Raw genomic sequence first — 57318 nt, forward strand, 5'->3', positions numbered from 1 at the left:
CTCACTCGTGATAGAAGTTAAAAAAACAAACGTCGATTTTATCTTTAGAAACATCAACACCACAAAAAAACGCTTTTTTCATTTTTGATACTCCTGAATAAAATTTAGGTTATGTTTCTTTCTTGTATTCAGTGTCAAGCACTAAGATTTTTAATCGAAACACTAACCCATAAGCCCTAAATCTTGGCTACAGCGTGAAAATCGCTTATTTTAGTAACAGGGGCTTATGGAAATTTTATAAAATCAAAAGAGAAAAAACGAAACGAAATAAGGTAAATTCTCTTTGATTTTATGGAAGTATCATACAAATTTTAGTAGCCAATTCTTGCGAGTGAATGAGATTTTAAAATTTACAAAAGTATTAAATTTGTATTTTTGAAATCGCAAAATTTAAATTTCATCCTTCGTTTAACAATGCATATCCAACTCAGGCTATAATACGCAAAATTTTAGTCCAAAAAGGATAAAAATGAAAAAATTTTTACTTACATTGTTAGCGACTAGTTTGCTCTTCACTGGCTGCTCAAGCGTTACAAAAGCAGGCGTTGTTGGTGCTGATCGTAAGCAATTTATGTTAGTCTCATCAGAAGCTATGGAGCAAAGCTCAGCCCAAGCATACGTAAAGACGCTAACAGCTGCTAGAAGCAAAGGCGAGCTAAATGTTGATCCGATCCTTACAAAAAGAGTTCAAGATATCGCTAAAAGGCTCATCGCTCAAACTGGCGTTTTTAGGGATGACGCTCTAAAATGGAAGTGGCAAGTAAATGTCATTAATGAAGACACACTAAATGCTTGGTGTATGCCAGGGGGAAGGATAGTCGTCTATAGTGGCATCATAAAAAGGCTAAATTTAACAGATGCACAGTTAGCTGCAGTCATGGGACACGAGATCGCACACGCTCTTAGGGAGCACAGCAGAGAGCAAGCAAGTGCTGATCAGATGAAAAGCATCGGCATCTTTGCAATAGCCACAGCTACTGGTCTTGGCGATCTTGGAGCTAATGCTCTAAATTTGGCTAGCGAATACACCATATCTCTGCCGTTTTCTCGCTCGCATGAAACCGAGGCTGATCACATCGGTACTGAGCTAATGGCAAGAGCCGGATACGATCCAAAAGAAGCGGTCGAAGTCTGGGTAAAAATGAGCAAGATGAGTGGCGGAAAGGTGCCTGAAATTTTAAGCACGCACCCATCGAACGAGAGTAGGATAAAAGACCTAAAAGAGATCGCAGCAAAACTTGAGCCGGTTTATCAAGCTGCTAAAAGAGGCTAGGCTTCAAAAAATTTGAGCGATCTTGAAATGGTTGCTCAAATTTCTAACTAGTACATTTTAAAAAACTACGACTGCTAATATTCGGCTAGTTAGCGAGAGCCCTGGGTTAAAGCTCACAACAACTTTCGCTCAATCTTTGTCTATAAAGAAAATGGTGAAATTTTAGGCTGGTGTTTTGCTTAGTGATTTTAATCCCAAGATCGCTTACGATATAAGCGCATAGATAAGCATATATGTCGCTAAAAAGGCTCTTGACATTGGCATTGGTAAGCAGCTTTTAAGTCAAAGTCTAGATGAGGCAAAGAGGCTAAATTTAAAAAATATTATCGCTTTAATATTTAGTGAGAACAAGGCAAGTCTTGGGCTATTTTTAAAATTTTGCTTTAAAAAATGGGGTGAACTGCCCAGCATTTGTCTGATGGATAATGAGTACAAAGATGTCGTTATCTTGGGGCTAAAGCTTTAAAAGCCAAGCATTAAGCAAATAAAGATATAATCACCTTCTTCTTGGGTAGATGTCCGAGTGGTTTAAGGAGCACGCCTGGAACGCGTGTGTGGGGCAACTCACCGAGAGTTCGAATCTCTCTCTACCCGCCATAAATTTGACAAAATTTACTCTATTGCCCTAATACAAAAAGAAATTTAAAGGACAAAAATGATCGAACATTTACTGTTATTTTTTGCACTGCTAGCTATCATCATCGCTTTAGTGATGGTCTCAAACCGCCTAAAGATCGCCTATCCAGTGCTATTAGTCCTTGGCGGGCTTGCCATTAACTTCGTGCCAAATTTACCAAGTATCAAGATCGATCCCGAGCTTATTTTCATCATATTTTTACCGCCACTTCTTTATGAGGCTGCGTGGGCAAACTCGCTAAAAGAGCTCTATAAATGGCGCCGTACGATCGGCAGTTTCGCCTTTATCGTGGTTTTCGTAAGCGCAGCAGCAGTTGCTTTGATAGCAAATTTAGTGATCCCTGGCTTCTCGCTCGCCCTAGGCTTCATGCTAGGAGCTATCGTCTCGCCACCAGACGCGGTGAGCACGGCAGCTATCCTTAAATTTGTCAAAGCCCCGCGCAGGATCAGCGCTATTTTGGAGGGTGAGAGCCTTTTAAATGACGCCTCCTCGCTCATCATCTTTCGCTTCGCTACAGTTGCGGTCACGACTGGGCAGTTTGTCTGGTACAAGGCCGCAACGACCTTTTTGTGGATGGTGGCTGGTGGCGTTTTAGTGGGTCTTGTTTTGGCGCTTGCGGCATATTTTTTACATAAAATTTTACCGACTGATGAAAACAGCGAAACGATAATGACGATCACGACGCCTTATATCATGTATATCTTGGCTGAGGAGCTTGGCGCTAGCGGCGTTTTAGCAGTGGTTTGTGGCGGACTTTATCTCTCGACTAAAAGAAATGAAATTTTCACCGCTTCAGCAAGGATCCACGCGATGCCAGTTTGGAACAACTTTATTTTCTTACTAAACGGCCTTGCATTTACCATGATCGGCCTTGACCTGCCTGAAATTTTAGCAGGGCTAAAGCGTAGCGGCGTCTCACTCTTTGAGGCGGTCTCTTACGGCGTTTTGGTCACTGCCGTGCTCATCGTTATCCGCCTCATGTCATCTTATGGAGCCGTTTATATCACTATGTTTATGAAGCGCTATATCAGCGTGGCGGACGATCGCAACCCTGGCAAAGTCGCACCATTTATCGTCGGCTGGGCTGGCATGAGGGGCGTAGTCTCGCTGGCTGCAGCACTTTCTATCCCTGCCATGGCTGGTAGCGAGCCGTTTTCGCATAGAGATCTCATCTTGTTTATCACCTTTGTAGTTATCTTGCTAACGCTCGTAGTTCAGGGACTAACTCTGCCGCTACTCATAAAAAGTGTCAAATTTCCAGACTTTAACGACCATATGCCAAATGAGCTTGCAAGGATCAAGATCAAAAAGGCGCTTACCGAGGCTTCACTTAAATTTAAATTGTGGGTGATGAGCATTTCTTATTTCAAAAGCTTGAAGAAGTTTGGAATTTTGAGCTTGAGAGTAAAAATTTTGAGATCAGCGATGAGACAAGACAGAGATATTTTGAAATTTTAGAGGAGCAAAGAAAGGCACTTTGCGAGCTAAACAAAGACCCAAAGATCAATGAAGAGGTCATTAGGACGTTTTTATATCACATCGACCTTGAGGAGCAGAGGTGGCAGCCGCATAGCGAGCACTAAAATTTTCTCCCGATGCTGCAACTTACCGCACCGCAAAATCTCTTGCCAAATTTGGCCTCGACGATGAGCACAAGCACGAAAAATATCTTCTCATCATTTAGCCGTGCGATCTGACGCAAAGTCTGGCTAGGACTATTAAATTTAACATCATTTTCGTGCAAACTCTTGCAAAACAGGGCCTCGTCAAAGCCAAGCATGCGTGAAATTTCACTGATGCTGTAAGGCTCAAGCGAGGCGATGATGCGGTCCATGTTGCACATAGTTGGATTTTTGCGGTGCGTGGTGACATCGATCATCTCATTTATGAGCTTTACTAGCTTTCTTCTGCGGTTAAAAAGGTGCAAGATCACAGCACAAACGATCAAAACTCCTGCAAATTTGTGCGCGCTCATCATCCACTCATTATACTCGCCCATGGCGAAATTTAGCCCAGTAAATGCAAGCAGGCAGATCCCACAGGCAAGAGCACAGACGATACAAAATTTATATATCACTTCTACTTTTAGCAATGCAAATTCCTTAGTTTTTTGAAATTATACACCTACTATGCAAAAAATGAATGGCGCCAACTAGAAATTTAGCTGGCGCGTTAGAGTAAATTTAGCTAAAACTTATAGTTAAAGCTGAGATTAAAGGTGCGTGGATCGCCATAAACCATCATGTTCCTGCCGATGCCCTCGTAATATTTTTTATTAAAGAGATTGTCGATATTTAGCTGCACGTCAAAGTTTTTAGCAAATTTATATCCAAACATCAAATTTGCCAAGGTGTAGCCCTTTTGTGTGATCTCGCTTGCGCCCTTGCCGGTGTAAATTTTGCTCTTATACATAGCTCCAGCACCTACTCTAAAGTCCCTAAATTCATACTTTGCAAATAAATTTGCCGTGCTTCTTGATGAGTCGGTGGCATATTTTTCACCATTAGCATCTTTTGCGTTAAAGTGCGTTGCACCAAAGCTTAGGCTTAAGTTTTTAGTGATCTCGCCGTTAGATCTAGCTCGACGCCCTTGCTTGTCACGCCTTTGCCAGATTCAAATATTTTGGCATTTGTCGCTGGATTTTTCCTTCCAGTATCTATGCCAAGCTTGTCTTGCACGATCTTAAAGACGCCAAGACTTGCTTGAAGTGCCCCGTCAAGATACTCGCCTTTGATGCCCACTTCATAGTCTTTGCCTTGGATCGGATCAAGATATTTGTCATTTGCATCTTTTGCGGTTTGAGGTTTAAATATGCTCGTGTAGCTAGCATATAGAGTGTGGTTTGCTCCGATGTCGTAAGTGACGCCAAGATATGGTGTGATCTCATTTGTGAAATTTCTATTGTCTTTGCCACCCTCGATCTCGTATTTGTAGTAGCTCACCCTGGCACCTAGCAAAAATTTAAGCTCATCGGTGATTGATAGTTTATTTGCCGCATAAAATGCCTTTTGTATCGTTTTGTCTTTATTGTTTTGATCTTCGTAAGGTAGCTTTGGATCATCAAGGTGTAAATTTTTAAAGTCTATCCTACTTCTTGCCGTATAAGCAAGCCCAGCTGGTGTGGTCTTTTGTAGCCAGTAGCTACTTACCTTATCGCTACTTTTTTTATAGTTGTTATACATCGCGCCAAAGACAAACTCATGAGATAAATTTGCTATCTCGTAAGGGATATTTGCGTATGCATCTACGTTGTGGATATTCTCCTCTCTTTTGTTTGCATAAACGCTAAGATCACTCATATTGCCAGTACCGTCTAAATTTACCGCTCCGCCGTAGTAGAGTAGATTTGAGTCAGTGTTTGCCCGTCTAAATGAGTAGCTTAAATTTAAGCTCGCTTCATTTTCAAAGTAGTGCTTAAAATCAGCATAAAAATCAAGCGTCTTTATGTCCCATCTAGTCCAAGGTTGAGAGAAAATTTCATTTTTACTAAAATTTGTCCTAGAGCCATCTGTGTAAAATGCCGGCATACCTCCCCATCTAACGCCACGGCGTTTTAGCTCTTGATAAAACGCACCAAGGCTAAGCCATGAGTTATCGCCTATGTCACTATCGACTACGCCGTAAATCGCGCTATTTTTTCGGTTGTAATAATCCATATAAGAGTGCGACTTCTCATGCATAAATGAAAGCCTCGCTCTGACGCTTCCACTCTCATTTACAGGCGTTTGCACATCGCCATTTACGCCGTATCTATCGTATGAGCCAGCGCTTATGCCAAAATTCCCTTTTAGCTCCTTTGAGTCTGCTCTTTTTCTTATGAAATTTAAGCTTGCAGCTGGGTTGCCGGCGCCTGCAAGCAGGCCATTTGCCCCTTTTACCACCTCAACTCTTTCATAAGGTAGCAAGCTCATATCGTTTGCACCAAGACTAAAACCACCAAAGCTAGGCATCGAATCAAGTAAGTAATAATCTATCTTAAAGCCACGAGCCGTCGGATATACGCGCTCGTCCCATTTGTTTAGCGTAACGCCTGGGACATTTCTAAGAAGCACTTGATAGTCCTTGATGCCTTGATCTTTTAGCCTAGCCTCTGTTAGCACAGTTAGCGACTGCGGCGTTTGACGAGAGGTTAAATTTAGCCTAGTTGTGCTCTTTACAAGCTCTTTTGCAAAGTAGTTTGCATAGTCTCTTCGCTCGCTTTCTACGACATCGATTGCCTCTAAAATTTTATCGCTTTGGCTAGCAAAAATTTGAGGTTGCATCAAATTTAATGCAACTAAACTAATTAAAAATTTTTTCATTTTTTCTCCTTTTAAAATTTCTTTTAATCCACAAATAAAGCCCTGAAATGCTCAAAATAAGCGGTGAAATACCAACCAGAAACCAGATAAATTTTGTGATTTGGTTGTAGTTACCAAAGTGCGATTTTCTAAATGCTGAGAGAATTTCTTCGCTTAGATTTGCATTTTTTATGTCCAAAATACTTACTAATTCGCCGCTATTTTTATCGTAAGTTAATATGCTTGAATATTCGTTATGCAAGAAATTTTGATCTTTTACATAGCCAAAAAGGCGTATATTTGCTCCTTGCATAAAAGGCAGTGAGATGAAGTGTGGCTCAAAGCCAGCAAGATTATTCTTTGAGCGGGCTACCAGCTCGTCAAGAGATAGGCTTTTGTTATAAATTTTTGTATCTATAACGAAGTCATTTTTAAACTTTGGCGTGCGTGCCATTTGAAATTCCCACCAAACACCACTTATGCAAATGAGTAGTAAAATAGGCGTAGAAAAAATTCCTATCATTTTATGAATATCACTCATAAAAATATTTAGCCTATTTACACGAAGCCTAAGTAGTGTCAGCCAAAATTTTCTATAAATCACGAAACCACTTATGCAGATAAAAAACGTAAAAATAGCGGTTAAAGTAAGGATAATATGACCGCTCTTTTCTAGAAATAGCGACTCATGAAGCTCAGTTAAAACTCCAAAAAATCCCTCATCATGTGCGAGTGGCCCGCTCTTTATCTTACCGCTAAAAGCGTCAAAATAGATAAATTTCCACTCTTTTTGGCTGTCATTGTGCTCGATCAACCAAATTTTGTCACACTTTTTAGGGTTTGCATCGATATTTATGCCGACCATCTCGTAGCCGCCAAGCTCGCTTGCGATGATCTCTCTTTGCTCATCAAGGCTGATCCTTTTGCTTAAATTTTCTTTGTTTAAATTTACATTTACGACATTTGGGGCAAGAAGGCTGTTTATCTCATTTTTATAAACCAAAATAGCACCGCTAAAACAAACTACTGCAAGTGGAATGAAAAATAAAAGAGATAAATAAGTGTGCACTTTATAAAAAAATTTTTGATTTAGAAATTTCACTTTGTTTTAAAGCCTTTTAATGGTAGGTTTTGATAATGGCTCGCAATCTTACACAAAATTTACTTTGATAATATTTAAAACTATTATCAATTATGATTTCAAAAAAGAAAAATTTTTATAGAATGTAAATTGAAAGAAAATAAATAGATTTGATTTTCAAAAGAATAAACAACTCCTCTTTGTGTATACGAAAAGCCAGAAAAGGGGGAAGCAAAGACTTATCAGTTACAAAAAGGAGGGTCCATTTAGGACGATGAAATAGTATTATTTAAGCATAAATTTTAATAAAATTTTTAGTTAATAAAAAAGAAATTCCAAGTAATACTAAAGTAAATTTAACTTTAAAAAAGTTACATTTAAGAAATTTCTTTTAATTAGTGCAAGTACAAAATTAAAATAGCTAGTTTTTAGGCACAAGCTCTAATACATTGCAAGCTCGTTTGCTGCCCATCTTGCAAGCTTTATCAAGAGCGTTTGCAGAAAGATCAAAGCTTTGCTCAGTGCCATTTCCTTGCAGATACTTTGTCGCTAGCTCATAGCAAGCTTCACTGCTGCCATCATCACAGAGCGATTTAAATATCTCAAAAGATTTTTGCGTATCTTTTTCTGCACCAAGGCCACGCCCTAGCATATCTGCATAGATAAAGCAAGAAATTTTATCTTTATTCTCACACTCACTTGAAAGCTTTTTTGTAAAACTCTCGCAAGCTTTAGCGTCACTTTTATTAATGCACTCTTGCATATTTATATCCCAGTTTGCATTCAAAGATAGAAGAGCAAATGCTAAAAATAAAATGGATTTTTTCATAAATTTCCTTGGAAGAAGTTAGCTCCCTTTGGGGGAAAGGGAGCTATTACAAAAAGGAGGTTTCTTGTTGGACAAGTGGAATAATACAAGTTTCGTCTAAATTTAAAACCAACTTTTCTTTAACAAAAAACAATCTCAAACCAAATCTTTTTTGCTAAAGGCAAAATAGCCACAAACTAGCAAAATAATGCCTAGTAAAAGCGGATAAATAATCGCATAAGCTACAAATGTCGCTTTTGGAAAGGTGCTTAAAATAAAATAAGATGCAGTACCGATAACTGCTAAATTTGGATCAAAAAGACTAAGCGCTGCTATCCTGAAAAGCTCTATCGGATTTAGTATAGCAATAGCGTAAATAACGTACTCATCGACTGAACTTCTCATAAGAAGTCCAATTAATGCTAGATCAATAAATGCAAGCATTATAAGCCAAAGTAAAAACGCTACGCCTTGACCTGTCTCTTGATTTTTAATCACGCTTGAGATAAAAAAACCAAGCGATAAAAAAATGATACTTAAGCTAAAAAGTAGCCCAAAATAAAGTGTTAATACACTCCAAGGTATCGCAACGCCCTTGATAAAGCCAACCACCACGCAAAGCAAAAGAGCAAACAAAAGTGGAACAAAAACAACAAATGTACGACCCAGCGCCTTGCCAAAGTAATACTCTTTAAGGCTTAGCGGGAAGCTAAGTATGTATTCAAGCAAATTTGTATCTCTATCTTGATTTATGCTTCTTACGGTTGAGATGAGAATAAAAATAGGCACAATGATGACACAAATTTGAATAAACAAAAGCAGTGCTCTAGTAAGCCCAGAAAAGCCAAGTACACGTGAATCAGTCACGCCGCTAAATAAAAATCCTATCATCAAAGCAGAAAAAAGCGCAGCATATATCACAAACCATCTTGAGCGAAAAGACTCTTTAACATCAAGCTTTGCTATTAAAAAAAGATTATTCACCCTTGCTCCTTAAATTTTCTTCTTTGATTATCTTGCCAAGATCCATATAGACGCATCTATCTAATAAATTTGCTATCTCATCGATACGGTGTGAAATAAAAACAAGTGTTTTGTTTTGCGTGAAGTTATCAAGTAAATTTTTAAAAGAAAGCCTTGCTTTCACGTCAAGATTTGCCGTTGGCTCATCAAACATCAAAATTTCACTATCCTTAGCAAATGCGATTGCTATTAACATCTTTTGTTTCATGCCGCCAGAGAGCTTATAAAATGGCTTATTTAAATTTGCATGCAGATCAAGTTCTAAAAGCTTGCTAAATTTCTCAATCTCTTCAAATTTTACATTTGAGCTTTTGCAAACAAACTCACAAAGCTCACGTAGATTAAATTTAAGCGGTGGTGGGGTTTGTGGTACAAATGAGATAAATTTCAAAGCCCCTTTTCTATCTTTTAGAGTATTTACGCCATTTATCGCGATGCTTCCGCTATTTGGAATAAACTCGCCTAAAATGATACGCATGAGCGAGCTTTTGCCAGCTCCATTTTGTCCAAGTATTGCTATTTTTTCGCCAGATTTTACGTTTAGGCTAACATTGTCAAGTATCCTTTGCGAGCCAAAAATTTTAGTTACTTCTTTTATATCTATCAAAAATTTTCCTTATATGAGTTTTTTAAAGCCGTTGTCAAATTTCAGTGCATCTTGATGACACACATCAATACACCTACCACAAAGCGTGCAATCAGCGCCAGCTATCCTAAATATATTTTTGCTCTCGTCAAGCTTTGCTCCTTTTTTTGTCATAAAAAGTACGTGAGGCACTAGACAAACATCGGTGCAAACTAAGCAGTGATCGCATTTTTCTTTATCCCAGCTAACTTTTATGGCATTTGGTTTAGCTAGCACTGAGTAAGTAGCTCCAATAGGACATACATACCTGCACCAAGCTCTACGTGAGAAGAAAATTTCAACCATAAGCATGGCTACAACAAACCAAATAGCATGAAAATAACCATAGATAATAAATCTTGAAAAAATCCCAACAACATTAAAAATTTCAAAAACAAGGCTTGAACTAGCAAAGCTAAGGGTTAAAAATAAAATGGTAAAAACATATCGCCACTTTGTGTCAAAAACTCGTGGTTTCACTATCTTTTTAGCACGCAAATTTTCATGGATCTTCTCAGCTATTTCGCTTATCAATGAATAAGGACAGATCCAAGAGCAAAAGCCTCTACCACCAAAAATGATATAAAAGGCCAAGATACTAAGTGAGCCAATTATTAAATTTACATGGATTTCATGCGTCGCCAGAAATACTTGCAGGCTCATAAAAGCATCTGCCAAGTGAAAACCAAATATCCTTGAGGCACTGATGTCGCCTTCTAAAATTTGTATATCAACTCTATATGAAAGCACAAATAAAAGATGGACTAAAATAATGGTAAAAATACGCCAAAAACGTATACTAGGACGCTTTTTGCCATCTTTTGTAGTTGTGATTAACGTGCTTAGAAAGCTTACATTTCTAATCGTTGCACGAGTGTTATATTTGTCCATTTTTACTTTTTAAATTTAGAAATTTCATCTGCAAGGCTTTCAAGCTCGCTATCACTAACATTTGTAAGTAGCCCCTTCATAAGCGAGTTTTGCACCTTACCAGCTTTATAATCAGCTAGCTTTTTAAGCAATTCATCCTTACTTAGATGCGTTATATCAGGAGCTACGACACCTTTTGCGTTTGCACCATGGCATGGGGCACAAGTTGTTAGATATTGCTTGCTAACGCCTTCATTGTGCACTTTAGCCACACTTAGACTTAGCTCTTTTACCTTTTTTAGCTCATCTTCGCTGGCAAATTCTTCACTAGACTTTGGCTGCTCTTTTGTAAAATTTTGCTCTACTTTTGGCTGAGCATTAGTTGCTACTTTTTCCTTTTTAGGCGGAGTCTGGCTTAACATAAATACCATAATACCGCAAATCGCTACTGCTAAAATAATGGTTATAATCTTTCCTACTTTCATTATTTGCTCCTAAATTGTGTATTAAAATCACTGATTTCTTTAGCTAAATTTCTGATTTCACTATCATCCATTTTTTTAACAAGATCTCGCATTAAGACATTGACTTTTTCTTTATTTTTATAAGCGTTTATCATTGTATAAATTTCATTTTCACTTTTTGTTAAAAGAGATGGCCCAATGATGCCATTTGCGTAATCGTCGTGACAAGCTGAGCATTTTGTAATGAAATTTTTGCTAAGTCTGCCCTTTATAAGTCTTAAATTTATGGTTTGAAGAGGGGTTCTTACCATTGCTAAAGCACCGATTTGACGGCTTACGTTATTATCTTCAAGTCCAAATTTTACGCTCTTTTCGCCGTGCATATCGTATTTTATGAAGTCATTTTGTTTATTTGTGCTTTGGTTATTTTCTTTTTTTTCAACCTTTATGCTAGCACTCGTGGCTACATTTATTGGTTGCTCGCTGGCTGCTTTTTGCGCTTTGTCATCACTCTTTTCACAGCCGACAAATAGCAAAGCAGTAGCTACTAAAGACATTATTAATCTCATTCTTTCTCCTTATAAATTTCATCATAACTCATTTTTGGGGCTATATTTATAATTTTTACAGGGCAAACCTCAGCACACACCCCACACCCAACACAGCCATGCTTTATGAGTGGCAAATTTGCTTCGCTCATTACTATTGCACTATCGCCAACTGGGCAAATGCTGACACAAAGGTCACAAATTTGACCGATTTTGCCTTTTATCTTATCTTTTTCTGCCTCTTCCCTATCATTATAAACTTTGCGAACAAGCAAATCTTCAACGCTATCTTCGCTTAGTTTTTCTCTTTTTAGGCACATACAGGCATTTGCATTACTCAAGACAGCAACGCCCATTTTCACATCATCAACAACTTTTGTAGCATGATCTAACGCACCACTTGGACAGGCGAGCACACATGGGAAAAGATCACATAAATAGCAACCTCTCTTTTTAGGATCGATGTATGCTGTACCATTTGAATATCCATCTTTTATATCAAGCAAACTTATACTGTGATAAGGGCATACCTGCACACACTGACCGCATTTGACACAAAGATCATCGAAGTCATCAACCGCGCCTGGTGGTCTAAGATAGAGTTTATCACCGCTACTTTTTGGCAAAATTTTACCTATGCCATATCCTGTGGCAGCTGCGACTGAGCCTAAAATTATAAATTTCCTTCTATCCACGTTTTGCCCTTAACGCGTTAAAATTTGAAGCATCAAGTGGTTTTATCTTTGGCGTACTATCTTCAAGTAGCTTTACTGGCTCAGAAAATGGTGCAAGTTTGGCTAAAAAATTTAAGATACTAAAGACACTTGAGCCATAGAAAAACTGCAAATTCGGATAATACTGCCAAAGCTGATCGGCATACGATAGATGCATAAACGGCGTATCGCCATAGCCATCTTTATCTCTATCAAAGCTCTCATACTCATCATAATAATTTTTACTCCACCGATTTAATGCCATTTTATCACCTGGAGTGTCGTTCGCAACGATATCCATATTACCTATAAAATCATTATTTTCAAAGATGCTTGTCCCCTGAGTAGCGTGAAAATATACGCCAACTACGTTGTGTAAAATTTTATTGCCTAAGAAATTTATCGTTGAGCCTGGCTGAAACGGCGAGTTGTCAAGCAAAATTCCTCTCGCATTATAGATAAGTGTATTGTTTTCGATAGTAAAATTTGAAACATCTTTTAGACCAATACCGATACCAAAAGCGCCGTCGCTATCCATAACAAGATTATTTTTTATATTTGAGCCAGCCGAATACATAAAAAACATTCCGACTGCATTGCCGATAAAATCATTGTTTTCGACTAAATTTTGATTTGCATACATAAAGTGAAGCGAGTATCTACCGCGGATCGCTTTATTTTTTAAAAATTTATTGTGACTTGCATACCATGCAACCATATCGCGGCTATCATAAATATAATTGCCTTCTATTAAATTTTCATGGCTATACCAAAGTCTGATCGCATCACCCCTAAAGCCAAGACTGGCCCCTTTTTTAGAAGTGATGTTATTTTCAGTGATCTTTGAGCTACTGCACTCTTTAAAATCAATCCCAAAAAGCACATCACTCAAGTCATTTTGCGTAACCAAAACATTATTTGCTTTATCACAGCCAATGCCAGCATCTAGCTCACCAAGGTCATTTCCGCTACCGCTTATCTTTAAATTCCTAAGCGTAACATTTGAGGCAATAATCTTTACAACCGTGCCTTTACCATTTCCTTTTATGTGAGCATTTTTGCCCTCACCAACGATGCTAAGAGGCTTATTTACCGTTATACCCCCTTCGTAAACAGCATCTCCTAACCTTATCACGTCACCAGGATTTGCATTATTTATAGCATCTTAAAGGACGTTTGAGAAGCCAAAAACTGGCAAAAAAATAAGGGCAAATTTAAAAATTTTACGCATTTAACTCTTTTTTCTTTGAAAATACCGCAAGTATGCAAAGCACACTCATGACTATCATCACCCAAAATCCGATTGTTGGATAAGAGTGCGTAGTAAAGTGAGCCACGCTACCATCGCCTAAAACAGTTGGTGTAAATGGCTTAATCTTAAAGGCTCCCCACTCTTGCATATTATGCCCATACCAGTATAGCCAACCCACAAATGCACTCATAAATAGTACAGGTGCGATAATGGTTGGTACCATGAGAAGTGAGTTAAATTTACCATCATAGTATAAAAATGCAAGCATACAAAGTGTTGCGATGAGTAGATAATAAGGTGCGATAGCTCGCTCGACATTTCCGCCATGCTCCATAGGATACATGCCTATGTAGTGGTTTATCGTATTCATCTCGTGCACGTCTCCACTATATCCATCTACGTGAAAATAGACTGGGATTCCATTAGGAAAGGCTGCTTTTGGATAGTTTGGTGCTTCAAGTGCGACGTACCAGATGGGAAGAGACGGGGTACCGATCTCTGCTTTTTGTGTTATCATCTTATGAAGATCGCTCGCTACCTCTTTTGGCAAAAGGTGATTTTTATACTGAAATGAGCTATAAAGATTGTAGATGCTATAAGTATAAGATGGCAATTCATCGCCGTCAGCTATCCTTTGTTTAGCTCCATGCCAACCAAGAACAGGTAAGGTAAAACAAACAGTCATAATGACAAGTGCAACAATGGTATAAATTTTATATTTACTCATGGTCTCTCCTTTAAATTTTAAAATTCCATTTGCTAAAAATAAAATTTTAAAATTTAAAAGAGGGGCGAAATCGCCCCTTAAAAACTACATGCCTGCGTTTTCATCTATCCATTTTAGATATTCGATGATATTTTTGATCTCTTCATCATTCATGTGCTGATTTGGCATTCTAAGATTGAAGTAATCAATCATTGATTTAATGTAGTCGTCATTATAAAATTTAGCAGGATCTTTGATAAATTCTGCCACCCATTTTTCGCCATTTTCATGTCTTAGCAAGACGCCTGTTAGGTCTGGACCTGAGCTTACTTGACCGATAACGTGGCAACCATTGCATCCGCCTTTTAGATAAGCCTCTTCACCTTTTGCAGCAGCTGGGTTCATCGGAGTTGCGATCTCTTTAGCTAGGTTATTTTTAGCTCTTAAGCCAACGTCAGCTGTTTTAACCATGTATTGCCATACTTGGTACTCCCAAAGGATAGCGCCGTTTACGTCGCCTTTTTTATAAGCTTCGTCAGCTTTAGCTTTTACCTCTTTGATGTGGCCGTATTGATCAAGTGCGTCATCAACTAAAGCTTTTACTTTTGGATATTTCTCATAATGTTTCTCTTTTAGGTACTTAACAACCTCTTGGATAACATCGTCAGTTGCCTTATTAGTTGCGATTACTTTGTCGTATTCAGCTTTTAAAGCTTCTGGGCTTAGAGTTTTTAGCTTGTTATTTTTAGCAGATTCATATTTTTTATTTGGATCTTTAACAAGTAAATAACCCATCATCTCTAGGTGAAGTGCTGAACAAAACTCGGTGCAGTAGTATGGGAAGACGCCTTCCATATCAGCTACAAAATTTACTGAAGCAGTTTTGCCAGGCTCTAGTGAAGCGTGAATGTTGTAAAGGTCTATACCAAATCCATGAGTCTCATCTTGAGCGCGTTCTAGGTTTGTTAGGTGAATTGTTACATTATCACCTTTATTTACTTCGATGTGCTCTGGGTTAATGTGGCTTCTGATCATTGTCGCATAGACAGTTACATTTTTGCCATTTCTTTCAACTCTTTCTTGACCAGCTAGAGTTGCATATGGCTAGCCTCGCCTGTTCTTGAGTTTGTACCCATGTTGTAAGTAAGCGCTGGAGCTAGTTTACTAGCAGCTATTGAAACAACATCGTGTGGCTCACCAAGTGGTATTGGCATATCATAGATTAGATCCATTTTTGCACCAGTGATATCTATTAGCTGGTGATTTTGTGGATGAAGTGGGCCAACTGGGCTAAAGCGATCGATTGAAAGTTTATCAAGAGCGATTGCATATTTGCCAACTGGTTTTGCTGATTTGCCTTCCATTGTATCAAGGTGGCCGATATTGTAGTGAACATTTATCTTATCAAGCACTTTTAAATTTTTATAGTCCCATTTTACGATTTGACTATCAACGTAAAGTGAAGTATAAAGTACGCCATCTTGTGAGTCAAATGATGTATGCAGTGGTCCAAGACCAAGTTCGACTTGTCCGTGCATTGACTTTTCTCTATCTAATATAGGAATTCCGTATGGGTCAGTGCCAGCATACTCTTTTTTATCAATTAGCTCTTTGATCTTTCTAAAGTCATAAACTGATGCGTGAGTATCAAGCTTACCGCCAATAATGATGTATCTACCATCTGGCTTACGTCACAACCATGTGGGCTCTTTGACTCTGGGATCAAAAATAGCGCACCTGCTTTTACAGCAGCGTCTATTGTAACTACCTTGTGTCCATTTATAACTTTGTAGTTTTTCTTGTCTTGAACAAGTTTTTCTAAAATTTTCCAGTTATAAACGTGTAAGAAGTCAGTGTCATTTCTACTTGCACCTGCTTCAAATGGAGGGAGACCTTTTTCGATACCGCCAGTATACATCTCAGTATTTATTGAGTTTGTAAAGCCCCAGCCGTAGCTCTCGCCCTTACCAGCATCGCTTAGATCTTGCCAGTATGGTGGAAGCTCAAGAGAGAATGACTCTTTCTCATCGATCTTACCTTTTGGATAGTCAAATTTCCAAAATGTTACAGCACCTCTATAAACTGCTTCATAGTCATCTATTGAGTGGTAGTTGTTATCAAGTGGAGCTGCATATTGGCTAGCTTCGATAACATACTCGCTATTTGGGGTGATGAAGCTACCGCCGTGCTCACTCTTCATGATAGGGTTTACAACGATTTGAGTTGTCTCAAAGTCATGCAAATTTATAACTGCGATTCTTGGGTTAGCTTTATCGTTGATAAATAGATAATCACCAACATACTCACCATTTTTCTCACTGAAATTTGGGTGGTGTGTATCGCCCCATGTTATCTCTTTGCCCCTGATGTTGCCTTGTTTCAAAACAGCTTTTGACTCATTGTCATAGCCATATCCTTGCCAAGGCTCTGGCGTGAAAACGCCGATGTATTTATAAATTCTCATCGACGGAACGCCATAAACTAGCACTTGACCGCTTTGCCCGCCAGATGAAAAGACGATGAAATCATCTTTTTTACCGCTAGGCTGATAAGTTTTAGCAGCTGCAAGGACATCTTTTTCGCTTAGCCCACGCTCTTTCATGACTTTTTCAAGGTCACTACTAGCAGCACAAGCAGTAGTTAAAGATAGCCCAAGCAACGCAGCACTTGCGACACAAAATAACTTTTGCATTTACTCTCCTTTTTTAAAATGAATTTATCTCTAAACTCTTTATCTCATTGTATAAATTTACGCCATTTAAGACGCCTTTATCTATAAAAATTCTTTTTATCTCATTATTAAAAAGAGCCTTTTGTCCTTTTAGTTTAAGATCTTTGTCAAATTTATAGACTACTCCATCCCCATCACCTATAAAAATTTCATCCTCCATACACGCAAGAGCTGAAATTTTAGATTTTAAAACTTGCTTTTTAATTCCACTTTTAAAATCTAAAATTTCTCCATCTCTAAAGCCAAGCAAAATATCATTCCCTTTAAATTTACAGGCACTAAGTGGAGCAAAGCCAACACGCTTTTTCTCTTTTAAATTAAGCTCTTTATCAAGCAAAAATGCTTTGCCATTAAAGCTTGTAAAAAATAGCTCGTCATCAATTGGCAAAAGGCTTGAAATTTTATAAACATCTTTATAATTTTTAGTTAAAAGTTTATTTAGATTTTTATCAAAAACGCCTATGCTGACTTCATTTGCCATATCGCAAGCTACGTAAATTTTATTTTTAATTGCCGTAATTTGCGAAATTTTACAGCCGACATTTGGCATGGCAAATAAAAAATTTCTCTCATTTGCCACCTCGATAATCTCATTATTTAAATTTGCGATATAAAAGGATTCTCCATCATTTCCGCACTCTTGATTTTTATAAATCGTATCTTTTAGATCCAAATTTTTAATCTGCCCATCTTTTATAAAAACGATGCTTTGGTTGCTTTCATTAATAAAGCAGCCTAATTGCTGGGCAAAAGCTGTTATCAAAAATAAACTTATACAAAGCAGAAATCTCATAATCCAAGGCACTTTCATCATAAATTTATTAAGCAAAAAAAACTATACATACTTAACTCTTAAAAGTAAATTAGCGATTAATTTATTTTTTTAAGCTTTTAAAGAAAAATATCAATAAATTTTTTTAAATTTTATTATTTACATTATATAAACATTATGATTTAATCAATACTAATATAGTTTTAATAAAATTTATTATCTATAAAACTCTTCATTTTAGGTATTTTATGCATTAAAAATTAAATTATAAATAATTTATTAAAAAAATTATTTAAATTAGATAATTATATTAAGTAATGAGAATTTTTCTCAGCATTTAAGTAAAAAGCTAAATTTTATGTGTTTGATATATTTTTAGCTTAAAGCCATTGGTAATTTAAATTTGTTTAAATAGGCTATAATCCGCCAAAAAAAGGAGAGATAATGCTAACGCATTTAGATGAGAAAGATCGTCCAAAAATGGTCGATGTGAGCCCAAAAGATCCTACAAAAAGAGTAGCAACTGCTAGCGGGATCATCAAGATGAGCAAAGAGGCTTTTAGAGCGATAAAAGAAAATACTGGCAAAAAAGGCCCGGTCATCCAAACAGCTGTCGTTGCTGCGATAATGGGTGCAAAAAAGACAAGTGAGTTAATCCCGATGTGCCATCCACTAGCTATTTTAGGCGTGGATTGTGATATCGAAGAGCTATCTGAAATTTGTGCTTTTAAGCTTTATGTGAGTGTAAAAATAGAGGGCAAAACAGGCGTTGAGATGGAGGCATTAACTGGCGTAAGCGTGGGACTTTTGACCATTTATGATATGGTAAAAGCTATAGATAAAAGCATGGAAATAAGTAATATCGTATTAGAGAGTAAAACAGGAGGAAAAAGTGGCGAGTATATGCGATCTAAATAACAAAAAAGCAAAAATTGATTACCCAACGCATTGGGAATACAAAATAATATTTGACGCAGATGTCAATGTAGAAGAAAAGGTAAAAGAGATAGTAAAAGATAGAGAATTTAAGCTAGTTTTTTCAAAATTTAGCAAAGATAAAAAGTACGCTAGCTATGACTTAGCCGTACTTGTTTTAAGCGAAGAAGAGAGGCTAGAGATATTTTCAGCACTAAAACACGAAGCAAAATACGTTTTATAAGGTAAAAGATATGAACAATTTAGAACAAAATTTACATGATTATAAAAATAGTGATGGCTTATTAATAAGCATAAAAGCTCTTTGCAATAACTTCTTTCAAGATGCTGCGAACAAAGATATAAATGCTTTGCCAGAAATTTTAAAGGCTAAAATGAACGAGCTTTATGACAAAATGAACAAAGAAGATCTCATAAATGCAAAAAATCTAAAAAGTGCCATGGAGGGAATAAATCAGGCCATTGTCGGTGCTGAGGAAAAGGCACTTTACGAGCTACTTGATAAAAAAGATGAGCTAAATCGTGCAATAGAAGCAAAACGTGAAGAGATAAAAAATAGGCTCAAAATTTCATTTGAAGCAGCTGAAGAAGTCGTAAAAGATAGAAATTTTAGTGAAAAAGAGGAAATTTTAGAGCTTTTAAATAATGCGATCATTAGAGAAACAAGGCTTCTTGGTATCTTAAAAGAGAGCGCTCAAATCGCATTTTTAACAACTCTTGAAGGAGCAAAAGATGTCGAGGAAACAGCTGGTGCGATAGCTAAAAATATGACTTATGTTGCGATAATTGGAGGAGAGTTTAGCAAAGAGCGGATACTTGAAATTTCAAAAAACATTATCATAGCAGCAGCAAATTTGGCAGACGAGGGTCATATCTTTGCAAAAGAGTTGATAAGTGGAGCGATAAGTGGTACAAGAGATGGCATTTTAAGAGCCATAGAAAAGCTCAAAGACGAGGCGAGATTTGCTCCAGATGAGCTTAGGCTAAACTCACAACTACTAAATTTAAAAAATATTGATGAAGAATTTATAGCCTTGCTTAGAGAACTTGAAAAGGAATTTGAAAGTGTAGCAAGAAATGAGATCGAAAATGTGATAAATAGCGAGCTAGATACAAACCTAGCTAAATTTAAACGCATTAGCGATCAAGCAAGAGAGCAGATTATTTCAAGGATAGAAGAGTTAAAGTCAAACGGCATGGTAAAGCTTATGAGTGAGGCAAATAATAAATTTGAAGCCTTAAAGCAAGAGCTAAATGACAAGAGTAAAAAGCTAAAACTAAATTTTGATACAAACGACAAAATTGAAGAGATTAAACAAGAGATCGCTAATCTTGAGAAAAAAGCTAATGAAAAATTTGAAGACATCAAACAAATAGACATCAAATCAGAAGCCAAGAAATTTGGAGATAGGGCTTATCAAGCTGCAAAAGATCTATTAAATGTTATTAAAAAAGATAAAAAAGAGGATTAAATTATCAAGCTTATCTTGAAATTTTTCCTGAAAGATATTCGCACCATATATTCTTGCCAAGTGTGAAAATTTTTCCACACTTGGCTTTTACTTTCTAAAGCCTTAAAATCACAAAAATAGATAAAGTAAAAATACTCCCAAAATCAAGCGGTAGATGACAAAGGGCAACATCCTGATTCTTGAGATGATACCCATAAATAGCTTAACGCAAAGATAAGCGCTAACTGCACTTATAATGACACCAAGGGCAATATCGCTCCAAGGAAGCGCATTTGGGTCTTTTATGAGCTTGATGCTCTCAAGTCCGCCGGCTAGGATGATGACTGGGATCGACATCAAAAATGAGAAATTTGCACTACCCTTATGGCTAAAACCTAAAAATAAGGCTGCTGTCATCGTCACACCTGATCTTGAGACGCCAGGGATGAGCGCCACGGCTTGTGCTAAGCCTATGATAAGAGCAAATTTGATGGTCATTTCATATTCGCTTTTGTTTGATGAGCGAAGATCAGCAAAGTAAAGTGCTATGCCAAAGACGATCGTAGTAATAGCGATCACAACGCCGCTTCTTGCGTATTCTTCGATAATGTTGTTAAATAAAAGCCCAAAGATCCCCACTGGAATGGTAGCAAAGCCCACACACCAAACAAGCAAGCTATCACCTACCATCTTTCGTTGTGCGATCGAGGCAAAAAAGTCACGAAGTAGCTTAAAAATCGTATCTTTAAAATAAAAAAGTATCGCACTTAGCGTACCAACGTGCACTGCCACGTCAAAGGCAAGCCCTTGATCTGGCCAGCCAAGTAGCTTTGGCACCAAGATAAGATGAGCCGAGCTAGATATCGGTAAAAATTCGCTTATACCTTGCACCAAAGCCAAAACGATAACGTGAGAAATTTCCATAAAATGCCTTTTTTGATTTTAGATTGCAGTTGGGGATTTTACTCCCCCAAGATTAAACTTATATAAGTTCGCTAGCAAAATTTGCAAGTTTTTGTGGCGTAAATCCGAAGTGATCAAATAGCTCGTTAGCCTTTCCGCTAGCGCCAAAGCTATTCATGCCATAAACTGCGTCGGCAAATTTATACCACTCATAGCCAGTTGCAGCTTCAACTGCAATGATCGTCGTGTTTTTATCTAAAATTTTAGCCACGTATTCATCTGGCTGCTCGCAAAGTAGGTCAAAACAAGGAGCTGACACGATGTTTGCGCCAATGCCTTGTTGGCTAAGAATTTCAGCTGCTTTTACACAGAGCGAAACCTCGCTGCCGCTTGCTATAAATGTGATTTTTGCATCTTTTGCCGAGCTTAGCAGATATGCGCCGTTGCTAACCTCGCCAAATTCGCCTTTTGCAAGTGGGTCAAGCCCTTGGCGACTAAGCACAAAGGCACTTGGAGCGTTTAAATTTAGCGCCACGTGCCAGCTAGCTGTGTTTTCGTTGCCATCAGCTGGGCGGAAAGTGTAGAAATTTGGCATAGCTCTAAATGTGCTAAGCTGCTCTATAGGCTGGTGCGTCGGACCATCTTCGCCAACGCCTATACTATCGTGCGTGAAGACAAAAAAGTGCTTGATGCCCATTAGCGCTGCTATCCTCGCGCTTGGCTTTAGATAGTCGCTGAAAATGAAAAATGTCGCTGAAAATGGCAAGAAAAGACCGTATCTGGCGATGCCATTGTTGATAGCTGCCATGGCGTGCTCTCTGATGCCGTAGTGGATGTTTTTACCATTTGGGAAGTCGCCCATGCCCTTTAGCTCGGTCTTGTTTGAAGGAGCAAGATCTGCACTACCGCCGATAAAGCCAGGAAGTTTTTTAGCTATCTCATTTAAAATGACGTGGTTTGTATCTCTTGTGGCTAGCTTTTTGTCGCTAAAGTCTGGGAATTCAAGCCTGCTAAAGTCTGGATTAAGAAGGGAATTTAGCAAATTTTTACCCTCAACACTTAATGCCTCAACCTTTTTGTTCCACATAGCCTCTTCAAGATCGCCCTTTTCTACCGCACCTCTAAATCTTAAAAGCACGTCCTCGTCGATAGCAAATTTCTTCTCAGGATCAAAACCAGCTGCAGCCTTTGCCTTTTTGATGATCTCTTCGCCAAGTGGTGCTCCGTGGCTGTGGTGGCTGCCCTCAAGCTCCATTGCGCCGCGTGCTATGTGCGTGTTTGCGATGATGAGATATGGCGACTCTTTCTCGCTAGCTTGCTCAAGCGCAAATTCGATCTGATCGTAGTCGTGTCCATCGATACGCGCGACCTCCCAGCCCTGCGCCTCAAACCTCGCTTTTACATCCTCACTAAATGCGATCGCTGTGTCGCCCTCGATCGTAATGTTGTTTGAGTCGTAGATGAGCACAAGGTTGTCCAGTCTTAAATTTCCAGCTACCGAACATGCCTCGTAGCTTATACCCTCTTCAAGATCGCCATCACCGCAAAGGCAGTAAATTTTATGATCGATTATTTTATTGTCTGGTTCGTTTAGCACGTTTGCGGCGTATTTTTCTGCCATGGCTAGGCCAACTGCGTTTGCTACACCTTGACCAAGCGGGCCAGTAGCAACCTCAACGCCTGGAGTGTGAATTTCTGGGTGTCCTGGTGTGTTTGAGCCAAGTTGGCGAAAATTTTTAAGCTCATCAAGCTTAGATCGTAGCCACTTAGGTGCAAAAAGCTATAAACCAAACTTGAAGCGTGACCACCGCTAAAAACGAGCCTATCTCTGTTTAGCCATTTTGGATTTTTAGGGTTGTGTTTTAAAAAGTTGCTTAAAACCACCATGATATCAGCTAGGCCCATAGGAGCACCTGGGTGTCCGCTGTTAGCATTTTGCACCATGTCAGCGCACAAAAATCTTATAGTATCGGCTTGTTTTTTTAGCATATGATCTCCTTTTATTGCGTCAGATTATACAAAAAAGTGATTAAAACTTGCCTTGCATTTTTGTCCAAAATGTCTAAATAGTGATATAAATTTTTTAAATTTTTAGTAGTAAAAAAGCTAGAAATTTCTAGCTTTTATCTTAGGTGTTTATCTGTAAGCTCCAAGATCATCTTTGCTATGCCAGCATCTATCTGCCTTAGCGCCTCTTCTATCTCGCAAATAAGCTCATCTTTTTTCTTTTTTGCGCCCTCAAGGCCAAGTAAATTTGTAAATGAATTTTTAGCTAGGTCGTTATGCACAGGCTTTCCAGCGGCCGCCTCGTCGCTTGTAAGATCGATGATGTCGTCTTGTATCTGAAAAGCAAGGCCAAGCTTTAGGCCGATATCATAAATCTTCTCACACTCTGTTTCGTCTAAATTTACTATCATAGCGCCCATTTTTAGACTTGCAGCAATGAGCTTTGCGGTTTTGTGGATGTGTAAAAATACTAGCTCATCAAGGTTTAGCATCTTGCCAGAGAGACCAAATTTAGCCTTTGCTCTTTTGATGTCCTCTTTGTTCGTATTTTCAAAAAAACAATCCAGCGCCTGACCCAGCACCATGCCACTAACGCCAGCATTCTGGCTTAAAATTTCCACGCATTTTATACGTGTTTCAGCTGGTAAATCGGCATGTGAAATTTCATAAAAAGCATGCGTATTTAGCGCATCCCCTGCAAGTATCGCAGTTGTCTCGTCGTAGGTTACGTGAAGCGTTGGTGTGCCACGTCTTAGACTTGCATTATCCATAGAAGGAAGATCATCATGAATGAGCGAATAAGTGTGCATCATCTCAAGCCCTAAAGCCACTCTCATGGCCTTTTGCGTGAGGCTTTTATCCACGCTCTCCACCACGCCAAGAAGCAATAGTGCCCTAAAGTGCTTGCCTCCAGCCTTTAGCATAACGCCAAGCGCCTCCTCATAATAAGGATGAAAGCTAGGCGCCTTTGGCAAATTTACATTTAGAAATTTTACGAAGTCCTCAAGTAGGCTCATTTTGGCACTCTTGCAAAAAACTGAAAGTCATTTCTACTAAATAAAAGCACGAAATTTTGCAGATCGCTTATCTTTTCTAAAAGCTCCTCACGGTTGCTTACGCTCTCTTTGTTGTAGCCTAAAATTTTATCGCCGATCTTGATGCCAAAGATGTCGGCATTTGACTTTGGCTCGACCTTAGTAACGACTAAATTTTTATCGACCGTGATACCATAATCCACCAAAATTTTATCATCAAGCAAGCTCTCAGGCGACTTTGGCATGACGTTTAAATTTGGCAGATCAAGGCTTGAAGGGGCATCTATATCAAGGCTTTGGTTAAATTTCACATCCCCGCTTACTGGCACTTGAAAGAGCAGCTGCTCTCTATCGCGTTTTACGATGATGTCCAGTTTTGCGCCCTTTGGAGCAAAAAGCACCATCTCATTTAGCTCTCTTAGGCTCTTTGGTTTTATGCCATTTATCGTAATAAGCTCATCATCAACCATCATCATCTTGCCACGACCCAGTGGATCAACAAGCCCTACAAAAAATTTATCCTCTTTTTGCAAGAACTTCACGCCGATATCGCCGTAATAGACGTCATCGTAAGATACAAAGTGCTTTAAATAGCGGTTTGGTATAAATTTATCAGCTCCAACAGCTATGCCTATCATCTTACAACAAGGCGTATTTATCTCGCCAGTCGCGTTATACTCGAAGCTTAGCGTGTCAAAGTCGCCTAAATTTTGCCCTAAAGACTTGATGTGACCCATGACGGTGTTGTTTGCGTCATTTAAGATGCCAACCCAAGTGCTCTTTTTTATGCGCTCTTCATTGGTCTCATCAGCCATCACGACAGGGCTTAGCTCCTTGCTAGAGCGGACCAAAAAGAGCTGCAAATATGGGTCAAATTTGACATATTCACCAAGTGGCGCTCCCTCGCTTTTTGGCACTGCGATCAAATTTTTCGTGATAGCCACGCCAAAGTGTTTATTTACCGAGACGATTGAGTTTTTGTTCTTTTCAAAGCAGGCGTTAAAGTCCTCTTGCGTAGGCCTAGGATCGGCGTTTAGGCAAAGCGCCGATAGCAAAAAAGCAAGGGCAAATTTATAATTTAGTCTCATTTTATCCCCATCGAAGCAAGGCCGCCAAGCATCCTTGAAGCGGTGTTTTTCTTATCAGCTTCAACTGATTTTAACACGTCATTTACGGCACTTATTAGTAAAATTTGCATGCTCTCTTTGTCTTCAAGCAAGCTATCATCTATGCTGATATCAAGTATCTCGCCGCTGCCGTTAGCTCTCACGCTCACCAGTCCGCCGCCGCTTTTTGCTCCAAATTCTTTATTTTTGCTCTCTTCTTCCATCTGCTTGGCTTGCTTTTGCACGTCCTCAAGCATCTGCCCCATCTTTGAAAAGTCAAATCCCTCAAACATCGCCTACTCCTTTATGATCTCGTTTTTGTTATTTACATGCACGATGGTTGGCTTAAATTTCTTAGCTTTTTTAAATTTCATGCTAGCGTAAGCCACGATAATGACCACGTCTCCTACGCAGACTTTTCTAGCAGCTGCGCCGTTTAGGCAAATTTCGCCTTTTTTGCCCTTTATCACGTAGGTAGCGAATCTCTCGCCATTATTTACGTCTAAAATTTCAACCTTTTGATTTTCTATCAAATTTGCAGCCTTTATAAGCTCCTCGCCGATGCTGATCGAGCCAACATAGTTTAAATTTGCGTCTGTTACGACGGCTCTGTGGATCTTACTAGCTAAAATTTCTATATTCATTTTTACCTCTTTAAAAGCTCTTTTACTACTTCTTTGTCGCTAAATGGGTGCTTGACGCCCTTTATCTCTTGATATGGCTCGTCGCCTTTGCCAAGTATGACAAGCGCCCAGCCGGGTTCTAGCTTGCTAATGGCTAGTGCGATCGCCTCTTTGCGGTTGACGTTTCGTATCAAATTTTCATTTTTGCTCATACCGGCGCAAATTTCATCGATTATGCTCTCTGGCTCTTCGCTTCTTGGATTGTCACTTGTGACGATACAAATTCTTGCATATTTTTGGGCTATCGCTCCCATTTTTGGGCGCTTTGTCCTATCTCTATCGCCACCTGCGCCAAAGACCGCGATCAAATTTAGATGTCTAAGCGAGTTTAGCACCTTTTCGATACCATCTGGCGTATGAGCAAAGTCCACGATGACTAACGGATCGGTGCTAACCACTTCCATTCTGCCACTAACCCCTTTAAATTTACTTATCGCCTTTGAAAGTGTGGCTGTATCTGGGCGCTCTAGCAAGCAAACAGCGCCAAGTGCGGCGATTAGGTTATAAAGATTAAACTCACCTTGAAGCTTGAGTCTATCTCCACATCGCCATTTGGTGTCTTGATAACGGCGTCTATGCCGTCCTTTAACCCATAAACCACCGGCGCAAAGCTAGCTGGCTTTTTGAGCGAATATGTATAGGCATTTTTTGGGTTAAATTTAACTCCGCCATCATCAGCATTTATAAGCTTCATGCAATCATCATCAAAAAAGCTCGACTTTACCCTAGCGTACTCCTCCATGCTCTTGTGGTAGTCGAGGTGGTCTTGAGTCAAATTTGTAAAAATTTTTAGAGCAAATTTCAAGCTCTCTATGCGTTTTTGAGCTATCGCGTGTGAGCTAACCTCCATCACGAAGTACTCGCAGCCTTGCTCGCTGGCTGCTTTGAGGTATGAAAGAGTCCTTAAAATAGCACTTGTCGTAAGCGCCTTGTCATCTATCTGCTTGCCCTCTATAAATGCCCCTCTTGTGCCACTTAGCCCGCATTTTTTACCTAAATTTCGCAGGGTCTCGTAGATAGCCGCAGCCGTCGTGGTCTTGCCATTTGTCCCTGTGATGCCAACTATCTTTAAGCTTTCGTCTATTTTTAAAAGCTTTTTGCACTCCTCAAGGGTGATTATCTTAGCGCCATTTTTTACTGCGTCCTCTACAAATTTCGCATTTGCAGTGGTTTGCACAAAGTATGCACCCTGTTCGCACTCGTTTGAGTCATCTGTTATGAAGCTATTTTCTACTGATATTTTCATCGTTTTGTCTTTTTTGTATCTCTTTAAAAAGCTGATCTATACGCTCGTCGCCGCCAAACATCACCGCCGCACTCTCAAGGTAGTTCATGCTCATTTCGATAAAGTCATTTTTTATCAAATTTTCCAAAAATTCTAAAAAATCATCTTTGTTTGAGATCATTACCTTGGTTGAGAACATGATATTTTCAAAGACTTTTTTGAAGCTCCCGTCCTTATAAACAGCCTTTTTAAAGTCCTCGTAGCTGATCGCGTCTTGCTCTTCAAAATACTCATCGCTAGCCAATCTTGATTCTAAAATTTTTAAAATTTCATCCATTCCTTCATCATCTTCGCCAGCTCTTAGTTTATCCATAAAATAGTCAAATAAAAGTTTTGCTTCCTCTGCATTTTTCTCGCCAAGGGAGCAAATTTGTATCAAAAATAGTAAATTTTTATCCTGTGTCTTTTCGTAAGCTAGAGAGAAGTAAAAGATCGCTTCTTTAAATTTTGAGCGTTTAAAGTGTTTAATGCCTATTTTTTTATAATCTATCAATGTCAAATTCCTCGCCAATCGGGATATTTACGACCTCAAGCTCTGGGTGAATATCCATACGAAGTTGTCTTTCGAGTCCATATTTTAGTGTAGTTGTGCTAGCTGCACATCCATGACAATGCCCTGTTAGTCTTACATAAATTTTGCCGTTTTTTATGCCAAGTAGCTCCATGCCACCGCCATCATTTTCAAGCATCGGTAATACCTTTTGCAAACTCGCACTGACTGGTTTTAAAAGCTCTTCATCAGTAAATGGGATCATATTTTTTCCTATTAAATTTTTGGGCTATTATAGCAAAATAAAAATGCAAAAATAATGGCTATATTTTTGCTTAGCGCTAATTTTGCTTTATAATTTAAACCTTTTTGATACGCCTAGTCAGCTTTAGTTTTTAAATATTTGAGCTAAAATTTAGTAAATTTTTGATTATTAGTTTTAGGATAAAAGGGCAAATTTTGCCCTTTTTGTTTAATCTATTAGAAGCGATTTTATATCTACTTTTTGTTCAATCATCTTACTCTCGAGCATAAATTCTTGCGTAGCCTCAAGTGCTTTTATATCTTCAGGCGTGATCTTTGGACTAAAGTCATACTGCGGATACATCCTCTTTACCGCCTCTATGCTAAGCCCAGTCTCTTCAGCTGTAAATTTTAATGCCTCTTCCTCATTTGCTTTCATAAAAGCCAAAATTTCATCTTGAGCCTTTTTAAATTTTTCAACTATATCTTTATGCTTTTTGTAAAATTCTCCACTTGTGGCAGTAACGATGACTGGAGTGATGACGCCCTTGCCTGTTGTTACGACACTAAGTCCTGATTTTTTAGCATTATAAGCAGCTGGTCCAGCAAGAAGTGCTGCATCGACACTGCCATTTTCAAGTGCAGCTTGTGCAGCTGGAATGCTCATAGAAACGAACTCTACGTCATTTATGCTTAGACCGCCAAGAGCAAGATACCTAACCAAAAGCTCATTTAATATCGTACCTTTTGGCCCTGCTATTTTTTTACCTTTTAAGTCTTTGGCGGTTTTTATGCCTTTATCTTTAGCAAATATCGCAAAAGCTTCAGGTGCTCTTGAATAGGCACTTATAATCTTTATGTCAGCTTTATTTGCCGCGGCAAGTATGACTGAAGTTCCGCCCACGCAGTTTAGAAACTGGAGCGAATTTGAAGCTAGAGCTTGAGTCTGCTTTGCACCTGATGTTATCTCAGAGTACTCAACTGGTATGCCAAAAGATTTAGCATAAAAGCCTTTAAATTTATCGACGATTGAGGGGACGTTTAGTGGCGATTTGACATAGGTCATACCGATCTTATCTAGCTCACTTGCGTTTGCGACTAGACAAAGCAAAGAGGCCGCACACAAAATCTTAAAAAACTTTCTCATATTTGCTCCTTTAAAAATTTTCCAAATTATATAACTTTTTGCTTCGTTTTGGTTTTAATTATCATTTTATAAAATGCTAAATTTCACTCAAAATTTTACGCTTTAAGTTTATTAGCTCATCGCAAAGCAAATCTCTTGGCTTAGCTAGATTTGACAGGTCATAGCTTGATTTCATCCCACCTTTTTCAAGCAAAATTATCTCGTCTGCTAAATATAGAGCTTCATCGACATTATGAGTGACAAAAATGATGGTTTTACCAGCTTGAAGCTTTAAAATTTCAGCCTGCATGCTGGCTCTCGTAAAAGCATCAAGTGCTGCAAATGGCTCATCCATAAGGATCAAATTTGCTTCGTATGCAAGCACTCTAGCAAGAGAAACGCGCGAGCTCATGCCGCCAGATAGCTGCGAAACAGCGGCAAATTTAAAGTCGCTAAGCCCTATCATTGATATGAGCCTATCTATTTTTGCCTCGTCTATCTCATGCTTTTTAAGCGCAAATACGATATTTTCATAGACATTTAAAAAAGGCATTAGTCTAGGCTCTTGAAAGACGAAGCCAATCTTTGCTTGCTCTTTAAATTTTATCTCGCCAAGGCTTACACCCTCAAGTCCAGCAATAAGCCTTAAAAGAGTCGTTTTACCGCAACCACTTCTGCCAAGTATTACAGTGATCTTATTCTTTTTTATGCTTAAATTTAGCTCTTTTAGAACGTCGATACGCTTGTCATTAATAAAAAAATGCTTGGATAAATTTAAAATTTCTATCATTTTTCACTTCGCAAAAGGCTAAATTTAGATATCAAAAATAAAAATATCCTATCTATGAGTACGCCGCAAATTCCTATCGTAAAAATGCCAACAAATATCCTATCTGCACGCGAAAGCTCCTCAGCATCAAGTATGAGATAGCCTAGTCCGCTAGAAGCTGCGATCATCTCCGCTCCCACAATCGCTCGCATCGCGTAGCCAAAACCTATGCGCATACCGACAAAAATATCTTTTATGGCATTTTTTAGGATGATTTTGTAAAAAATTTCAAATTTACTAAAACAAAAAATTTTACCAACCTCAATAAGCTTCACATCGCAGCTAGTTAGCCCTTTTGAAATGCTTAAAAACATTGGAAAAAACGATGCTAGGATGATAATAATAATTTTTGGTGTTTCGTTTATACCAAACCAAAGTACCAAAATAGCAATAAGGCTAAGCGGCGGAACATTTCTAAAAAACTCTAGTATCCACTCGTAATAAATACTAGCTTTTGGAAATAGCGCCGCCACTCCGCCAAAAGCAAATGCCAAAACAAAAGCCAAAATATAACCAATAAATATACGCTTAAAGCTAATCGCCACATGCGTTATTAGCTCACCACTTAAGCTCATATCAAACATTGTTTTAAGTGTCGTAATAGGACTTGGCAAGATATAAGGTGTGAAAATTTCTAGCTCACAAACGACCTGCCAGAGGGCAAAGATCGCTAGGATCAAAATGCTCTTTTTAAAAATTTCTATCACAGCCCATCTCCATTATGACAGCCATTTTCACAGTATAAAAGCTCGATGATCTGATAGTTTTTAAGCTCGCTAAATTTATATGAAAATGCGTTTTGTATCTTTTCTTTGCTGCATAAGCTTAGTGTTTTTATGCCTAAATTTTCAAAAAATCCAGGAGGAATCGGACTTGATTCTATTTTGTTTATTTGTAAATTTATATCGTTTAACTCTTTAAAATTTTTCCATGTTAAAAATGTAGTTCGCTCTAATTTTAAAGAATTTCCAAGCTCTGCCAAATCCTCACAAGGCGTTGTTATATAAAGCCACTCACCTTCTTTTAGCTTCGAGCTAAGTTCAATGGCGCTTTCAATTAAAATGGGGTTTAAGCTTGAAATATTGTTTGAAAATTCTTTGAAATTTGATCTTATAAAATTTACAGCTCTTGGACAGCGACTGTCTAAAACCATACCTTTAGAGCATAAATTTTTATATGAATTTTTGATATCGCTAACATGATCTTTTTCGCACTCCACTATGTTAAAGCCCTTATTTTGCAAAAGCTCTTTTAGTGCAGAGAAGTCATACATATTTTTTACAACGGGATTTAGCCAAAGTAGCTTTCTCACGAGTTCTCCGTAATTTTAATAATAGAAATCAAGATTCTATCATTTAAAAATTTAAACCAAGTAAAAAGAGCCTCTTATGACTAAAATCATAAAAGATAGGCAGTACAAAAATATAAATTTAGCCTACACTTTTATATCTAATTTCTGTTTTTGCTCCACTTTTTCCATTAGTTTTAGTATATCAACTCCGTTTTTCTCAAGTTGCATTAGCTCCTTAAGATAGGCAAATTTCTCATCTTTGTTGATGTCGTAAGTAGCCAGTTTCTCGCTTCGTCCGATCACTGAAGCATAGACTTTGTTGCCATCAAGTTTGTCCGTATTTTGCACATTATAAAGCGAGAGTACACCCTCTACCACCTCTTTAAAATCCGCCCCACTCTTCATGCCAGCTTTCATGAGCATAAGAAATCTCTGTCTGCTCTCTTCATCAGTGAAATTTATATTTTGTAGCGTCTGGTACTCAATTGGTGGCTTATTAGTGCTTGTTAGCATAGAGATAGCCTTTTTGCCTATCGTAATGCTCTCCACACCGACTCTTTCGCCAAGATACTGCCTAAGTGCATAATCAATCCACTTATCTTTAAACTCATCTATGCTTAGGTCTTTATCAAGTATCTCAAACCCTTCCACGTGGCTCTTGTGACCAAGCCCAAGAAGTGTGTTATCAAGTTTTGATGTATACTCTTTTGCAAAGAGATCGATATCTGTTGGATAATATCCTATGATCTCTTCGTGAGCTCTGCCAAAGCCAAGTGCTTTGGTCTGGTTGATAAAATTTTTGAGATCATTTATCTCATCTTGGCTGACTTGTTTGTCATATCCCATGAGCTTGCCCCAGATGCTTATCTTGCCATTAGCAGCTATGCCTGATAGCGAGAAATTGCTAGCAAATGTTAGATTCTCACTATTTTTTTGAAATTTTGTCGTATTTGTTTCATTTAAATTTATTGGCTCACCTCTAGTATCGGTATGACTTTTTTGCTCATCAACCAAACTACTAGATAAATCATTTAAAGAATTTTTGCCTGTATTTGGTTTAGTATTATTAGTATCAAGCTCTTGCGCTCTACTACTTTGCGAGCCAATATAAAAATTTGTCCCAACTCCATTTACACTACCTATCATCTCAAATCCTTTGAAATTTATTAGATGCCTGAAACAAATATCGTCTTAATAAAATAAAATTTTAGCATAGAGTTCAAAGGTAAAAATTTAAAATATATGATTTTAGATTAAAGGATTTACAACTTTTAACTATAAAATTTATGGTTTTGGTTAATAATTTTGGTAGATAATTAAAGAAATTTATAGCTTTAAAAAACTTTTGGAAAAAGGATTTTATTTTAAAAGTGGGAAATTTTATATAAAAAATAAAAAAGAGAGCCGAAGCTCTCTAATAATTATTCAACTACTAGCTCTATATAAGCCATCTCTGCCGCGTCGCCTCTGCGAACACGAGTCTTGATGATTCTTGTATAGCCACCATTGCGCTCTTTGAATTTTGGAGCTACTTCAGTAACTAATTTATTTGTTGTTTCTTTGTCTTGTAAAGAAGCAAATACTGCTCTATGAGCATTAGAGTCACCTTTTTTAGCTCTTGTGATTAGCTTTTCAACATAGCTTCTAAGCTCTTTTGCTTTTGGTAAAGTCGTCTCTATCTTTTCACTTTTGATGATAGCTATCGCCAAATTTTTAAGCAATGCAGATCTATGAGATGACGTTCTACCAAGTTTGCGATATCCGTGTTTATGTCTCATCTATTGTCCTTTTATTCTTTTACACTCATTTGTGCTTTAAGCTCGGTTATTTTCTTTCTTAGTTGCTCTTTGCCATCTTTTAACACATCGGCACCAACTGGATAGCCTATCTCTTCCATAACCGCTTTAATCTCTTCAAGAGATTTTTTACCTAAATTTTTAAGCTCTTTAAGCTCATTTTCGTCCATTAGCGCAAGCTCGCCAATAAATCTAATATCAGCTTTGTCAAGGCAGTTGAAGCTTCTAGCGCTTAAATTTAGATCTTCTACGCTAGAAAGTAACTTTGAAAACTCACCGCCTGCACTTGAGCTAGTAACTGGAGTACTAACATCAATATCTAAAATTCCTTTAAATACTGACATTTGTTGATACATAGCTTCTAAACAATTTTTAAAAGCCTCTATCGGACTAACTTGACCATCAGTTGTTATAGTAAATACGATCTTTTCATAGTCCGGATCATCCTCAACTAAGACATTTTGTATATCATAAACTGCTTTTTTAACAGGTGTAAAAAAAGCATCAAGTGCGATATAGTCGTCTTCAATCTCTTCTCTGATCTCTTCACTAGGAACATATCCGATACCTTTTTGAATGATAACTGAAAAATTTAACTCAGCATCTTCGTTTATTGTAGCAAGGTATGCGTCTGGGTTAACGATCTCAACTAGATCATTATTTAGATCAGCCCCAGTTATCTCTTTTGGTCCTTTAAAGCTATACTCTATAACTTCGCGCTCACTGGTACTTTTTAATTTAAATCTGATCTTTTTCAAATTTATAATAAAAAAAGCTACGTCTTCTAGCATACCACGCATACTATCAAATTCATGCTAACGCCTTTTATCTTTACACCAATAGGAGCAAAACCTACTGTGCTTGTGTAAAGAAGACGACGCAATGGGTGAGCCAAGGTAACAGCATAACCCGCCTCAAAAGGATATGCTGTAATGTTAGCAACATTTTCACTAACACTTTTAACTTCAATTTCAGTTGGCATATAAGCTGATGTAGTAATCTTTCTCATCTTTATACCCTCTATTATTTTGAATAAAGCTCTACTATAAATCTTTCCTCAACAGGAATGATAACCTCTTCTCTTTCTGGATTTCTAGTGAAAATTCCAAATTTTTTCTCTTTTTCAACATCTACCCAAGCAACAATACCAGTTTGTGCTGTAAGATCTATCGCACGAACAATTTGTGGATTGTTTTTAGATTTTTCAACAATCTCTACTTTTGCACCTGGCTCAACTCTATAAGATGGGATGTCCACTCTCTTGCCATTTACTAAAATATGTCCGTGAGTTACAAGCTGGCGAGCAAAACGACGAGTTGTTGCAAAGCCCATTCTGTAAACAACATTATCTAATCTTTGCTCTAGTAGTTGAACCAAAAGGGCACCAGTATTGCCCTCGCGGCGTGCTGCTTCTTGGAACAATCTTCTAAATTGTTTCTCTGAAACACCGTACATAAATTTAGCTTTTTGTTTCTCACGAAGTTGTAAGCCATATTCGCTTATTTTTGCTCTTCTTTGTCCATGTTGTCCTGGCGCATAAGGTCTTTTTTCAAAAGCACTTTTACCAGCAAGTCTTCTTTCGCCTTTTAACGCAAGAGACACACCAAGACGTCTTTCTAATTTTTCAACAGGTCCTGTATATCTAGCCATAATAATTTCTCCTATTTTTCTCTAATTATACGCGGCGGCGTTTTGGCGGTCTACAACCATTGTGTGGTAAAGGTGTAATGTCTTTAAAGAAAGATACTTTAATTCCTTCAACAGTTCCTACACTTTTAACAGCCGTTTCACGTCCGCTACCTGGACCTTGAACCTTAATACCAACTTCTTTTATACCATGCTCTTTTGCCTTATTTAGAGCATCTTCAACTGCCTGTTGGGCTGCATAAGGAGTTGATTTTTTACTACCTTTAAAGCCTAAGCCACCTGCACTACTCCATGCAATAGCATTTCCCATTTCATCAGTTACAGTTACCATAGTATTGTTAAATGTTGCACTGATATAAACGATACCTTTGGCTATACTTTTTCTAACTACTTTTTTCTTAACAATTTTTCTTTTCGCCATTTATTATCCTTTAACCCTTGCCTTACTTAGTAGCTGCACCGACAGTTTTACGTCTGCCTTTTCTGGTTCTAGCATTAGTTTTAGTCTTTTGACCACGAACAGGAAGACCTTTTCTGTGGCGAAGACCTCTATAACTTCCAAGATCCATAAGAGCTTTGATATCCATAGCAACTTGTTTTCTCAAATCACCCTCAACGATATGATGCTCTTGAATTTCTTTACGAATAGCTGCCGCTTCGTCTTCACTAAGCTCATAGACTCTCTTGTCATAAGAAATTCCAGCTGCGTCAAGAATTTGACGAGATTTATAAAGACCTATACCATAGATATAAGTCAAACCATACTCTATTCTCTTTTTGTTTGGTAAATCTACACCTGCAATACGTGCCATGCCTTATCCTTGTCTTTGTTTATGTTTTGGATTTTCGCAGATAACACGAATTATGCCACTACGTTTGACAATTTTACATTTGTCACACATCTTCTTTACAGAAGGACGAACTTTCATTTTAGTCTCCTAAAAATTTATTCCACTTTTTTAGGGGCTGCATCAGGTCTAAAGAAATAATTTAGACCAACTATTTTCAAAATAAGTGGGGAACTTTGAAAATAATTCTTCATACAGCTTTTCGCAAAGCTTAGATTTTATCCAAAACCAGCTTTAATTTTACTTAGCATATTTACCACAAAGTCAAATTTACTTATATCTATAAGTGATCCTGCCCTTGTCTAGGCTATATGGCGTAAGTTCTACTTTTACTCGGTCGCCAGGCATTATCTTTATATAATGCATTCTCATCTTACCGGCGATATGACATAAAATTATATGTTTGTTGTCAAGCTCAACTTTAAAAGTTGCATTTGGCAGTGCTTCAACAACATTTCCATCAATCTCAATGACATCGTCTTTTGCCACAAACTCTCCTTTCTTTAAATTTTTGCTATAAATTTTATGCTTGGCTTAAAATTTCGGCTTTGCCATTAACTATCGCCATACAATGCTCATAATGGCTGGTTCTTAAACCATCTTTTGAGGTTACTTTCCAGTTATCGCTTCCTAAAACTGGCGTGCCGTCTTTTTGGCAGATCATCGGCTCTATACAAAAAACCATTCCATCTTTTATCTTTGGTCCGGCTTTTGGGTTATGTCCCTCAAGGTAGTTTGGAATTTCTGGCTCTTCGTGTGGCCTTCTACCTATACCGTGACCACAATATCCACGCAAAGGCACATAGCCTCTACCTAGTATAAATTTCTCAAGCTCGTAGCAAATTTCTTTAAAATGCATACCAGCTCTTATGAAATCTATCGCAAAATATAGTGCATCTTTTGAGCAAGCTATCAAGGCTTCATCTTCTTTTGAAATTTTACCAACCCCAAAAGTCCTAGCTGAATCACCAAAATAACCATCTAAATTTGAGCCAATATCAACACTAACGATATCGCCCTCTTTTAGTTTGTATTCATTTGGAATTCCGTGGATCACCACTTCATTGACGCTTATGCAAGCTGCATTTGGGAAGCCATAAAGACCTTTAAAAGCAGGTTTTGCCCCAGCAGCCCTTATCATATCTTCACAAATTTTATCTATCTCAAGAAGGGAAATTCCAGGCTTTATAATCGTAGAAATGTAATCAAGAGTTCGAGCGACGATCTTGTTCGCCGCTCTCATTTTCTCTATCTCAGCTGGTCTTTTTAGCGTGATAGCCATTTTATAGACCTACTGCACTTAGAGTTTGGTATTTATTTGTATAAGACTGAGCTTCTATACGTCTCATAGTATCAAGTGCTACTGAAACAACGATAAGTACTGACGTGCCACCAAAATAAAATGGAACACCCATAGTCTTTACAAGTACCCAAGGTAGTGTTGAAATGATACCCAAGTATAAAGCACCGCCCAAAGTTAGCCTGCCAGCTACTTCATTTAGATAGCTAGCTGTACTCTCGCCTGGCCTAACACCTGGGATAAATCCGCCTTGTTTTTTCAAATTTTCACTTATATCTTTTGTGTTAAACACGATCGATGCATAGAAAAACGCAAAGAAGATGATAAATAAAAATGTTAAAAAGTTAAACATATAGCCATTTGGACTTAAAAAGTCGTTGATAGCTTGGATGATCGGATTTGTACTAGCTTGTAAAATAGTACTAGGAAACATCAAAATCGCACTAGCAAATATCGGTGGGATAACGCCGCTTAAATTTACTTTGATCGGTATATAGTTCATTATACGTTTGTTTTGATTTTCCATTATCACTTTTCTTGAGTAAGAAATAGGAATACGCCTTTCGCCCATCTCGACAAATATAATAGCACCAATAGTAGCTAAGATAATCACCAAAATAGCGATAACTGTTAGGAAATTCATCTCAGAAGTATTTACCAAATTTACAGTTCCACCGATCGCACTAGGTATGCCAGAGACGATACCAGCAAAGATGATAAGACTTATACCGTTGCCTATACCACGCTGTGTTATTTGCTCACCTATCCACATAAGCAGCATAGTTCCAGTTAGCATAGATACAGCAGATATCGCGATAAATAAATTTATATCTATCATGATAGCTTGTTCGCCACCGCGTCCGCTTAAGCTTTGAAGTCCAATAGAAACACCGATTGATTGCACAAGAGTGATGACAATTGTTGCATAGCGTATAATTTGCATATATTTTTGCATACCGTCACGCTCTTTTTTCATCTGACCTAATTTCGGAAATGTTGCTGCTAAAAGCTCCATAATGATCGAAGCTGTAATGTAAGGCATAATACCTAGAGAGATTATACTTAAACGCTCAGCAGCTTTACCGCTAAACATATTAAATAGACCCAAGGCATTGCTATTGTTTGAATTAAAAAATTCTTTAATTACGTCGACATTAACACCAGGAACTGGCACATAAGCCAGTATCCTGTATGCGAACAAAAATGCCAACGTGATTAAAATCTTGTTGGTCAGTGTTTTATCCATTATTTTGTTCCGCTAACGCTAACGTTCTCGTCTTTAATCTTAGAAGCAAGAGCTTTTGCGCTTGCACCAATTAGTTTTATCTTAGTAACGCTCTTTGAAATTTTATGAACGCTAGCTATTGTTGCTATTGAAATTTCAGCAAGCTCTTTTATAGCTGTGATCTTCTCAACATTGATAACATAAGGTTTTTCAAATTTTGATGCAAAGCCTACTTTTGGAAGACGTCTTTGAAGTGGTTGTTGTCCGCCTTCAAAACCTCTTTTTTCATTGTAGCCTTTTCTTGCTCTTTGACCTTTGTTACCTTTGCCAGCAGTTTTACCATTGCCACTGCCTTGACCACGACCTATTCTTTTAGATGCGTGTGTTGAACCTGCTGCAGGTGTTAATTTTTCTAATGCCATCTTAACTCCTTTCTCTTAGCTTTTTAGCAAACTAAGTGCTTTGATAGTAGCACGAACGACGTTTGCTGAGTTGTTTGAGCCAAGTGATTTAGTAAGGATATCCTTAATACCTGCAAGCTCGATAATAGGACGTGCACTACCACCAGCGATAACACCAGTACCCTCGCTAGCTGGGCGAAGTAGCATTCTACTTGCGTTGTATTTTACCTCTACATCGTGAGGGATAGTTGTGCCTTTGATCTTAACATGGATAATATTTTTAAATGCGTCGTCAATTGCTTTTCTCATCGCATCTGGCACCTCTTTAGCTTTGCCATATCCAAAGCCAACTAGGCCATTTCTATTACCAACAACAACTAAAGCTGTAAATCTAAATCTACGACCACCTTTAACAACCTTTGTAACCCGACCGATATCGACGATTACTTCTTCAAATTCTTCTCTATTATATTTTTCCATCGATTTTCCTTTGGGTTATAGCTTGATGCCATTTTCTCTTAAAGCTTCAGCAAATGCTGCGATAACGCCATGATACAAATAACCATTTCTATCAAAAACTGCAACATCTATCTTCTTAGCTTTTAAAGCCTTAGCAAATTCTTTAGCTAAAGTGACCGCACCTTCTTTATTTGCTTTTATGCCTATTTTTCTACCATCTACTGCTGCTAGTGTAGTAGCAGTAACGTCATCAATTGCTTGAACATAAAGAGTTCTGTTTGATTTGAAAATAGAAACTCTTGGGCAAGTTGCAACACCAGAAATTTTACCTCTGATTCTTCTTTTTCTCTTAATTCTAAGAGCGATTTTTCTTTTTAATACTTTTGCTGTCATTTACCGCTCCTTACTTCTTAGATGTCTTGCCCGCTTTGCGGATGATGCGTTCTTCTAGATATTTAACGCCTTTGCCTTTATATGGCTCAGGCGGTCTAAATCCTCTAACTTGAGCAGCCACTTGACCTACTACTTGTTTGTCATCGCCTTTGATAGTAATAACGTTTTTCTCAACACTAGCTTCAACGCCTGCTGGTAGCTCATAGTTGATAAGGTGTGAAAAACCAAGAGAAAGCTCTAAAATTTTACCTTTTGCAGCTGCTTTGTAACCAACGCCGTTGATCTCAAGCTGGCGAGTGAATCCCGCAGTGATACCAGTTACGATGTTGTTAGCAAGTGCTCTATATGTTCCCCAGTAAGCTCTACTTTGGCGATCTTCGCCTTTTGGAGCAAAAACTATATGACCATTTTCTATCTTGACATCAACGTGACCTTTTGTGTCAAGCTCTTTTATATGATTGCCCTTTTTAAATTTTAGGACATTATTTTCAACGCTAACGTCTACACCACTTGGGATAGCGATAGGCTGTTTTCCAATACGTGACATTTTTTTCCTTTACTTGTCTAGGGTGTTCCTACATTTACGAATAAACACCACAATGCCGTAAATTTTATCGTCAAATTTGACGAAACCTTCATTGAATTTCTAAATTTAGCTTTGGCAAAATCTAAAATTCTACCAAGCTAAAAATTTAACCTTACCTTCATAAGGTTAAATAGCGTTTAATGCAGTTTATTACCAAACCGTACAAAGAACTTCGCCGCCAACGCCAGCTTTACTTGCTTCAATACCGCTCATAACGCCTTTGCTTGTGCTAACGATAACTGTTCCGTAACCATTTTTAAAACGCTTAATGTCGTCTTTGCCTTGATAAACACGGCGACCAGGTTTTGAAACCCTTTTAAGCTCGTTTATAACGCTTCTGCCGTACTCATCATACTTTAAAACTACGTTTATAAATTTCTTGTTACCTTCTTCGATAACGTTGTAGCTCTCTACATAGCCTTTTGCTGCAAGGATAGAAAGAGTAGCCTCAACAACCTTAGAATGAAGCAATTTCGCAGTTTCAAGCTTTCTCATACTTGCATTTCTAATGCGTGTTAATCCATCTGATATTAAATCGTTTAACATTTCTCTTCCTTACCAACTTGCTTTTTTAAGACCAGGTATCAGGCCTTCGTTAGCCATTTTTCTTAGGCAAACACGGCAAATTCCAAAATCTTTATAAACAGAGTGCGGACGACCGCAGATTTGGCATCTTGTATAGCCGCGAACCGCAAATTTTGGCTTGCGTGCAGCTTTTGCTATCATTGATTTCTTTGCCATTTTACTTTCCTTTTGCAAACGGCACACCAAATAGCTCTAGCAATTTGAATGCCTCTTTATCATTTTTAGCCGTAGTAGCAATCGTAATATTCATACCATGAGTTCGTAAAATTTTATCATACTCAACCTCTGGAAACATTAGCTGCTCACTAAGACCGAAGTTATAGTTTCCACGTCCATCAAAACCATTTTTTGGAAGACCACGGAAGTCTTTAACTCTTGGGAGAGCAACGCTGATTAGCTTATCTAAGAAAGCATACATTTGCTCTTTTCTCAGAGTTACTTTGATACCAACAGGAAAGCCCTCGCGAACTTTAAAGCCAGCAACTGATTTTTTAGCATCAGTGATAACCGCTTTTTGTCCAGCGATAAGTGAAATGGTATCAGCCATATTTTGAAGCACTTTCTGATCTTTCGCAGAGTCTCCAGCGCCTACACTGATCACGATTTTCTCAAGCGCAGGGATAAGCATTGGATTTTTGATGTCAAATTCTTTTACGAGAGCTGGCTTGATAGTTTCGTTAAATTTATCTTTTAATCTACTCATATCTCTTATCCTTCAACTTTCGCGACGTTTGATATATCAATTGGCATCTCTTTATTTACGTGACCACCATTTGGAGTTTTTTCGCTTGGTTTGATAGCTTTTTTAGCTATTTTGCATCCCTCAACTATAACCTGACCTTTTTTTGCAAGAACTGCTAAAATTTTACCAGTTTTGCCTTTATCGTCACCAGCGATGATCTTAACAGTATCGCCTTTTTTGACTTTAAATTTTACATTAGCCATTATAAAACCTCCGGAGCTAGCGAAACAATCTTCATAAAGTTAGCATATCTAACTTCACGTCCAACTGGTCCAAAAATACGAGTGCCGACTGGCTCTTTTTTGCTATCAAGTATAACAGCTGCGTTCTCGTCGAAGCGGATTAGCGAACCATTATCTCTTTGAACCTCTCTTTTAGTTCTTACAACAACAGCTTTTACAACCTGTCCTTTTTTGATCTTACCATTTGGAAGAGCTTTTTTAACAGAGCAAACTATGATATCGCCAAGTGTAGCGTATCTTCTTTTGCTGCCGCCAAGAACTTTTATACACATTAACTCTTTTGCACCGCTGTTATCAGCAACTGCAAGTCTTGTAAAACTTTGAATCATTACTCAACTCCCTTTGCCAATACAGCTTTTAAGCGAAAATTCTTGCGAGCTGAAAGTGGTCTGCACTCAACTGCAACAACTGTATCGCCTGCTCTTGTCTCATTTTTCTCATCATGAACTAAATACTTCTTAAAGCGTTTTACAAATTTATGGTATCTTGGGTGCATAACGCGTCTTTCTACCAAAATAGTAGCTGTTTTATCTCCAGCTTTTTGTAAAACAACACCTTGAATTTCTCTTTTTAATGCCATTTTACGCCCCTTGTCTTGTTGCACTAATTGCAGTGTTGATCTGAGCTATCTCTTTGCGAACAGCACTAATCTCATTAGGGTTGCTTAACTGCATAGTTTTTAGCTTTTGTCTTAAAGTAAATAAAAGCACCTTTTTCTCTTTTAGCAACGCGTTTAATTCTGCAACGCTCTTATCTTTTAACTCAGTATATTTCATTTTCACTCTCTCGCGTTACAAATTTTGATTTGAAAGGAAGTTTGTGTAAAGCCAAAGTTAGAGCTTCACGAGCCAACTCTTCGCTAACACCAGCCATTTCAAATATTATACGACCAGGTTTGATATTCATAACCCACTCTTCAACTCCAGCCTTACCTTTACCCATACGAGTTTGTAGAGGTTTTTTAGTAAGTGGCTTATCAGGGAAAACCCTAATCCAAATTTTAGCCTGTCTTTTTACGTGACGAGTTAGAGCTTGACGAGCAGCTTCTATTTGGCGAGAATTTATTCTACCAGCCTCAACAGCTTTAAGTGCAAATTCGCCAGTTGCTAAAGATGCTCCACGAGTCGCATAACCACGGTTGCGACCTTTCATTTGCTTACGAAATTTAGTTCTTTTAGGCATCAACATAATTATTTACCTCTTCTTGCTCTACGTGTTTTCTTAGGCGCCTCTTCTTCAGTTTTCTCAGGTTGAACACCTTTTTGAAGAACCTCACCTTTAAAAATCCATACTTTAATACCTATGTTTCCATAAGTTGTATGAGCCTCAGCTACACCGTAATCGATCTTTGCTCTAAGAGTATGAAGCGGAACGCGACCTTCTAGATACCACTCGGTTCTTGCCATCTCAGCGCCACCTAAACGACCAGCAACTGAAATTTTGATACCTTTAGCGCCTGATTTTTGAGCACCTTGGATAACTTTTTTCATAGCACGTCTAAATGCGACACGCTTTTCAAGTTGCATAGCTACGTTTTCAGCAGCAAGTTGAGCTGAAGCTTGAGCTTTTCTTTCTTCTTTGATATTTACATTTACTTCTTTACCGATAAGTTTACTAACTTCGTTCTTTAGGTTTTCAACATCTTGACCTTTTTTGCCAATGATGATACCAGGACGAGCTGCAACTACGGTTACACGAAGTTTTTTAGCCGTTCTTTCGATTAGAATTTGGCTAATTCCTGCATAGTAAAGTTTTTTCTTTAAAAATGCACGAATTTTGTAATCTTCACCGATATTTTCAGGAAGACTTTGTTTGGTTGGAAACCATCTAGATTCCCAGTTGCGGTTAATTCCTAGTCTAAGACCTATTGGATTTACTTTTTGTCCCATATTATGCTTCCTTCTTTTCAGGTTTAGATACTTCTACCATTACATGAGAAGTAGGTTTGCGAATTTTGCTCGCTGTTCCTCTTGCTCTTGGTCTAAATCTCTTTAATACAGGACCAGCGTCAACGCGGCAACTAGTTACTACAACCTCTTCTGGCTCAAATCCACCATTTGCTACTGCTGAGCTAATAGCGTTTGCTATAAATTTAGCACCACGATTTGGCATAAATTGCAAGCTTGCAAGCGCTAGCTCGGCATTCATGCCTTGAACTTCTCTTGCTATAAGTCTTGCTTTTGTAGGAGAAAGTCTTACGAATTTTATAATTGCTTTACTCATATTATCTCCCCTTACTTGCCGATTTTCTTTTGCACTGAGCCTTTGTGACCCTTAAATGTGCGTGTTGGAGCAAATTCGCCAAGTTTATAGCCTATATGATTTTCTGTAACATATACAGGAATAAAGCTCTTGCCATTATGAACGTTAAATGTTAGTCCAATCATTTCAGGTACAATCGTGCTACGTCTTGACCAAGTCTTGATTGGTTTGTTATCGTTTGCATTTTTTGCGGCAATAACTTTTTTCATTACATGATCATCTACGAAAGGACCTTTTTTGAGTGATCTTGCCATCTCTATTTTCCTTTCCTTCTTGAAATTATAAGCTTATCGCTAGCTTTTTTACGGCGAGTCTTAGCACCTTTGGTTGGTTTACCCCATGGAGTAACTGGGTGACGGCCTGAATTTTTCTTACCTTCACCACCACCGTGTGGGTGATCAACTGGGTTCATAGCAGAACCACGTGTTTGTGGGCGGATACCGCGGTAGCGATTACGTCCGGCTTTACCTATAGTGATGTTAGCCCAGTCTTCGTTGCCAACTACACCGATACTTGCCATACACTCAGCTAGTACCTGTCTCATCTCGCCACTTGGCATTCTTAAGATAACGTACTTCTCTTCTTTACCCATTAGCTGAGCATAACCGCCAGCTGAACGAGCTATCTGAGCGCCTTTACCAGGTTTTAGCTCAACGTTATGAACGATAGTACCAACTGGGATAAATCTTAATTTCATAGCGTTGCCTGGTTTAATATCTAGTGAGCCCTCATCGATAGATGCGATAATGTCGCCAACATTTAGGCCATTTGGTCTAATGATATAGCGCTTTTCACCATCTTTATAAGCTATAAGAGCGATACGGCAGTTTCTGTTTGGATCGTACTCGATCGCTTCAACTTTACCTTCTATACCAAATTTGCGACGTTTAAAGTCGATGATACGATAAAGTTTTTTTGCACCTGCTTCTTTATGTCTTGAAGTTATACGACCATTGTTGTTTCTACCGCCAGATGCAGGTAGTTTAACAAGCAAGCTTCTAACGCTTGGTTTAGCTGTTATATCTTCAGAGCTTAGTCCAGTCATATATCTACGACTAGGTGTATATGGTTTATATGATTTTATAGCCATCTTACGCCTCCGTATTTTCTAGCTTACGCCTTCAGGTAACTTAACGTAGAATTTCTTTATCTCGTCACGTTGGCCTGCTCTTCCTCTAAAACGCTTAACCTTGCCGCTAATTCTAAGTGAATTTACGCGAACAGGCGTTACTCCAAAATACTCTTGTAAAACCGCTTTTAAGCTGTTTTTTGTAACTCTTGGTGAAGTTTGGATAACAACAACGCCTTGTTCTTGAAGGCCTAGAGTTTTTTCTGTATAAATAATTGTTTTGATATCAGTTATATCCGCCATTTTAGCCCTCTTTTGTTATAGTTTTTAGTGCAGCTTTTTCAATAATAACCGAACTAAATGTAGAGACAAGATAAGCATTTACCTCATTTGCATCTACTAAATAGCAGTTTGCTAAATTTCTAAAAGCAAGTAGTGTTTTATCGTCTAGTAAATCTTTAACGATAAGCGTATCTTTTACTTTTAAATTTTTGATGATATTAGCTGCATCTTTTGCCTTTCCAGACTCGATTGAGATGCTATCTACTGCGAAAATTTTACCATCTTGTGCTTTTACTGCCAAAGCGTACTCAAGAGCTAGTCTTTTTTGTTTTTTATTGACTTTTTGAAAATAGTTTTTCTCGTTTGTTGGACCAAATGCAACTGCACCGCCTACCCAAACGTTAGTTCTAGTTGAACCCGCTCTTGCACCACCACGTCCTTTTTGTCTCCATGGTTTTTTACCACCACCGCTTACAAAAGCACGGCTTTTAGTATGAGCCGTATTTGCTCTTATACCAGCAAGGTAAGATTTTACATAAAGATATAGGTTGTGCGGATTTACTTCAGCGTAGCTTGCAGGAAGCTCTAACTCGCCTGAATTTTCAAATTTATCGTTTAATACGTGAATTTTACTCATTTTACAATCCTTATTTTACCCATTGCACCATTGTGACCAGGAACGCAACCTTTTACAACTACGATGCCATTTTGAGCGTCAAAGCTTATTAGCTCGTTTTTAACAGTAACTTTCTCATTGCCCATGTGTCCTGCCATTTTCATACCTGGTTGAACACGACCTGGCCATTCGCAGTTACCGATTGAACCGTGGCGTCTGTGGAAACGTGAGCCGTGGCTTTTTGGACCACCACCGAAACCATGTCTTTTTACCACACCTTGGTAGCCTCTACCTTTTGAGTTAAAGCTAACTTTTAAAATTTTAGCCTCATTTAATGGTGTAAAGTCTAGGTTTCCAACTTCGCTATTAGCTACTTCAAGCGTAGCAAATTTGTTAAATTCTGCTGTCAGATTGTATTTCTTTTGCTGACCAGCGATAGCTTTGTTGTTTGCTTTAGTGTGGGCATACGCTACGATAGCACGTTTGTTTTCGTCGATCTCACATACTTTAGCCTCAACTAGCTTAAGTAGTGTAACTGGCGTACTCTTCGTGGCAATCGTTCTACTCATGCCTATTTTTTCTACAATATATTCCATACTCTTATCCTTTTGTCCGCTTATTTCATCGCACGAACTTCGACATTAACTTCTGGAGCTAGGTCGAGTTTTGTTAGGCTATCTACAGTTTCTGGAGTAGCAGCTACGATGTCAAGCATACGAGCGTGTATTCTCATCTCAAACTGCTCACGTGAGTCTTTGTTGATGTGTGGAGATTTTAAGACTGTATAGCGTTTGATCTTTGTAGGCATTGGTACCGGGCCACGAACGTCGGCACCTGTTCGTTTGACAGCTTCTACGATTGCTGCAACAGTGCGGTCTAGAACTCTATGGTCGTAAGCTTTTAGCTTTAACCTGATTCTTTCCATGTGTTTTCCTTTAAAAAGAACTTGTCGCAAACTCGCGACCTCTTTACATCAAAATAACCCGCATAGGATCAAGCGATCGTACGAGCAAAGACGCTTGTCTTTTCGTAAAGAGAACGCGATTTTACAAAAAAGCTATTATAGTTGTCAAGAAAAACGCTATTTTTTGATGAATTTTGATTAATTATTTCCTTTTAATAAGGAAGATATAAAATTTAAAAAGATAAAATTCCAAGAAATTAAAATTTTAAAGAGAAAAGATGCCGATCTTTAATACAAAATTCTTATTAACTCAAGAACAAAATGAGGAAAAGCTTAAGAAGCGTTATTTAAATTTACAAATATATCAAGCAAAAGCTAGTGACATTAAGAGCTTCAAAGAAGAGAAATTTCAAACACAGTTTCTAAAAGATATCTTTGAAAACTGCCTTAGCTACACTTTGGACACTACTAATCCTACAACTTTTAACCTTGAGCGCGAGAAAAAGAACGAAACTGACGGCAAAAAAGCAGATGGGGCGATACTGATAAATGGCGAAGTTAGATGCGTGATCGAGCTAAAAGATCAGACTACACAGCATCTTGATAAAACTCCGTCCAACCGCGAGCTTAGCCCAGTAGATCAAGCCTTTCGCTATTTTATCTCGCATGAAAATGCCAAATATGTCGTTGTTTCAAATTTTAATGAACTGCGTTTTTACATCGGCAATAAAACAACATTTGAAAAATTTGACCTTTTTACAGCAAGCTTTGACGAGTTTAAAAGACTTCATTTACTGCTTAGCTTTGAGAGCATTAGCACGGATCTGCCGCTAAAGCTAAAAGAAAAATTTGCCACTCACGAGCGTGAAATTTCAAATAAATTTTATAAAGACTTTAGCGCATTTAGGCTCACTCTTTTTAAAAATATTTGCAAAAACAATACTAGCATTGATAAAAATAGGCTTTTAAGCCTAACTCAAAAACTATGTGATAGGTTTGTCTTTATACTATTTGCCGAAGACCGCGGACTACTAAGACTTCGCACGATAGCCGAGATAAAAGATAAATTTCAAAACCAAGTTACTGAGCTTAGTTTTTATGACTTTTACAAAATTTACTTTAAAGCCATTGATGAAGGCAGTGAACGTCTTGATATCAAACGCTACAATGGCGGACTTTTTGCCGCAGACACTGAGCTTGATGGGCTAAAGATAGACGATAGCGTACTTGAAGCACAGTTTTTAAGCGACTATGACTTTTTAAGCGACATCGGTGTAAATATCCTAGGACATATCTTTGAAAGCTCACTAAACGACCTTGAAGAGCTAAATGCACAAATAAATGGCAATGAATTTGATGCCAAACAGAGCAAACGTAAAAAAGATGGCATATTTTATACGCCAGAGTTTATAACAGAATTTATAGTTGAAAATTCGCTTGGTGCGCTTTGTAAAACTAAAAAAGATGAGCTAGGGTTTGATCTAAATGAGCTACTAGCACCCAAAAATCCCAAAAAATTAACCAAAGCAGAAAGTGAGATCAAAGACAAAATTTATGCTTACCGCGAGTGGCTTTTATCCCTTAAGATACTTGATCCAGCTTGTGGCTCTGGTGCGTTTTTAAACCAAGCTTTAGAATTTCTCATTAGCGAGCATGGCGCATTAGACACTTACCGCAAAGTATATGAGGGCGAGGGCTTGGGACTTTACGATATAGAAAGCACGATTTTAGAAAACAATCTTTACGGCGTAGATATAAATGCCGATGCAGTCGAGATCGCCAGGCTATCTCTTTGGCTCCGCACAGCTGCAAAAGGACGAGTTTTAACAGATCTTAGTAAAAATTTAGTAGCAGCAAACTCGCTTTTAGAATTTCCTTTTGACTTTAAATTTGATGTCGTTATCGGCAATCCTCCCTATGTTAGACAAGAGGCGATAAAAGAGCAAAAGCCAGCTCTACAAAAATATAAAGTTTATAGCGGCACGGCTGATTTGTTTGTCTATTTTTATGAGCTCGGCATTACACACCTGAAAGAAAATGGGCTTTTAGGTTTTATATGTTCAAATAAATTTTTCCGTGCCAGTTATGGTGAAAATTTACGTAAATTTATATTAGAAAATATACAAATAACACATATTATTGATTTTGCTGGGGTTAAAGTTTTTGAAGACGCAAGTGTAGATAGTGCGATTACTATTTTTAAAAAAATAAGAGCCGATGAAAATTCAAAATTTAATTTCCTAGCTTCGAGCACCATAAATTTAAAAACGCAAAAATTTATCCAAATACCACAATCCACACTAAACGAAACAAATTTCACTTTTCTTGATAACAGCAAATTTGAGCTAAAAAGCAAGATCGAAAAAGTTGCAAAGCCATTAAAAGATTGGGGTGTGAATATCAACTATGGTGTCAAAACTGGTCTAAACGAAGCTTTCATTATTAGTAGCGACACTCGTGATAAAATTTTAAGCACTTGTATTGGAGAAGAAAGGGAGCGGACACAAAAGCTCATAAGACCGATTTTGCGAGGTCGAGATATAAAGCGTTATGACTATGAGTGGGCTGATCTATGGCTCATTTGCACTTTTCCAGCATTAAAGATAGATATTGAAAATTTTCCAAGTCTTAAGGGATATTTACAAAATTTCTTGCCTTATATAGCACAAAGTGGCGAAACCATAAATGGTAAAAAATGCCGCAAAAAAACATCAAATAAATGGTTTGAGACGCAAGATAACATCGCTTATTATGAGGAATTCGAAAAAGAGAAAATTTTATGTGCCAGAATGGTGCAAAGTCCAAAATTTGCTTACGATACAAATAATAATATTCCAGACAATACTGCATATTGTATAACTGGCGAAAATTTAAAATTTTTATTAGCCTTTTTAAATTCAACAGGTGTTTATAAAATTTTTAACTTTTTCTATGCTGGAGGCGGACTTGAAGGCGAAATAAAAATAAATCGCTTAGAAATTTTACCTATCCCACAAATCGCGCCACAAAATGAAAATTTAGCAAACGAGATAATAAATTTGGTCGATGAGATTTTAAAAGCCAATGAAAAAATCAAGCTTTACGAGAAGCACATGCCTACTTTAAGCCTTGATGAAAAGCTAGAAGCCAAAGAAAATATCGACGCACTAAACGACAAAATCAAGGCAAGTGACGAAAAAATAGACAAACTTGTTTTTGAGCTTTATGAACTAACAAGCGACGAGATCGCACTTATAACGGGGGGGGGGTTCTGAAGGTATAGCAAAAATTTACATATACATCTTACAAAGGGGAGAAAATGAACCAATTAGAGCTTTATTACAATCAGCCGCTTAAATCAAGTAAATTTATCCCCAGAAAATACGAAATCATCTCGCCAAAAACGCTTATAATAGGCGCCATTTCAAGTGGCAAAACGGCCCTTGTTTATGAGTTTTTGAGCCATTATAAAAGCGAAGAGAGACTTTATGTAAATTTAGACGATCTAAGGATAGACAGAGCCTTACTTTTAGCAAATTTGAAAGAATTTTTAGAAAAAAATACCCAGATAAAGGTGCTCGCAGTTGAAAATTTACAAGCTGCTGACCTTGCAAATTTAGGCTTTTTAAAGGGCGTAACACTTGAAAATATCATCCTTACAAGCAAGGAATTTTCACTCTCACTTGAGGGCTTTGCTCGCATAAATTTAAACTATCTCGATTACGAGGAATTTATACTATTTTTTAAGAAAAATTTGGACCAAGACCTGTTGTTTAGCTACTTTTTGGCTCACGGCAACGAGATAGCAAGTGCCTTTTTAGACTCTAGCGAGGTTATAGCGCACTTGCAGCAGCTCTTAAGAGCAAATTTAAGCGAGCAAAGCATTGCGATTTTAAAAGAATGTGCTCCAAAATGTCACGATGTGCTTAGTACTTTTGGTATCTATAAAAACCTAAAAGAGCAGATGAAAATTTCAAAAGATAGTGTCTATAACACAGTAGCTAGCCTTAATGAAAATGGCTTTATAGAATTAGTACCAAATTTAGATGAGAGCAGCACGAGCAAAAAGCTCTACTTTACAAATTTTGCACTTCGTAACGCTTTATACCTAAAAAAGGATTTTTTAGCTGTCTTTACAAATGTCGTTTTTTGCGAGTTGCTTAAATTTAAAGATGAAATTTACTACACAAAAGAGATTGATTTCTTCCTTAATAAAAGGAAGATTGCGATCATCTGTGTGCCGTTTTCTGCACCAGAGATCATCTTCTTGAAATTTAAAAAACTCCACGCAAGCTTAAAAGAGCTGGGTGTAAGTAAGCTTCAGATAATCAGCGTTGCAAACCAAGCTGAGCTTAGCTTTGAGGGCATAAAATGCGAAATTTTGCCATTTTCTAGGTGGAGTCTAGGTTTATAAATTTAAACCTTTATTTGATTATTGTTTTAAAAGCTTAAAGTAAAGAAGCTATAATCAACAAAACTATGAAGGACGGACATGAGAGCATTTATTGGGATTTTTATACTTATAGTAGGCCTATTTGGCTATGAGATAAATCACGAAAACTGGGCAAAATTTTATAAATTTATTGGTGAGGCAAATGGTATAAAATTTGAAGTTTATATGAACTATTTTAAAGATGAATTTGAAAATTTCAAGCAAAGCAAGAGCTTTAAAGTGCCGGCCAAGATAAGCGGACATATCTTTTTTGATGGTACAAAATACGACTACGAAAAAGGTAATCTTGAGCAAAATAGCAGTGAAATTTCATCGCTAAATGCTGTATCTGATAAGATAAATTTAGACGTTAAAAATGAAAATGGCGAGCTAAAGGGCAAAATAATCGTTAAAAACAAAGCCTATAGTGCGACTATCAAAAAAGAAAAAGAGTATGAAATGCTAAATATTGGCATCCAAATGACCGAAGCAAATGGCACGAGATACGAAGCTATCATCAACGACATATTTGCCAAAGAATCGGCTAAAAAAAATAAAAATAAATTACTCTCGACACTTTATGACCTAAAAAGCGAGCGTAAAAAATGGCCAAATAACCAATTTGAGAGCCTAGATAACATCTACTATATAAATGACAAAATAAAAAGCATCTGTACCTATAAAAATAATAAAACTAGCTGCGATGTCGTCTTACTTAAAACCAACAAAAAGCTAAAGTTAAAGCAGATTTTTAAAGATATAAATGATCCTCATCTAAAAGCAATCCTCGCAACAGCAGGTGTTAGCGAGAATTTTGTACTTTCGCCACTTGGGCTTACCTTTTTAAATGAGGAGCAAATTAGCGTGCCACTTGATGAGCTAAGACCATATTTTAGTGAGGATATCGGGCTTTAATGGCAAAAATTTGTGGCATAGATGAGGCTGGACGTGGGGCTTTAGCTGGGCCTTTAAGCGTAGCGGCCTGCGTGCTAAATAAAGAAATTTCAGGTTTAAACGACTCCAAAAAACTAACCGCAAAAAAGCGTGAGGAGCTTTTTAAAGAGATTATAGAAAGCTCAAATTTTCTCATCATCTACTTCTCAAATGCGCAAATAGACGAACTTGGGCTAAGCGAGTGCTTAAGACGAGCGCTCAAAATTTTTAAGGCGCATTTTGAGGGTTTTGAGATCATTTATGATGGAAATTTAGACTATGGTGTTGGTATTACAACGATGATAAAAGCTGACAGCAAAGTCGCTGAGGTAAGCGCTGCTAGCATATTAGCAAAAGTTAGCCGTGATAGTTTGATGAAAAGCTGGGATAAAATTTACTCAAAATATGGCTTTGCTGAGCACAAAGGATACGGCACAAAGGCACATTTAGATACTATTGCTAAGTTTGGCTATTCAAGCTTTCATAGAAAAAGCTTTGTAGTAAAGTCTTTTGAAAAATCTCTATTTGACTAAGATTAATTATCTAAGCATCAAATAGATGCTTAGATAACGCCTTTTTTTAATGGCAGCCACAACCACAACTACCACTACTTTTAATAGCATCAAATACAGCATCGTAGTTTGGCTCTTCTGTCAATTCAGGGACGATTTGTTTGTGAATTATTACGCCATCATTGATGACAAATACCGCTCTTGCAAGTAGTCCTTTTAGTGGACCATCGCTCATTAAAACGCCATAGTTTTTAGCAAATTCTCCGTATCTAAAGTCGCTTCCGACACGTAAATTTGCTATGCCTTCAGTCGTGCAAAATCTCCCCATCGCAAATGGCAAATCATTTGAGATGATACTTAGTTTTACGCCATGTTTGCCAGCTACTTTTTCGTTAAATTTACGAGCCTCTGCTGCGCAAACGCCAGTATCAAGTGATGGTAAGCAAACAAGTACTTCTACGCCATTATTTCCGCCTACACTAAACTCGCTAAGATCTTGTGCTACGACTTTTGCCTCAGGTGCATAAGAGCCTACAAAGACCTCATTTCCACTTAAATTTACCTCACTACCTTTAAATTTTGTAGTTGCCATATCTATCTCCTTTATTATTTTTTTGCTTTTTTAAATGCTTGATCAAGATCTGCTATTAGATCATCAGCGTTTTCGATACCAATTGCTAGGCGAAGCAAGTTTTGCTTTATGCCGATCTTATCTAGTACCTCTTTCGGATATGCCTCATGTGTCATCGTCGCAGGCCTGCAGATAAGACTTTCTACACCACCAAGGCTCACTGCTAGATCAAAAATTTCTAGCGATTTTACAAATTTATTTACATCATATTTTTCATAAAGCTCAAATGAGATGAGAGCACCGATGTCGCTTGCTTGAGCCGCTTGCATCTTTGCCTCTTGCTCGCTATATGAGCCAGCAAAATGCACCACGCTAACGGCGTCATTATTTTGTAAAAATTTGATGATTTTATGTGTATTTTGTGTTTGTCTATCAAACCTAACGCTAAGCGTTTTAAGCCCACGTATTAAGTAGTATGCGTCCATCGGGCTTATGATACCACCAAGCGTGTTTTTAGCAAATTTTATCTTCTCAGCCAAAGCATCATCGTTTAGCGTGACGATACCAGCGATCACATCAGCGTGTCCACCGATATATTTTGTAGCGCTATAAACCACGATATCAGCTCCGTGCTCAAGCACTCTTTGATAATAAGGCGTTAAAAATGTGTTATCTACGATGACTAGAGCGCCTTTTTTGTGAGCGATCTTTGAAATTCTAGCGATGTCTGTCACTCTTAATAGAGGATTTGACGGAGTTTCGATGAATATCGCCGCTACGTCGTCACTTATGTCATCTTCGCTTAAAAAATTTAGATCGTCTATAAATTCGCTCTTTATACCGTGGCTTTCAAAAACGGTTGTAACATATCTATAAGTGCCGCCATAGACGTTGCTATTTAGTAGGACCTTTTGCCCAGTTTTTATAAGGCTAAGTGCAGCTGCTGTTGCTGCCATGCCTGAGCCAAAGCTAAATGCGTATTTGCTGCCTTCAACTTTTGCAAAAATTTCATCAAATGCTTTTTTGGTTGGGTTGCTACCACGAGAATATGCAAATTCTTGAAAATTCTCAAGATCATCTTGCACAAACGTACTTGCTAAAAAAATAGGCGGAATGACAGCTTTATTTGGATTATTCTTAGCTTCAATGCCTTTTACGATCAATGTGTCAAGTTTCATAAATTTCCTTTTAAAAATTTGTGAAATCTTACATAATAAAGATTAATCTTCCCCAAACCCACCCAAAACGTAGCTAAATCAGTAAGTGGTAGTAACATTTATTTTTAAGAATGCATTTTTTAAATTGCTGGGATAAATTTAAACTTTTGCTCTCTCCCCGCAAGCCTAATAAATTTTTCTTTTTACTCGCCTTTAGCTACATTTTCACCATAAATTTTACTCTACAAGATCAACTTGCCAGTTTGCCTCTTGTAGCTTCATATCTAGCTCTCTGATCTCTTTAGATAGCTCGTCTATTTGCTTTTGGAGCGTGGCCACATCAACACTACTTAAAATTTTTATCTCACTATTTGAGTAAAGATCGACTTTTTGGCTTGCGCTTTTGGCAAAATCCCTAAGCACGCTTGCTTTTTGGCTTAACGTATCTTTTTTAGCGATCATTTCAGTTAGACTCGCACCTTCAAATTTTGCACTTGAGTTTGTTAAATTTATAGCCAAGATCAGTCTAAATAGCTCATCGCTTAGCCTATCAAGCTCTTTTAAAAGAAGCTTTGGATCTTCGCTAGGTCTTTCATTTTCTTGCATTTTTGCATTATCGAGCAATCTACCTTTTAGCTGCTCTAAGCGTTTTTGTGTATCAGCTCTTAAAATGAGAGCCTGAGCTAATTTCATCATTTTTCCTTTTGAAATATTAAATTGAGAGAAAATTTCAAATTATATTAGTATCTTTTGGGTTATAATTGATTTAAAATTTTATTTTAAGGAAAAGCTATGAAGTACGATTTTGATACGCTTATTAGCAGAGATGGCACCAACTCATCGAAGTGGCGAATGAAAAACGATGTTTTGCCAATGTGGGTTGCTGATATGGATTTTAAGGCTGCACCTGAAATTTTAAATGCCCTACAAAAGCGTCTTGATAATGGCGTCTTTGGCTACTCATTTATTCCAAAAGAGTGGAACGAAGCGATTAAAGGCTGGTGGAAAAGGCGTCATGATGTTAGCTTTGAAAACGATTGGATGTGCTTTTGCACTGGCGTTATACCAGCGATTTCAACTGCGATTAGAAGATTTAGCAATCCAGGAGATCAAATTTTAGTTCAAGCTCCCGTCTATCACGTATTTTTTAACTGCATCAAAAATAATGGTCGTGAAATTTTATCAAACGACCTTATCTATAAAGATGGCTCTTATGAGATTGATTTTGAAGACCTTGAAGCAAAGCTAGCTCAGCCGCTAACAACTATGATGCTTCTTTGCAATCCACACAATCCAATAGGAAAAATTTGGGACAAAGAGACGCTTAAAAAAATAGGCGAGCTTTGCTATAAGCATGATGTTTTGGTTATCAGCGATGAGATCCACTGCGATATAACTGATCCTGGTCTAAGCTATGTGCCATTTATCAGCGTTAGTGAAGAGTGTAAAAATAACTCAATCACATGCATCTCACCTACAAAAGCCTTTAATATCGCAGGACTTCAAAGCTCAGCTATCGTCACACCAAATGAGCAGATACGTGCCAGAATAAATGCGGCTGTAAATTATGATGAGATAGGTGAAGCAAATGCCTTTGCGATAACTGCGACAATAGCGGCATTTAACGATAGTCAAACATGGCTTGATGAGCTTAGGGAGTATCTTTTTGAAAACAAAAAAATCGTTATAAATTTTATAAAAGAGCAAAATTTACCAGTAAAACTTCTGCCTTCAAATGCGACTTATCTTTTGTGGCTTGATTGTAGCGCGTTTTGCGAGGATTCGAGCGAATTTATGAATTTCTTGCGTGATAAAGCTGGACTATGGCTAAATGACGGCAATGCTTACAGGGGAGATAGATTTTTCCTCCGTATGAATATCGCAACCCAAAGAGCCAGAGTGCTTGAAGGGCTAAAACGCTTACAAAATGGTATAAATTTATACACTTCAAAAAAATAAATTGAGTAAATTTGGCTGGGTGGCTTTTGAATTTTAAGCTACTCCTGCCTAATATTAATACAGCTCGGTGCATTTTTGAAGCAGTAAATATTGCCCCAATATTTTTAAATATCAAATCAAATTGTACTGATAATTTTAAAGGCAAGATGACCTACACTAGTTTTTATTTGGTTGCTTTAAATTTAAGTACAAAAACCACTCAACCACAATGTAGCAGACCGATAAAAGCGAGCATTTTATGCCTTTTTGAAGTGATAAATTCTATACCCATGGCTTATAAAATTTAGCAGTGGTTTAAAATTTTCAACAAAGCAGAAATTTGAAGTTAAGATAGCTTATGCTGGTTTCAAATTTAAGAGAAATTGTTTGCTAAAACAAAATTTTGAGCCATTTTTGAAGTTACACTTTCTTTTAAAACAAGGTGGTTTTTGCTAATAAATTTGATGATTTTAAAAATTTAGATAAAAGTAGAAATTTAAAGGCGGGGAAGCCCCGCCAGATATTATTTGTGAAGTTCTTTTGTGTAAAACTCAACTGAGCCTAAGCCCTCTTTTAGCGCCCACTCGTAAGCTTTACTTACAAATTCCCAGTTTATGTTCTCATAAAATATCTCTAGGTATTTTGGACGAGCGTTGAAGTTGTCGATGTAGTAAGCGTGCTCCCAAACGTCAACAACTAGAAGTGGCACTTTGCCATCGCTCACTGGAGTTTTTGCGTTGCTAGTTTGCACGATCTCTAACTTTTTACTACTTGGATCAAATACAAGCCACGCCCAACCTGAGCCAAAAAGTGTTGTAGCTGCTTTTAAAAATTCCTCTTTAAAATTTGCGAAATTTGCCTCGATCGCAGCTTTTAGCTCGTTTGACATCTCACTTTTTTTAGCGATGCAGTCCCAGTAAAAGTCGTGGTTGTAAACTTGAGCGACATTGTTGTAAAGCCCACCTTCGCTATTTGTTAGAATTTCATAAAAAGATGCGTTGGCAAATTTTGTATCTTTTATAAGATTGTTTAAATTTGCTACGTAAGTTGCATGATGCTTGCCGTAGTGGTATTCACAGGTTTTTGCGCTAACTACTGCATTGCTATTTGCATCAAATGGAAGTTTTCTAAGTTCAAACATAATAATTCCTTAATAATAAAATTTGTTGTTTCGTATTATAGCCATAAAAAATTAATAAATAAAAATCTTTTAAATTTAGCCACAAAATATAGGCTAAATTTAAGCAAGACTAAACTTACATTTTTTGGCTG

General features: G+C 37.7%; 62 protein-coding genes, 1 tRNA gene and 8 pseudogenes. 11 read left to right on the forward strand and 60 right to left on the reverse strand.

The window, feature by feature from the left end:
* Positions 1 to 469 precede the first annotated feature (469 nt).
* The 3 genes and pseudogenes from A3835_08130 (at position 470) to A3835_08140 (ending at position 3493) form a co-directional block, all read left to right on the forward strand.
* Complete coding sequence (locus tag A3835_08130; GenBank protein ORI06333.1) at positions 470 to 1273, forward strand: peptidase M48; 804 nt, start codon at positions 470 to 472, stop codon at positions 1271 to 1273.
* A gap of 509 nt (positions 1274 to 1782) precedes the next feature.
* A tRNA-Ser gene (locus tag A3835_08135) sits at positions 1783 to 1870 on the forward strand.
* Positions 1871 to 1928: 58 nt separating this feature from the next.
* Positions 1929 to 3493: pseudogene (locus A3835_08140) on the forward strand (Na+/H+ antiporter).
* Here the strand turns inward: A3835_08140 and A3835_08145 are convergent.
* The 14 genes and pseudogenes from A3835_08145 to A3835_08210 form a co-directional block, all read right to left on the reverse strand.
* The gene (locus tag A3835_08145; protein ORI06334.1) at positions 3490 to 4002 is read right to left on the reverse strand and encodes a chemotaxis protein; all 513 of its coding nucleotides are present in this window, start codon (positions 4000 to 4002) and stop codon (positions 3490 to 3492) included. The pseudogene A3835_08140 and the gene A3835_08145 sit on opposite strands and share 4 nt — an antisense overlap.
* A gap of 95 nt (positions 4003 to 4097) precedes the next feature.
* Positions 4098 to 6211: pseudogene (locus A3835_08150) on the reverse strand (ligand-gated channel protein).
* The gene (locus tag A3835_08155; protein ID ORI06335.1) at positions 6192 to 7292 is read right to left on the reverse strand and encodes a hypothetical protein; all 1101 of its coding nucleotides are present in this window, start codon (positions 7290 to 7292) and stop codon (positions 6192 to 6194) included. Before A3835_08155 ends, A3835_08150 begins: the two are co-directional and overlap by 20 nt.
* A 400-nt stretch (positions 7293 to 7692) precedes the next feature.
* A complete protein-coding gene (locus A3835_08160; protein ID ORI06336.1) occupies positions 7693 to 8100 on the reverse strand; it encodes a hypothetical protein in 408 nt (135 codons plus the stop codon).
* A gap of 135 nt (positions 8101 to 8235) precedes the next feature.
* Positions 8236 to 9063 carry an ABC transporter permease gene (locus A3835_08165; protein ID ORI06337.1) on the reverse strand — a complete coding sequence of 276 codons (828 nt, stop codon included), beginning with the start codon at positions 9061 to 9063 and terminating at the stop codon, positions 8236 to 8238.
* Positions 9056 to 9709 (reverse strand): ABC transporter ATP-binding protein, encoded by a 654-nt coding sequence (locus tag A3835_08170; protein ID ORI06338.1) that lies wholly within the window; start codon positions 9707 to 9709, stop codon positions 9056 to 9058. Before A3835_08170 ends, A3835_08165 begins: the two co-directional genes overlap by 8 nt.
* Positions 9710 to 9718: 9 nt before the next feature.
* Positions 9719 to 10618 (reverse strand): ferredoxin, encoded by a 900-nt coding sequence (locus A3835_08175; protein ORI06339.1) that lies wholly within the window; start codon positions 10616 to 10618, stop codon positions 9719 to 9721.
* 2 nt (positions 10619 to 10620) lie between these two features.
* The gene (locus tag A3835_08180; protein ORI06340.1) at positions 10621 to 11082 is read right to left on the reverse strand and encodes a cytochrome C; all 462 of its coding nucleotides are present in this window, start codon (positions 11080 to 11082) and stop codon (positions 10621 to 10623) included.
* On the reverse strand, positions 11082 to 11630 hold the full coding sequence (locus A3835_08185; protein ORI06341.1) for a hypothetical protein: 549 nt from the start codon (positions 11628 to 11630) through the stop codon (positions 11082 to 11084). Before A3835_08185 ends, A3835_08180 begins: the two co-directional genes overlap by 1 nt.
* On the reverse strand, positions 11627 to 12304 hold the full coding sequence (locus A3835_08190; protein ORI06342.1) for an iron-sulfur protein: 678 nt from the start codon (positions 12302 to 12304) through the stop codon (positions 11627 to 11629). The genes A3835_08185 and A3835_08190 overlap by 4 nt, the downstream gene beginning before the upstream one ends.
* Positions 12297 to 13553: pseudogene (locus A3835_08195) on the reverse strand (nitrous oxidase accessory protein). Before A3835_08195 ends, A3835_08190 begins: the two are co-directional and overlap by 8 nt.
* Positions 13546 to 14301: a cytochrome C gene (locus tag A3835_08200; GenBank protein ID ORI06343.1), complete on the reverse strand. Its 756-nt coding sequence runs from the start codon at positions 14299 to 14301 to the stop codon at positions 13546 to 13548. The pseudogene A3835_08195 and the gene A3835_08200 overlap by 8 nt, the downstream one beginning before the upstream one ends.
* Before the next feature lie 84 nt (positions 14302 to 14385).
* A pseudogene (locus tag A3835_08205) lies at positions 14386 to 16972 on the reverse strand (cytochrome C).
* A 13-nt stretch (positions 16973 to 16985) separates the two neighbouring features.
* Positions 16986 to 17804: an ATP-dependent protease gene (locus A3835_08210; GenBank protein ID ORI06344.1), complete on the reverse strand. Its 819-nt coding sequence runs from the start codon at positions 17802 to 17804 to the stop codon at positions 16986 to 16988.
* 423 nt (positions 17805 to 18227) lie between these two features.
* On the opposite strand from A3835_08210, the gene A3835_08215 reads away from it, so the two are divergent.
* The 3 genes from A3835_08215 to A3835_08225 are packed head-to-tail and all read left to right on the forward strand — an operon-like array spanning position 18228 to position 20191.
* Positions 18228 to 18701 (forward strand): cyclic pyranopterin monophosphate synthase accessory protein, encoded by a 474-nt coding sequence (locus A3835_08215; GenBank protein ORI06345.1) that lies wholly within the window; start codon positions 18228 to 18230, stop codon positions 18699 to 18701.
* Positions 18676 to 18942: a hypothetical protein gene (locus A3835_08220; protein ORI06346.1), complete on the forward strand. Its 267-nt coding sequence runs from the start codon at positions 18676 to 18678 to the stop codon at positions 18940 to 18942. The genes A3835_08215 and A3835_08220 overlap by 26 nt, the downstream gene beginning before the upstream one ends.
* Before the next feature lie 10 nt (positions 18943 to 18952).
* Complete coding sequence (locus A3835_08225) at positions 18953 to 20191, forward strand: hypothetical protein (protein ID ORI06347.1); 1239 nt, start codon at positions 18953 to 18955, stop codon at positions 20189 to 20191.
* A gap of 108 nt (positions 20192 to 20299) precedes the next feature.
* Here A3835_08225 and A3835_08230 read toward each other — a convergent pair whose 3' ends face one another.
* The 42 genes and pseudogenes from A3835_08230 to A3835_08435 all read right to left on the reverse strand — a co-directional run bounded on the left by A3835_08230 (position 20300) and on the right by A3835_08435 (position 46545).
* Positions 20300 to 21094, reverse strand: a complete 795-nt coding sequence (locus A3835_08230; protein ORI06348.1) for an undecaprenyl-diphosphatase — start codon at positions 21092 to 21094, stop codon at positions 20300 to 20302.
* 58 nt (positions 21095 to 21152) lie between these two features.
* Positions 21153 to 23062, reverse strand: a pseudogene (locus A3835_08235) (transketolase).
* A gap of 134 nt (positions 23063 to 23196) precedes the next feature.
* A complete protein-coding gene (locus A3835_08240) occupies positions 23197 to 24096 on the reverse strand; it encodes a geranyl transferase (GenBank protein ORI06349.1) in 900 nt (299 codons plus the stop codon).
* A complete protein-coding gene (locus tag A3835_08245; protein ID ORI06350.1) occupies positions 24093 to 25202 on the reverse strand; it encodes a signal protein PDZ in 1110 nt (369 codons plus the stop codon). The genes A3835_08240 and A3835_08245 overlap by 4 nt, the downstream gene beginning before the upstream one ends.
* Positions 25199 to 25513, reverse strand: a complete 315-nt coding sequence (locus tag A3835_08250) for a hypothetical protein (GenBank protein ORI06351.1) — start codon at positions 25511 to 25513, stop codon at positions 25199 to 25201. Before A3835_08250 ends, A3835_08245 begins: the two co-directional genes overlap by 4 nt.
* A 3-nt stretch (positions 25514 to 25516) precedes the next feature.
* A complete protein-coding gene (locus tag A3835_08255; GenBank protein ORI06352.1) occupies positions 25517 to 25864 on the reverse strand; it encodes an aspartate 1-decarboxylase in 348 nt (115 codons plus the stop codon).
* Between the two features lie 2 nt (positions 25865 to 25866).
* Positions 25867 to 27149 (reverse strand): annotated as a pseudogene (locus A3835_08260) (UDP-N-acetylmuramoyl-L-alanyl-D-glutamate--2,6-diaminopimelate ligase).
* On the reverse strand, positions 27127 to 27681 hold the full coding sequence (locus tag A3835_08265) for a histidine kinase (protein ID ORI06353.1): 555 nt from the start codon (positions 27679 to 27681) through the stop codon (positions 27127 to 27129). Before A3835_08265 ends, A3835_08260 begins: the two are co-directional and overlap by 23 nt.
* The gene (locus A3835_08270; protein ID ORI06354.1) at positions 27668 to 27943 is read right to left on the reverse strand and encodes a hypothetical protein; all 276 of its coding nucleotides are present in this window, start codon (positions 27941 to 27943) and stop codon (positions 27668 to 27670) included. The genes A3835_08265 and A3835_08270 overlap by 14 nt, the downstream gene beginning before the upstream one ends.
* Positions 27944 to 28150: 207 nt before the next feature.
* Positions 28151 to 29068 (reverse strand): ABC transporter substrate-binding protein, encoded by a 918-nt coding sequence (locus A3835_08275; protein ORI06355.1) that lies wholly within the window; start codon positions 29066 to 29068, stop codon positions 28151 to 28153.
* Between the two features lie 76 nt (positions 29069 to 29144).
* On the reverse strand, positions 29145 to 29837 hold the full coding sequence (locus A3835_08280) for an ABC transporter ATP-binding protein (protein ORI06356.1): 693 nt from the start codon (positions 29835 to 29837) through the stop codon (positions 29145 to 29147).
* A complete protein-coding gene (locus tag A3835_08285; GenBank protein ORI06357.1) occupies positions 29834 to 30583 on the reverse strand; it encodes an ABC transporter permease in 750 nt (249 codons plus the stop codon). Before A3835_08285 ends, A3835_08280 begins: the two co-directional genes overlap by 4 nt.
* Positions 30580 to 31188: a hypothetical protein gene (locus A3835_08290; GenBank protein ID ORI06358.1), complete on the reverse strand. Its 609-nt coding sequence runs from the start codon at positions 31186 to 31188 to the stop codon at positions 30580 to 30582. Before A3835_08290 ends, A3835_08285 begins: the two co-directional genes overlap by 4 nt.
* Before the next feature lie 123 nt (positions 31189 to 31311).
* Positions 31312 to 32313, reverse strand: a complete 1002-nt coding sequence (locus tag A3835_08295) for a hypothetical protein (protein ORI06359.1) — start codon at positions 32311 to 32313, stop codon at positions 31312 to 31314.
* Between the two features lie 275 nt (positions 32314 to 32588).
* A complete protein-coding gene (locus A3835_08300) occupies positions 32589 to 32945 on the reverse strand; it encodes a 50S ribosomal protein L17 (protein ID ORI06360.1) in 357 nt (118 codons plus the stop codon).
* 11 nt (positions 32946 to 32956) lie between these two features.
* A pseudogene (locus A3835_08305) lies at positions 32957 to 33972 on the reverse strand (DNA-directed RNA polymerase subunit alpha).
* A gap of 14 nt (positions 33973 to 33986) precedes the next feature.
* Entirely contained in the window at positions 33987 to 34613 is a 627-nt protein-coding gene (locus tag A3835_08310; GenBank protein ORI06361.1) for a 30S ribosomal protein S4, read from the reverse strand.
* A gap of 25 nt (positions 34614 to 34638) precedes the next feature.
* The gene (locus A3835_08315) at positions 34639 to 35031 is read right to left on the reverse strand and encodes a 30S ribosomal protein S11 (GenBank protein ID ORI06362.1); all 393 of its coding nucleotides are present in this window, start codon (positions 35029 to 35031) and stop codon (positions 34639 to 34641) included.
* Between the two features lie 22 nt (positions 35032 to 35053).
* Complete coding sequence (locus A3835_08320) at positions 35054 to 35422, reverse strand: 30S ribosomal protein S13 (protein ID ORI06363.1); 369 nt, start codon at positions 35420 to 35422, stop codon at positions 35054 to 35056.
* 306 nt (positions 35423 to 35728) lie between these two features.
* Positions 35729 to 35947, reverse strand: a complete 219-nt coding sequence (gene infA, locus A3835_08325; protein ID ORI06364.1) for a translation initiation factor IF-1 — start codon at positions 35945 to 35947, stop codon at positions 35729 to 35731.
* A gap of 34 nt (positions 35948 to 35981) precedes the next feature.
* Positions 35982 to 36740, reverse strand: a complete 759-nt coding sequence (locus tag A3835_08330) for a type I methionyl aminopeptidase (GenBank protein ORI06365.1) — start codon at positions 36738 to 36740, stop codon at positions 35982 to 35984.
* A gap of 1 nt (position 36741) precedes the next feature.
* Positions 36742 to 38004 carry a preprotein translocase subunit SecY gene (locus tag A3835_08335; protein ID ORI06366.1) on the reverse strand — a complete coding sequence of 421 codons (1263 nt, stop codon included), beginning with the start codon at positions 38002 to 38004 and terminating at the stop codon, positions 36742 to 36744.
* Positions 38004 to 38405 carry a 50S ribosomal protein L15 gene (locus A3835_08340; protein ID ORI06367.1) on the reverse strand — a complete coding sequence of 134 codons (402 nt, stop codon included), beginning with the start codon at positions 38403 to 38405 and terminating at the stop codon, positions 38004 to 38006. The genes A3835_08335 and A3835_08340 overlap by 1 nt, the downstream gene beginning before the upstream one ends.
* Before the next feature lie 15 nt (positions 38406 to 38420).
* Positions 38421 to 38864 (reverse strand): 30S ribosomal protein S5, encoded by a 444-nt coding sequence (locus tag A3835_08345; protein ORI06368.1) that lies wholly within the window; start codon positions 38862 to 38864, stop codon positions 38421 to 38423.
* 15 nt (positions 38865 to 38879) lie between these two features.
* Positions 38880 to 39236 (reverse strand): 50S ribosomal protein L18, encoded by a 357-nt coding sequence (locus tag A3835_08350; protein ID ORI06369.1) that lies wholly within the window; start codon positions 39234 to 39236, stop codon positions 38880 to 38882.
* Between the two features lie 10 nt (positions 39237 to 39246).
* The gene (locus tag A3835_08355; protein ORI06370.1) at positions 39247 to 39783 is read right to left on the reverse strand and encodes a 50S ribosomal protein L6; all 537 of its coding nucleotides are present in this window, start codon (positions 39781 to 39783) and stop codon (positions 39247 to 39249) included.
* 189 nt (positions 39784 to 39972) lie between these two features.
* Complete coding sequence (locus A3835_08360) at positions 39973 to 40368, reverse strand: 30S ribosomal protein S8 (protein ID ORI06371.1); 396 nt, start codon at positions 40366 to 40368, stop codon at positions 39973 to 39975.
* Between the two features lie 9 nt (positions 40369 to 40377).
* The gene (gene rpsN, locus A3835_08365) at positions 40378 to 40563 is read right to left on the reverse strand and encodes a 30S ribosomal protein S14 (protein ORI06372.1); all 186 of its coding nucleotides are present in this window, start codon (positions 40561 to 40563) and stop codon (positions 40378 to 40380) included.
* Position 40564: 1 nt separating this feature from the next.
* The gene (locus A3835_08370) at positions 40565 to 41110 is read right to left on the reverse strand and encodes a 50S ribosomal protein L5 (protein ID ORI06373.1); all 546 of its coding nucleotides are present in this window, start codon (positions 41108 to 41110) and stop codon (positions 40565 to 40567) included.
* A gap of 5 nt (positions 41111 to 41115) precedes the next feature.
* Entirely contained in the window at positions 41116 to 41352 is a 237-nt protein-coding gene (gene rplX, locus A3835_08375) for a 50S ribosomal protein L24 (GenBank protein ORI06374.1), read from the reverse strand.
* Positions 41352 to 41720 carry a 50S ribosomal protein L14 gene (locus tag A3835_08380; protein ORI06375.1) on the reverse strand — a complete coding sequence of 123 codons (369 nt, stop codon included), beginning with the start codon at positions 41718 to 41720 and terminating at the stop codon, positions 41352 to 41354. The genes rplX and A3835_08380 overlap by 1 nt, the downstream gene beginning before the upstream one ends.
* Positions 41720 to 41971: a 30S ribosomal protein S17 gene (locus tag A3835_08385; GenBank protein ID ORI06376.1), complete on the reverse strand. Its 252-nt coding sequence runs from the start codon at positions 41969 to 41971 to the stop codon at positions 41720 to 41722. Before A3835_08385 ends, A3835_08380 begins: the two co-directional genes overlap by 1 nt.
* A gap of 1 nt (position 41972) precedes the next feature.
* Positions 41973 to 42167, reverse strand: coding sequence for a 50S ribosomal protein L29 (locus tag A3835_08390; GenBank protein ORI06377.1), 195 nt, complete (start codon positions 42165 to 42167; stop codon positions 41973 to 41975).
* Positions 42154 to 42579 (reverse strand): 50S ribosomal protein L16, encoded by a 426-nt coding sequence (locus A3835_08395; protein ID ORI06378.1) that lies wholly within the window; start codon positions 42577 to 42579, stop codon positions 42154 to 42156. Before A3835_08395 ends, A3835_08390 begins: the two co-directional genes overlap by 14 nt.
* Positions 42580 to 42581: 2 nt before the next feature.
* Entirely contained in the window at positions 42582 to 43280 is a 699-nt protein-coding gene (locus tag A3835_08400; GenBank protein ORI06379.1) for a 30S ribosomal protein S3, read from the reverse strand.
* A gap of 1 nt (position 43281) precedes the next feature.
* Positions 43282 to 43614, reverse strand: a complete 333-nt coding sequence (locus tag A3835_08405; GenBank protein ORI06380.1) for a 50S ribosomal protein L22 — start codon at positions 43612 to 43614, stop codon at positions 43282 to 43284.
* 11 nt (positions 43615 to 43625) lie between these two features.
* Entirely contained in the window at positions 43626 to 43907 is a 282-nt protein-coding gene (locus A3835_08410) for a 30S ribosomal protein S19 (GenBank protein ID ORI06381.1), read from the reverse strand.
* 2 nt (positions 43908 to 43909) lie between these two features.
* The gene (locus A3835_08415) at positions 43910 to 44743 is read right to left on the reverse strand and encodes a 50S ribosomal protein L2 (GenBank protein ID ORI06382.1); all 834 of its coding nucleotides are present in this window, start codon (positions 44741 to 44743) and stop codon (positions 43910 to 43912) included.
* Position 44744: 1 nt separating this feature from the next.
* Positions 44745 to 45025, reverse strand: a pseudogene (locus A3835_08420) (50S ribosomal protein L23).
* A gap of 1 nt (position 45026) precedes the next feature.
* Entirely contained in the window at positions 45027 to 45641 is a 615-nt protein-coding gene (locus A3835_08425) for a 50S ribosomal protein L4 (GenBank protein ORI06383.1), read from the reverse strand.
* Entirely contained in the window at positions 45638 to 46216 is a 579-nt protein-coding gene (locus tag A3835_08430; GenBank protein ORI06384.1) for a 50S ribosomal protein L3, read from the reverse strand. The genes A3835_08425 and A3835_08430 overlap by 4 nt, the downstream gene beginning before the upstream one ends.
* A 20-nt stretch (positions 46217 to 46236) precedes the next feature.
* Positions 46237 to 46545, reverse strand: a complete 309-nt coding sequence (locus A3835_08435) for a 30S ribosomal protein S10 (GenBank protein ID ORI06385.1) — start codon at positions 46543 to 46545, stop codon at positions 46237 to 46239.
* A gap of 257 nt (positions 46546 to 46802) precedes the next feature.
* Between A3835_08435 and A3835_08440 the strand changes: the two genes are divergently transcribed.
* From A3835_08440 to A3835_08455, 4 genes are all read left to right on the forward strand, one after another.
* Complete coding sequence (locus A3835_08440; protein ID ORI06386.1) at positions 46803 to 49778, forward strand: hypothetical protein; 2976 nt, start codon at positions 46803 to 46805, stop codon at positions 49776 to 49778.
* A 44-nt stretch (positions 49779 to 49822) separates the two neighbouring features.
* A complete protein-coding gene (locus A3835_08445) occupies positions 49823 to 50917 on the forward strand; it encodes an AAA family ATPase (protein ORI06387.1) in 1095 nt (364 codons plus the stop codon).
* 78 nt (positions 50918 to 50995) lie between these two features.
* Positions 50996 to 51850 (forward strand): S-adenosylmethionine tRNA ribosyltransferase, encoded by an 855-nt coding sequence (locus tag A3835_08450; GenBank protein ORI06388.1) that lies wholly within the window; start codon positions 50996 to 50998, stop codon positions 51848 to 51850.
* Positions 51850 to 52401 (forward strand): ribonuclease HII, encoded by a 552-nt coding sequence (locus A3835_08455; GenBank protein ID ORI06389.1) that lies wholly within the window; start codon positions 51850 to 51852, stop codon positions 52399 to 52401. The genes A3835_08450 and A3835_08455 overlap by 1 nt, the downstream gene beginning before the upstream one ends.
* Before the next feature lie 46 nt (positions 52402 to 52447).
* Here A3835_08455 and A3835_08460 read toward each other — a convergent pair whose 3' ends face one another.
* The 3 genes from A3835_08460 to A3835_08470 all read right to left on the reverse strand — a co-directional run bounded on the left by A3835_08460 (position 52448) and on the right by A3835_08470 (position 54801).
* Positions 52448 to 52972 (reverse strand): 2-Cys peroxiredoxin, encoded by a 525-nt coding sequence (locus A3835_08460; GenBank protein ORI06390.1) that lies wholly within the window; start codon positions 52970 to 52972, stop codon positions 52448 to 52450.
* A 14-nt stretch (positions 52973 to 52986) separates the two neighbouring features.
* Complete coding sequence (locus A3835_08465) at positions 52987 to 54129, reverse strand: cystathionine gamma-synthase (protein ORI06391.1); 1143 nt, start codon at positions 54127 to 54129, stop codon at positions 52987 to 52989.
* A gap of 216 nt (positions 54130 to 54345) precedes the next feature.
* Positions 54346 to 54801 (reverse strand): hypothetical protein, encoded by a 456-nt coding sequence (locus A3835_08470; GenBank protein ORI06392.1) that lies wholly within the window; start codon positions 54799 to 54801, stop codon positions 54346 to 54348.
* A gap of 99 nt (positions 54802 to 54900) precedes the next feature.
* Here A3835_08470 and A3835_08475 point away from each other — a divergent pair, with 99 nt between their 5' ends.
* Entirely contained in the window at positions 54901 to 56067 is a 1167-nt protein-coding gene (locus A3835_08475) for a cystathionine beta-lyase (GenBank protein ID ORI06393.1), read from the forward strand.
* A gap of 502 nt (positions 56068 to 56569) precedes the next feature.
* Here A3835_08475 and A3835_08480 read toward each other — a convergent pair.
* Positions 56570 to 57187: a superoxide dismutase gene (locus A3835_08480; GenBank protein ORI06394.1), complete on the reverse strand. Its 618-nt coding sequence runs from the start codon at positions 57185 to 57187 to the stop codon at positions 56570 to 56572.
* Positions 57188 to 57318: the final 131 nt, after the last annotated feature.

The sequence above is a fragment of the Campylobacter concisus genome (genome assembly GCA_002092835.1).
Taxonomy (GTDB): Bacteria; Campylobacterota; Campylobacteria; order Campylobacterales; family Campylobacteraceae; genus Campylobacter_A; species Campylobacter_A concisus_K.

Bases quoted from the DNA above. Each gene is read 5' to 3' on its own strand.
- A3835_08185 (ORI06341.1), bottom strand. From the start codon at position 11,630: ATGAGATTAATAATGTCTTTAGTAGCTACTGCTTTGCTATTTGTCGGC.
- A3835_08425 (ORI06383.1), bottom strand. From the start codon at position 45,641: ATGAGTAAAATTCACGTATTAAACGATAAATTTGAAAATTCAGGCGAG.
- A3835_08350 (ORI06369.1), bottom strand. From the start codon at position 39,236: ATGACAGCAAAAGTATTAAAAAGAAAAATCGCTCTTAGAATTAAGAGA.
- A3835_08340 (ORI06367.1), bottom strand. From the start codon at position 38,405: ATGGCATTAGAAAAATTAACACCTGCAGCAGGTTCAACACACGCATCT.
- A3835_08210 (ORI06344.1), bottom strand. From the start codon at position 17,804: ATGAGATTTCTGCTTTGTATAAGTTTATTTTTGATAACAGCTTTTGCC.
- A3835_08330 (ORI06365.1), bottom strand. From the start codon at position 36,740: ATGGCTATCACGCTAAAAAGACCAGCTGAGATAGAGAAAATGAGAGCG.
- A3835_08240 (ORI06349.1), bottom strand. From the start codon at position 24,096: ATGAGCCTACTTGAGGACTTCGTAAAATTTCTAAATGTAAATTTGCCA.
- A3835_08270 (ORI06354.1), bottom strand. From the start codon at position 27,943: ATGATCCCATTTACTGATGAAGAGCTTTTAAAACCAGTCAGTGCGAGT.
- A3835_08160 (ORI06336.1), bottom strand. From the start codon at position 8,100: ATGAAAAAATCCATTTTATTTTTAGCATTTGCTCTTCTATCTTTGAAT.
- A3835_08410 (ORI06381.1), bottom strand. From the start codon at position 43,907: ATGGCAAGATCACTCAAAAAAGGTCCTTTCGTAGATGATCATGTAATG.
- A3835_08405 (ORI06380.1), bottom strand. From the start codon at position 43,614: ATGAGTAAAGCAATTATAAAATTCGTAAGACTTTCTCCTACAAAAGCA.
- A3835_08435 (ORI06385.1), bottom strand. From the start codon at position 46,545: ATGGAAAGAATCAGGTTAAAGCTAAAAGCTTACGACCATAGAGTTCTA.
- A3835_08380 (ORI06375.1), bottom strand. From the start codon at position 41,720: ATGATTCAAAGTTTTACAAGACTTGCAGTTGCTGATAACAGCGGTGCA.
- A3835_08180 (ORI06340.1), bottom strand. From the start codon at position 11,082: ATGAAAGTAGGAAAGATTATAACCATTATTTTAGCAGTAGCGATTTGC.
- A3835_08445 (ORI06387.1), top strand. From the start codon at position 49,823: ATGAACCAATTAGAGCTTTATTACAATCAGCCGCTTAAATCAAGTAAA.
- A3835_08455 (ORI06389.1), top strand. From the start codon at position 51,850: ATGGCAAAAATTTGTGGCATAGATGAGGCTGGACGTGGGGCTTTAGCT.
- A3835_08320 (ORI06363.1), bottom strand. From the start codon at position 35,422: ATGGCACGTATTGCAGGTGTAGATTTACCAAACAAAAAGAGAATAGAG.
- A3835_08460 (ORI06390.1), bottom strand. From the start codon at position 52,972: ATGGCAACTACAAAATTTAAAGGTAGTGAGGTAAATTTAAGTGGAAAT.
- A3835_08315 (ORI06362.1), bottom strand. From the start codon at position 35,031: ATGGCGAAAAGAAAAATTGTTAAGAAAAAAGTAGTTAGAAAAAGTATA.
- A3835_08275 (ORI06355.1), bottom strand. From the start codon at position 29,068: ATGAGAAAGTTTTTTAAGATTTTGTGTGCGGCCTCTTTGCTTTGTCTA.
- A3835_08335 (ORI06366.1), bottom strand. From the start codon at position 38,004: ATGGATAAAACACTGACCAACAAGATTTTAATCACGTTGGCATTTTTG.
- A3835_08370 (ORI06373.1), bottom strand. From the start codon at position 41,110: ATGAGTAGATTAAAAGATAAATTTAACGAAACTATCAAGCCAGCTCTC.
- A3835_08130 (ORI06333.1), top strand. From the start codon at position 470: ATGAAAAAATTTTTACTTACATTGTTAGCGACTAGTTTGCTCTTCACT.
- A3835_08400 (ORI06379.1), bottom strand. From the start codon at position 43,280: ATGGGACAAAAAGTAAATCCAATAGGTCTTAGACTAGGAATTAACCGC.
- rpsN (ORI06372.1), bottom strand. From the start codon at position 40,563: ATGGCAAAGAAATCAATGATAGCAAAAGCTGCACGCAAGCCAAAATTT.
- A3835_08465 (ORI06391.1), bottom strand. From the start codon at position 54,129: ATGAAACTTGACACATTGATCGTAAAAGGCATTGAAGCTAAGAATAAT.
- A3835_08355 (ORI06370.1), bottom strand. From the start codon at position 39,783: ATGTCACGTATTGGAAAACAGCCTATCGCTATCCCAAGTGGTGTAGAC.
- A3835_08255 (ORI06352.1), bottom strand. From the start codon at position 25,864: ATGAATATAGAAATTTTAGCTAGTAAGATCCACAGAGCCGTCGTAACA.
- A3835_08430 (ORI06384.1), bottom strand. From the start codon at position 46,216: ATGGAATATATTGTAGAAAAAATAGGCATGAGTAGAACGATTGCCACG.
- A3835_08215 (ORI06345.1), top strand. From the start codon at position 18,228: ATGCTAACGCATTTAGATGAGAAAGATCGTCCAAAAATGGTCGATGTG.
- A3835_08310 (ORI06361.1), bottom strand. From the start codon at position 34,613: ATGGCTAGATATACAGGACCTGTTGAAAAATTAGAAAGACGTCTTGGT.
- A3835_08390 (ORI06377.1), bottom strand. From the start codon at position 42,167: ATGAAATATACTGAGTTAAAAGATAAGAGCGTTGCAGAATTAAACGCG.
- A3835_08470 (ORI06392.1), bottom strand. From the start codon at position 54,801: ATGAAATTAGCTCAGGCTCTCATTTTAAGAGCTGATACACAAAAACGC.
- A3835_08415 (ORI06382.1), bottom strand. From the start codon at position 44,743: ATGGCTATAAAATCATATAAACCATATACACCTAGTCGTAGATATATG.
- A3835_08440 (ORI06386.1), top strand. From the start codon at position 46,803: ATGCCGATCTTTAATACAAAATTCTTATTAACTCAAGAACAAAATGAG.
- A3835_08280 (ORI06356.1), bottom strand. From the start codon at position 29,837: ATGATAGAAATTTTAAATTTATCCAAGCATTTTTTTATTAATGACAAG.
- A3835_08385 (ORI06376.1), bottom strand. From the start codon at position 41,971: ATGGCATTAAAAAGAGAAATTCAAGGTGTTGTTTTACAAAAAGCTGGA.
- A3835_08225 (ORI06347.1), top strand. From the start codon at position 18,953: ATGAACAATTTAGAACAAAATTTACATGATTATAAAAATAGTGATGGC.
- A3835_08230 (ORI06348.1), bottom strand. From the start codon at position 21,094: ATGGAAATTTCTCACGTTATCGTTTTGGCTTTGGTGCAAGGTATAAGC.
- A3835_08395 (ORI06378.1), bottom strand. From the start codon at position 42,579: ATGTTGATGCCTAAAAGAACTAAATTTCGTAAGCAAATGAAAGGTCGC.
- A3835_08200 (ORI06343.1), bottom strand. From the start codon at position 14,301: ATGAGTAAATATAAAATTTATACCATTGTTGCACTTGTCATTATGACT.
- A3835_08480 (ORI06394.1), bottom strand. From the start codon at position 57,187: ATGTTTGAACTTAGAAAACTTCCATTTGATGCAAATAGCAATGCAGTA.
- A3835_08245 (ORI06350.1), bottom strand. From the start codon at position 25,202: ATGAGACTAAATTATAAATTTGCCCTTGCTTTTTTGCTATCGGCGCTT.
- A3835_08450 (ORI06388.1), top strand. From the start codon at position 50,996: ATGAGAGCATTTATTGGGATTTTTATACTTATAGTAGGCCTATTTGGC.
- A3835_08300 (ORI06360.1), bottom strand. From the start codon at position 32,945: ATGAGACATAAACACGGATATCGCAAACTTGGTAGAACGTCATCTCAT.
- A3835_08345 (ORI06368.1), bottom strand. From the start codon at position 38,864: ATGGAAAAATATAATAGAGAAGAATTTGAAGAAGTAATCGTCGATATC.
- A3835_08250 (ORI06351.1), bottom strand. From the start codon at position 25,513: ATGTTTGAGGGATTTGACTTTTCAAAGATGGGGCAGATGCTTGAGGAC.
- rplX (ORI06374.1), bottom strand. From the start codon at position 41,352: ATGGCTAATGTAAAATTTAAAGTCAAAAAAGGCGATACTGTTAAGATC.
- A3835_08360 (ORI06371.1), bottom strand. From the start codon at position 40,368: ATGTTAAACGATTTAATATCAGATGGATTAACACGCATTAGAAATGCA.
- A3835_08295 (ORI06359.1), bottom strand. From the start codon at position 32,313: ATGATAGGTAGTGTAAATGGAGTTGGGACAAATTTTTATATTGGCTCG.
- A3835_08475 (ORI06393.1), top strand. From the start codon at position 54,901: ATGAAGTACGATTTTGATACGCTTATTAGCAGAGATGGCACCAACTCA.
- A3835_08175 (ORI06339.1), bottom strand. From the start codon at position 10,618: ATGGACAAATATAACACTCGTGCAACGATTAGAAATGTAAGCTTTCTA.